Below are 57,671 nucleotides of genomic sequence, written 5' to 3'. Positions count from 1 at the left end.
CACCCCGCAGTGCCACTATGTCACGAATGCCCGATTTCCAGTAATGTTTGGCCAGTTCTAATAACTCTTCATCGCTTGCATCCACTAAGGTTAAGTGCGGCGCGGCAACGAGGTCGGTTTCCTGTTGGATACGTTCAATCACGCCATGGGTGCGGTCGCGAACACCTGAGTTAGCACCGTAAGTCACAGACACAAACTTAGGATTCAGCGGCTCTAAACGACGGATAGAGTTCCACAGGATCTGTTCCATTTCGGGGGTCGATGGCGGGAAAAACTCAAAAGAAACATTAATATCGCCATTAAGCTCAGACAAACTCTGGTTCAGCGATTGTGAATGTTGTGCGTGATGAAAAGCCATGTGTATTTCCTCAACCGCCCTTGGCGCTACTCTTTGCTAGTATGAATTAGTTCAAATGGACGTTTGGACGTCTATATGTCCATATACTAGAGAAACTGAGATGTAAGTCAAGCCCAAAAATACCCATAAACCGCATTTAATCTCGGTTAATTCGATAGATTTATTCTAGCCAATAAAAAAGGACTCGAATGAGTCCTTTAAGAGGCTTGATACCGCGTTATTCCTGCAGCAGATCGCGACAGATCTGGGTCAGATCCGACTGCACCGCCGCCGCTGTCACTTCGCGTCCGGCGCCCGGTCCACGGATGATCAGCGGATTACCTTGGTAGAAGACACTGCGGATCACAAACACATTATCACCAGGGGTTAAATTGGCGTAAGGGTGATGAGTATCGATCCACTGTAAACCCACTTCGGCCTTGAGCTCTGGGCCGCTGTTGTCTAAGGATGCCACATATCTGAGCACCTTATTTTGCTCCGCCGCCGCACCATACTGTTGCAGCAGATCGGCATCTAACTCGGCAATGCGGGTGAGAAATTGATCTAAGGGAATATCCGCCAAAGCGGCTGGTACGAGTGAGCGCAGCTCAATATCTTCAAGCTCGATTTCAAGGCCAATCTCACGGGCTAAGATAAGCAGTTTACGCTGCATATCACGGCCGGAGAGATCGTCGCGGGGATCGGGTTCAGTAATACCTAAGCCTCTGGCTTCAATCACTAATTCTGAAAATGGCTTACTAGTATCGTATTTCTCAAACAACCAACACAAGGTGCCGGAGAAAATCCCGCCCACCGCTTCAACGCTATCACCGCTGTTACGCAGATCATTTAGCGCATGTTGGATAGGTAAACCAGCGCCACAGCTGGCGTTATAGCGCCAAAACAAACGACGATTACCCAGTTGCTGCTTTAACTCTCGATAGAAAGGCAGTGGACCCGAGCCCGCAAGTTTATTCGCGCTCACCACATGGATGCCACGCTCGAACAGTTCTGGATATTGCAGCGTCAAACTAGCGCTGGCACTGATATCTAAGGCCACCAGCTCATCGCAGTTAACTTGCTCTAATTGCTCGAACAAGTGCTCGTACTGCCAAGGCGTAGCATCGGTATTAAACTCAGTCTGCCACGCGGCAAGATTAATACCTGTGGATTTAATCAAGGCTTTACTCGAACTGACTAAACCGACTAACTCAACACTGGCTTCGAGTTCATGGTCCAATGAGGGTGAAACCGACTTAAACAGATCAATCCATGCCTCACCTATGTTGCCCACACCGAGTAGCAAGACACCAATGCGTTTACGCGGCCCAGCGCAGCGACGGTGGACCTTTTGCGTTAACAAATTCACCTGTGACTGAGGCACCAGCGTCACTAAACTTAAGTCACCACTAAACAAAGGTTTAGCATCACGACTCAGTAAACGGGCGAAACTGCGACGATAATGTTCGGCGTCGGCACTTACTAATGCGACTAAACCAAAATCTGTATTGATCTGCTGATCACTAATCCCTAATGCTTCTGCCTCGGCATCGAGTAATCTTTGAACTTGTTTTTGATTCTCAGCGGTATAGGCAAGTTCAACCCTTTGATGGGCAGAGGTCCAATGGGCCAATGGCGTTAAACCCGCGGCGATCAATAGATCTAATAAACGAGTTAATTCACCCGTGAGTTTAAAGCCGAACAGCACAACAGCATTAAGGTTAGTCACCACAGGTGCGCTCGCCGACGAACTGTGGGGCGCGATTAAGGTAAAGTCGGTGTGGGACGCATAACTTGAACGCACCGCTAAGCTCACTTCGGTATTGAATAACGGCTGCAAAGTGCGCGAATGCAATACTGGCGAGCCTAAACGCGCTAGGCGATCGGCTTCGGCAAGTGACATGCTTTTCAGTAACTTGGCATCGTTGATCTTATTAGGATCGGCGTTGAACACCCCTTCCACATCGGTCCAAATGGTCACGCGCTCGATATCGGCAAGGCTAGCAATCAGGCTGGCACTAAAATCTGAACCATTACGACCAAGTAACAAGGTATCGCCACGCTCGTTAGCGCAGATAAATCCTGTGATCACTAAGCGTTCATTGGGATGCGCAGCTAATAGGGCTTGTACTTTAGCGCGGGATTCCTGTACCCGAATTTGTGGCACAGCGGCTTCATCGGCCACTAAAATTGAACAGGCATCCACATGGCTTGCCGCCACGCCAGATTCGCGCAGTAGCGCCGCCATTAAACGTGCCGACCAACGTTCGCCAAAGCTCACCACATGATTGATTTGGTATTCATTGCGCTCATCTAAGGACAACAAGCTGATGAGTTGCGCTTTATCAGTGGCCAAACGCTCACGCAGATCGCGGGCTTGTTCATTCGACAACAACTGCTCAATCAACCCCTGTTGGTAGCTGATCAGCACTTGTAATTCTTCTTGCCATAGCTGACCCGCATCACGCAGCGCTAATAATTTATACAGGAAATTCGTGCTTTTACCCGCCGCAGAGACCACCACGAGATCATCACTATGACCGTGGGTTAACAGGATATGGGCGACTCGGCGATAACAATCGGCATCCGCTAAACTGGAGCCACCAAATTTATGTAAGTGACAACGTGCCATCTATTATTCCTCTACTGACAAGCCGCAACGGCGGCTAATCCTGCTTGAATATCTGCAACTAAATCGGCGGCATCTTCAATACCCACCGATAGACGCAATAAGGTGTCTTTAATGCCTGCCTCAAAACGCGCCTGCGGCTCCATGGCTCTGTGGGTCATAGTGGCGGGCACGGCCACTAAACTTTCAACGCCACCTAAACTTTCCGCCACGCTAAATAAGCTGAGTGCACCTAAAAAGGCCACGACTTCGGCCTCACCGCCTTTGAGTTCAAAACTCAGCATAGCGCCAAAGCCCTGTTGTTGCTTGGCCGCAATGGCGTGGCCTGGGTGATCCGCAAGCCCTGGGTAATAGACTTTACTCACCACAGGGCTTTGCGTTAATACCTCAATAATACGCTGGGCATTGGTTTGATGCTCGCGAATACGCACCGCTAAGGTACGCAGGCCGCGCAGGGTCAGATAACTGTCGAAGGCTGACCCCGTTAAGCCTAGAGTGTTCGACCACCAATGTAAGCTTTCGCCGATTTGCGCGTCTTTGGCGACCACTGCGCCGCCGACCACATCGCTGTGACCATTGATATATTTAGTGGTGGAGTGGATAACGATATCCGCGCCTAACAATAGGGGTTGTTGCAATATCGGCGATAAAAAGGTGTTATCGACCACCACCAGCGCGCCGACCTCATGGCTCGCCTTAGCAATAGCTTCGATATCCACCACACGCAATAACGGGTTCGATGGGGTTTCGAGCCACACCATCTTAGGATTCTGCGCAATGGAGGCGGCTAACGCTTGGCTGTCGGTTTGGTCGACCACAATGAGCTTAAACTGGCCTTTCTTCGCCAAGTTGGTAAATAAACGGTAGGAACCACCATAGCAATCATGGGGCACAACTAATAGGTCATCGGGGCCGAGCAAAGTAGTCACTAAGGTGATGGCCGCCATGCCAGTGCACGTCACTATGCCAGTGGCACCCTTTTCTAATTGCGCTAATGCTTCGCCTAAAATGCAGCGCGTTGGGTTGCCTGAACGACTGTAATCGAATTCGCGGGGATTTTTATGACCATCGAAGGCGTAATTAGTCGACAAATAAATCGGTGGCACAACTGCGCCATATTGAGTATCGCTTTCGATACCCTGACGCACTGCCAGTGTGGCTAATTGACGCTCTGCCATGGGTGGACTCCTAAATTCGATAGACTGATAGAGATGTCTGGACGTCTAAATGTACCTAAGCCCAACGCCATCGTCAATAGGCGTGAAGACGTTTAGACGTCTGAACATAAAGAAATCTGTTTGCAATCACAAAGAAATAGTAGCAATAATTTGACTGTTCTTTGTAAGGGTTTAAAATCTGCCCCGAATTTAGCGTTATAACAGGTGAGTCAATGACTGAATGGAATGGGGAATACATCAGCCCCTATGCTGAACATGGCAAGAAGAATGAACAAGTAAAAAAAATTACTGTGTCTATTCCGCTCAAAGTGCTTAAGGTCCTCACGGACGAACGTACTCGTCGTCAGGTCAATAATTTGCGTCACGCCACCAACAGCGAGCTGTTGTGTGAGGCATTTTTGCACGCCTACACTGGCCAGCCATTGCCCAACGATGAAGATCTGTCAAAAGATAACCCAGACAGCATTCCCGCCGAAGCCAAGTTGTTGATGGATCAAATGGGAATCGAGTGGGAAGACATGGAATAGCGACTCGTCGCTTTCAAAGTCATATCACAGTGCTCATCAATAGGGATCGTTAACGATCCCTTTTTGTTTATACCCAAGCGACTTCAAACTTTAAATTTCACTATCTTGAGGTGGTTTGGGATATAGGAAATCCTATGTTTTCTATGATAGATCCACAGACACTCGCCTTAGCCTCGCTGGTCGTGTTTCTGGGCGCCTTAACCCAAAGTCTGATTGGGTTTGGGCTTGCGGTTGTCGCCAGTCCTTTGCTGTATATCGTCGATCCACAACTTGTACCTGCGCCTGTTATTGCTATGGGTTTCTCCATCGCCCTGCTGACCTTAGTGCGTGAACGCGGTCACTTAGAATTCAATGGCTTGCAATATGCGCTCCTAGGTCGCGTGCCCGGCGGTTTTATCGGCGCGAGCCTGTTGCTGTTTGCGCCTCAACCCATACTGGGTTTATCCATCGCCGCCATTGTGACTGTCGCAGTGATCCTCAGCCTGTATAAATTCAGCCTGCCAGTGAATAAGAAAACCCTCTTCGGTGCGGGCGTGGTTTCAGGGATCTTCGGCAATATCGCCGCGATTGGTGGCCCGCCGATGGCGATTTTGTTGGCAGGCAAAGATGCCTCGCAGTTTCGCGCAGCGCTGTCGGCCTTCTTCATTTTTAGCTCCATGATTGCATTGATCATTTTAGCGATCACTGGCTTATTAGAATTAAAACATCTGTGGCTGTCGTTGATGCTGCTTCCCTCAGTGATTTTAGGTTACTTAGTCGCAGGACGATTAGTGGGCCGTGTCGATAAAGAGAAGACAAAGATGGCGACGTTAGTCCTGTGCAGTATCAGCGCCTTAGTGCTAACGGTGAAGTCGGTTATCGAGTTATTACCCCAATAAGCGTCCTGCTTATACTGGCAAACCTTCTCACGATTCAAACAATAAAAAAGCACTGACATTGCCAGTGCTTTTTCTTTATCTATCAATATGTAAAGCCAGCTTACACTCAGCTTAAATAGCTTTGCCCTGCGTACACAATAAAGTGTCTTAAGGCGAGTACGCCCGTTAAGCTCGCACAAGCCACCATGATCATCGCGCCCTTAGTGTGGCGAGTCGCGGCGGGTAACAGCATAAACAGCAATGGAATACCAAAGCCGATACCGACAACACCTATCCAGAACACGCTTGCCCATAGCCCAGAAGTTAACGATGCTAAGGCCGCAGCCGCCGCGCCGCCCTTGAAGTACAAGGCGCAGAACAACATGAACAGGAACAGGATTTCAATCGCCATCACAGGCAATTCTAAACCGTGCATCTTCACTAAAGTTTTGTCGTGGCTGTCAGTCTTAAACATCAGCAACGCCAGTACCGCATTTGCCGCAGCGCCCGCCGATAGACCTGACACTAAAAACAGCGCAGGCAGTACCGCAGTGTTGAGCATAGGATAGGCATTCATCGCCGAAATTAAGAAGCCAGTGTAAGCCCCTACGCCAATGGCGAGGACAAACAACAATACTTCAATCAGCTTTCGAAATGGCATAAGTAACTTAGCGATAGGTGTTAGGAAACCCAAACCCCATTTTGGTAAGTCATCCCGCAGCACAATAATGGCGTACGCAAAAGCTAAGGGAGAATACGCCAGCAGCGCCAGCACCCCGATTGCCATCACAGACTGGAAGTTATAGTGAATTAAGATCAGCCAAAAGTGGAATGGTTTGGTTAAGTCAAACACTAAGCAAGCTAGACCTAAGCTAATTGCTACAGGCCCAATAATGGCTGCCGCCTTAAGAATGCTGCTTTCAGCTCCCGCGCTGAGTTCCTTATTCGCCCAGCGTAAACCAATGCCAATCAGTAAACTGCCCGCGGATAACCCCGCCATAAACAGGTAAACGGCGATGACCCAGTGCCAAGTGACAGGATCATATTGCGCCATGTCGCCCCAAGTATTGTTCATAATCAAATCCCCCCTCTTTTGGTAGGAACGCGATATACCCTAGGTTTAGTGCCTAAATGGGTTTTATCTTGGTAAGTGATTTTAGTGTTGAGCATGATGGCCACTTCACTGCGTGGATCATTGGCATCACCAAACACTAAGGCATCGGTTGGACACACAGTCACACACGCTGGCTCTTCGCCCCGTGCTAAACGCGTATCCTTACAGAAGTTACACTTATCCGCCGCCTTGGTTTCTGGGTTCATAAAGCGCACTTTATAAGGGCACGCTGCCACACAGTACATACAGCCGACACACTTCTCGGTATGGATAGAGATAATGCCGTCTTCACCCACATAGGCCGCGCCTGTTGGGCACACCTTAACGCAGGGTGCATCTTCACATTGCTGGCAAGATACCCTGTGATATTTGAAATGCAGATTGGGCATCTCACCAAAGGGGCCTTCCACACGCACTTGCAGACGAGTTACGCCTTCGGGTACACCATTTTCACTGCGACACGCCACGTTACAAGCTTGGCAGCCGATGCACTTATTCTCGTCGTGCACCATTACATATCGTTTATTCATTTAAGCCTCCGATTAGCGCTTTGCCAGCGTGACGCCCGTGGTGTGCACTGTCATGCCACACACAGGAGCAGTAACGTGCGGCAGTAAGTTACCGCAGTGGATACCTTTGCCCGTTGCTCTGACCAACTCTTTGTTTTTAGAACCAAAGCCCATGTAAGCAAACACAGTATCTTGGCGAATACCCGGCGTGACTAAGGCGTGGCCTTCTTCGGTGCCTACACTGCTGGTGAGGCGGATTGGGTCGCCATTGCTGATCCCTAACTTACCCGCAGTAACAGGGTGAACCCACACAGCGTTATCCGACATCAGGTTAGCGAGCATAGGCACATTGTGGGTGGCGCCATTGGTGTGCACCGCCACTTTGCCTTGGATAAAGTACAGCTCATCTGCTTTTTTAAGATTCACTTCGCGGAACTTGATCACCCCACGGCCCGGTGCCATGGCTTCGACTTTCGCGGAAGTAAGTTCAATTTTGCCACTCGGGGTTTTAAAGGTCAGTGCACTGGCGTAAGTGCCGTCTTCATCGGCAGGTCGCGCATTGGGGTATGCCTTAATAAACTCGGCAACCATCTTAGGCTCGCACAACATAATTGGCTTACCGAAGCTCACGAAACCTTCGTCTTTGATCCGGCGCAGCAGGTCAGTGTCGCGGTTCACCTGCAGCATTTGCAGGGTTTCCATGTTTTCCCATGGATAGAACTCGCCAAGGCCCATAGCCACACCCACATCCTTAAAGATCTGCCAAGAAGGCTTAGTATCACCTAAGGTTTCAACGACCCGTTGGCGCACATAATAGGCCGGATTTTTACCTGACTTATCAGCAATTTCTTCATCACGTTCAAGATAAGTCGATTCAGGTAAAATCACGTCCGCATAGGCGGCGGTTTCGCTGATATACACATCACACACGGCGATAAAGTCGAGCTTTTTCATCGCTTCAACAACGCGCGCTCTGTCTGTCATGGTTTGCATTGGGTTAGTGCGTGACATCACCCAGCCGTGTAACTGGTAAGGAACAGCGCTTAACGTGGCATCGAGAATGGTTTGGTAAACGCCGCCCGATGTCCACATCATGGCGTACTGCTCTTCCACCTGATCGATACGTTTCGCTGCTGGTTTTGGCATGTCTTTCACGCCAGGTTTTGCCAATACGGGCGCAACCGCTTCACCGGCAAGCTTGTTGTAATCACCGGGTTTCTGGCCGATATAAATCCCACCCTTACGCTCAATATTACCAATCAAGACGTTGGCGGCGTAAAGGGCGCGGCGCATCTCAAACTCTTCGGTGGTAAAGGTGGCTCTGTGACCAAAATCGACCACGGCATGGGGCGCTTTAGCGGCATATTCGTGGGCGATACGACGAATGTCTTTGGCAGGCACATCGGAGATGGTTTCAGCCCATTCAGGGGTATAGGCTTTCACTTCGGCGGCAAAGGCTTCGAAACCTTCCACATAACGCGCGACAAATGCCTTGTCGTAAAGATTATCTTCAATCAATACATGGCATAACGCCAAGGCGACGGCCACATCGGTACCGGGGCGAATGGCATACCATTCATCGGCCTTGTCGGCCACAATGGAGAATCTTGGCTCGAACACCACCAGCTTGGCACCTTTGTCCATTTGCGCCGCCATCATGCCGCGGGTTTCGGACATATTGATGCCTTCGTACAGGTTATGGCCGAAGTTAATGATGTATTTAGAATTACTTAAATCACGTTTGACCTTAGTGCCAAAAATAGCCTTAGCGGCAATTTCATAACCACCTGGGCAAGTCGACGCGTGGGTAAAGGTATTTGGACTACCAAAGGCGGTCGCAAGGTGAAACAAATGCTTTTCTTGTGAGCCAGATTTTGACGAGAATGCCACGGCTTCTGGGCCATGTTCTTTTTTGATTTTATTGAGGTTTTCAGCGATTAATTTATAAGCCTCATCCCAACTAATCTCAGCCCATTTGCCTTCGCCGCGCTCACCGACCCGCTTTAACGGTTTAACGATACGCTGTGGATCGTACAATAAACTATGGCCTGCGCCGCCACGGGCACACACTTTACCGCCAAAGGATTTAGCGGCCTTATTGCCACTAATGAAGACGTTTTTGCCTTCAATCACCCGCGCCGAAATCGGGCAGCGAGTCGAACACATTTCACAAATACTGGCAATGTCTTTGCCCATGCCCTTTAGCTGCTTATTCTCTAATGCCGCTAAGCTGCCCGGCAGCAGACTGGCCAGCGCACACGTGGCGCTGCTCGCTCCTGCTCCCTTTAAAAAGGTTCGCCTATTAAGCTCAATCATGGTTACCTCCATCACGCTCATCCCACCCGTCAGTCGCCACATTGGACGCCATCGAGCAGAGGTTTGCTCACTGATTTGATTACTTTTTTAGTTATAAAGCGTTAAAACAGCGCCACCATATCTTCAAAATACACGGCATACGCTGAATACACTGCTCATCCACAGAGATTGTTATCCCGAAAGAGGTAGGTGGGTATTGTGGTAAACCACATGGGGAAGCTCGGTGTGATCTACCGCAACTAAAACCTAGGACTGACCTTGAAATACGTGAATAAGATCAATAGGTCTTAAAAAACGGACAGAAAAAGCCGCCAGATGGGACAAATGGCGGCTTCAAAAATAAACAGATATTTCAGTAAATTGCGATAATACTCGTGGGATGAGCATCACTATGCTGAGTAAAAAGCTGAGTAAAAACCTACCACAATCCTTAATCCATTAATTCTATATCGAGGCAGTTGAGCAGCCGAATCGCTTCGTCGCGGCTAAACTTAGCACCTTTGATTTTATTGTTAAAAATGTCGATATCGTAATTGGATGCCTCGCTGAAATCCGCCTCCAATAATTGAGTTCGGCCAAACAGACTATGACTAAAATCCGTGTAGGTGAAATTGGCTTGATTAAAACTGCCCTCGCGAAAATCGACATCGTGGGCCTTGCACTCTTCGATGATGATTTCATCGAGGGACAAACCTAAAAATGAGCAATCATTTAAGATGGATTGCTTAAAGGAAAAGGGCGCGGCAAAGGATAAACGCGACCACGCGGCGCGGGTCCAATCGATACCGACTAACTTACATTCTTCAAACTCCACCCCGCTGAACTGACACTGGGGCACTTTCACTAAACTTAAGTTGCAACGCACAAAGCGGCAATCGATAAACTTGCACTTACGGAAAGTGCTCTCGCTAAAATGGCAATCTTGAAAGCAGCAATCCTCAAACTCGATGCCCTGTAGATCTTGGGCTAATTCCGACAAGCCATTGAACTGTTTTGATAAAAAACTATTGCCCTGCAAAGCAGCGCTTTGCGCGAGTTGCGATGGCGCGAGTTGCGATGGCGCAAGCTGTGGTACTTCTTTCTGTGACGACATAACACCTCTAATCCTGCCCAATCCCCAGCAATAAAATATGCAGGGCAATTGGGCTAGATACTGCTTATTGTTTACTCTCTGATACGAGGCTTGAGACTCACTGGCTAAATGCTCGCGACGAGTTCCTCAAGCTGATCGGTCGCCTTAGACCAACCCTGATAAAACCCCATATCCTCATGATTCTGCCTATCTTCACTATTCCAATGCAGCACCCGCGCAGTGTACTTGGTCTTACCATCTATAGGTTCAAACGTAATGGTTGCCGTCATAAAGGCTTTATCGGACGGCACCCAAGCCTCAGTAAAGGCATCGGTAAATACGATGCGCTCATTCTCAACCACCTCGAGATACACGCCACGATTCGGGAAATCCTGTCCCTCAGGGCTGCGCATCACGATCACATTTGAACCACCGGCACGCACATCTAAGCTCGCGCTAGCCACAGTCCACGGCCTTGGCGTAAACCAAATTTTGAGGAGCTCTGGCTCGGTCCACGCGCGGAACAGCTTTTCTGGCGGCGCATCGATAATCCGCTCTAATACTAGCTCTCGTTGATTATCATTATGTACATGCTGACTGGTGCTCATATTCCCTCCATTGGATATTTGGCTTGATGGTCTTGTCGGCTGCAGCTACGTCATAAGCTCGCACATCAGCGCGCTAAAATACAGCCCTTCAACATTAGCTCGTCCGCAGAACACCAGCCCTCCATCATGCTCAGCACTGAGTGTTAGCGCGTGATTCCCTTGCAAATCCTTATGCCCGCTAGATTCAAGCCACAGAACTATATAAAGAGCAGTGTAAAGGGCTGTGCAAAGAGCGATGCAAATAGCCGTGGCAAATTTTGTCAAAAAAGGTAGAATGTCGCCACTTTTTCGCGGCAGTCTAGAACAAGGTTCTCTCGGATTAATGGTTAGCATTTTCGAGCAAAATGGCACGGGCCCAGCCCGCTTTCGCAGACCACTTTCACTGTGGTGCCAACCTTGCCCTGCGTTTGTTCCCTACCTTGCATTATCTCCTGCTGACACAATTCAAACACCGCCCGAAAATACCCCTTTTGCTGTTCAAGATTTAACATCAAATCCCGCAAACTGGCTGAATGCTTTACGCCCTAAGCCAAGCGCGAATAATAAAGCGGTTGCAATGAATCTGGCTGTTGCTAATGCCATAGTCCATCTGCAAACCGACACTTATAAAAACCTTATCCCTACACTCTCTATCCTAAGGAATACTCGTCATGAGTCTTGCTGATTCCGTATTAGCCGTGAATAACGATTTGCCAATCCGCACCGACAGCCCAGTCCACAGCGGCAAGGTTCGCAGCGTTTACTGGCTAACCGATGCCGACAGCCGCCGTTTAATCAAAACCAAGGGTTATAACGTCCCCGAAGATACCCCGCTCGCCATCATGGTGATCAGCGACCGTATCTCGGCCTTCGACTGCATCTTCCACGGCGAAGGTGGCCTCAAAGGCATTCCCGGTAAAGGCGCGGCATTAAACGCGATTTCTAACCACTGGTTTAAACTGTTCGCCGAAAACGGCCTAGCCGACAGCCATATTTTGGATATCCCGCACCCGTTCGTATGGATAGTCCAAAAAGCCCGCCCCATTAAAGTCGAAGCCATTTGCCGCCAGTACATCACAGGCTCAATGTGGCGCGCTTACTCTAAGGGCGAGCGCGTATTCTGTGGCATCACACTGCCAGAAGGCTTAGAGAAAGATCAAAAGCTCCCTGAGCTGTTAATCACCCCATCGACTAAGGGCATTTTAACCGGTATCCCAGGCGTGCCAGCCCAAGATGACGTGAACATCAGCCGCAGCGATATCCAAGCCAACTACCAAGCCTTTGGCTTTGAAAAGTTAGAAGATATCGACCTGTACGAGAAGCTGTTAAAAGATGGCTTTAAAGTGATTTCAAAAGCACTGGCCGACATTGATCAAGTGTTTGTCGACACTAAATTTGAGTTCGGTTATGTGACCGATAAAGATGGCAATTCAAAACTGATTTACATGGATGAAGTCGGCACTCCAGACTCATCACGTATTTGGGACGGCGCCGCCTACCGCGATGGCAAGATTTTGGAAAACTCCAAAGAGGGTTTCCGCCAATTCCTGCTAAATCATTTCCCCGATCCTGATGTGCTGCTCAACAAAGACAGAATGCCAGAGCGTGAAGCCCTCGCCCGCGACAATGACCTCCCACTTGAGGCCATGATGCAAGTGTCACGCACTTACACCGGCGTTGCCGAGAAAGTGACTGGCGCGGCGATTCCGCTGCCAGCGAATCCAAAGGCAGATATTATTAAGATACTCAAAGATGAGTATGATCTGATTGTGTAATAGAGAGTTGTAATCAAATCTGAGGTTTTGGGTGGTTTACCCATAACTGAATAGTAGAAAAGGCGCTTAGGCGCCTTTTTGTTTAAGTCATTCACAAACTTAACCAATACACCGCTGATAATTAAGCACTGTCATTCCAGTGACACGCCATAAACTCATCCATGAGGGCTCGACGACGGCATCCATGCCGTCAACGGTCACTTACATGCCAATGCTTAATCCCGCCAACCCATCTAGTAATCAGTATGCCTTTTTACAAGCATACACTTTGCAAAATTAACAATGGATAGCTCGTTAAAAACCATTAATAATCCCAGTTAGATTGAGATACTATGCGTCCATTGAGGGTACCAACCTTTAGCAAGATATTTTACCAAATTCGGATCACCTTCAAACATTACTCGGCTACCTAATTTATACGCTAGTGCAGATTGGTCAACTCTTAAACCAGAGGCTCTTGCAGCCTGTGTAAGTTGGTGAAGTAAAGCTGCATTATTACCGCTAGTTGGTTTTGCTTCAAAAACAGCAAAATTAATTTTGCCGCCAGAGGTAGAACGTTCACTCAAATGAGCCATATTAATTTGGGTCATGATATATTTTTCCTAAACAAAGTTTTCAATGTAAGGCGAATTACTTGCTTAGGGTGTTGCTGAGTCTAAAGCGATATCCTATAGTACCAACAACGGGATCCCGTTAACCTTCTAAGTAAACCAAGTAAATCGCCTTGCGGTATACATCCTTGTGACTAAGGTTCATTAACATGTCGAGTGTTACATGTACCTTAGTCGCTATCCATCAGCAAAAAAGCACTATATATAGTGTTTTTTTTTCGCTAAGACACAAGATAGTGAGGTTCTTCCTTATTTGCAAGTCTGAATTTAGGGGACATCTTGTTGATAACTTTTGGCGTTAGCAATGGCTAACCTGCTGAATTAATAACCAAGCGGGTTTCAATATATGTGAGAGATGTTCAAGCGCCCAAATTGAAAATATTAATCGCCGACTTTTTAGCATCTAAAAGACTTCGCACAATCCAAGTTACATAAAAAAGCGGTTTTACATAACGTACACAGCTTTGTATGGGAGTGATGATTAAGCTCGAGGTAAGCTTAAATGCAACTATTCCATCTTTCATATTTCAATCCATGTAAATATTTACTTCTATCCTTGAGCCTAAGCTTAGGAAATACGACTTTATTCCAATATAACGTTTGTATTTCTACATCAGTACACGTTGCTACGTGAATGCTTTTAAAAAGATGGGACAGGCGATCTCTTTTTCTTTAAAGAACTCACAGACAACACATAATTCGCAGGAATACACCTTTCCCTGCGAAGTTGCTGAAGAGCGTTGAAGAAAATCGCGTGACGCAGACAGGACGTCTGCGTAGCTTTCGGGGGGAAGGGACGCCCCATCGGAAGCGTTAGCTATTTTCGAATAAGCACGAAGCCACTAATCAATGCATGTAACTTCGCTAGGGACGCCGGGGGATTTCCAAAAGGGGAACAGGCGCTTTTCCCCTTTTGGTCGGGTGTGGGGTGAAACTCCACGACTTTGATTCACCTCGGCCGTAAGGCCGCAATAACAGACAAAGAAACAAAGATGGGACATCCGATTACGGCCAACACCGCGACGACAGAAGTCCCCTCGGAGTTGCCGCAGGCGAATAGTTTAATAAAAAATGCATGAGTTCGGTCATCGAGCATCCAAGGGGGAAGCCCCACGACTTTGATCTTTATTTAAAATAAGTGAAACCAAATAAATTTTACAATAAAAATAAAATCAAAGTAAAAAAGGCGTGACACTCAAAGTGTCACGCCTTAATAATTTTTACTTGAATTATAAATATTACAAATTACTAATTAGAAGCGATATTCAACACCGATACTGGCTTGATTAAAGTCTGTATCTGTTTTCCCGCCATTGGCGACGCTATCGACATTAATATCTGCATCATACCAAGTATACTCAGCATTAATTAAAAATCGATCTGTGACTTTAAATGCCACACCGGCGCCGGCGAATACACCTTCACCATCGTCATTGCCAGAAAAACCGACGACGTCATAATCTGTCGAATACCATAACTGACCACCTTTAGCATATAGCTCAACTCGGTCTGCAATGGGAAGCATGACTTTAAGGGCTGCCGTATAACCATCGGTTTCGGCATTGGCTAAACCATTACCATAATCACCAAAGTTAATGTAACTACCTTCAAGAGCAAGGTATTTATTAAACTTATAACCAACAAGACCCTGCATTACATCACTATTATCATCAAAATCATCATCGCCATCGACTTTTAAATAACCGTAGTTAGCGCCGACATAGATTCCGTTTTCTGCGGCATCACTGTTGCTCATGTTATCAGCATGAGAATATGCACTAAAAGAGGCTAAAGAAATAATGGCAGCTAAAGTAAGAATGGGATTTTTCATAAAGTACTCCTAGTTAATTATTTAAATACACTAAGGACACTACAAAAATAATGCCAACCTCGCAAAACCACACTCAGATCAATACATAATGAAAATAATAACCATACTTATCAACACTATAGATTTATTTTAATATTTTAAATTCGAGTTAACTATTTTTATAAAACACATGAAACTTTTTTCATACTTACACTAAAGCCGTGCTAATTCTGTCTTAATGTATTTATTGCCTGTGAAATTGTAACTATTTCATAGGCAATAAAATAAACATACAACTTTATTACATTCAATTAATTCTATTATCATTTCTATTGTGCGACTTCTTTATTAAAGCAAGTTTATTAAAGCAAGCTTTAACGGGAATACTGTGCGGCAGCGTTATGAACAAGAGTTATGGATGACGAACTGATTGTTAAACATGGACGTTATTTGGCAAGGAATATCCAAAAGGGGAACTGGTACTTTCCCCTTTTGGTCGACTCTTGATGAAAAATCAAGAATGAAGCCCACTACTTTCATTTGGGTTTACATAAAAACAGACTGAAAGAGAAGCGAGATTTAACAAGTCACACTGACATTATGAGCAGACCTTCTGTTACCAACCTTCAACAGAAGGTCAAATCTTCACACAAACAAACAGCGCATTACCTGATGCTAAATCCCACGGGACAATTCTTTCATAATCGTGTTCGAAAACATGCACTTCAAAATAGGGCGCTAACAATTCCTGCAGCTCAGTGAAGCTGGTAGCGACCATAGCATGTTGGTCTTGCCATTGCTCAATACTGTGGACTTCTTGTAAACCCACTTCTTGCAAACCTGCGGCGTGTAACCCAGCTTCCAGCGAGCCTAAGCCTTTCATATCAGAGACAGGTAAAGGCGAGACATCAGCAAACGGCTGACTGCTTTTGGCAATACTCAACTTTAATGACTGTTTCTCACCTTGCCCACTGTAATGCCAGCCGGATTCGAAGGCGAAATGACTACCATCAAACTCGGCAAAATGCTTAACCGAACTTGTGTTATCGATTCTGTGCTTATCGACAGTATTAAAACAAAACAGCCCACCGTCATTAAGTGCGCTATGCACACTGGCGATACAGCTTTTAAGGCGTTCGATGCAAGCACTGTAATGGATGGAATATAAAAAACAGGTAATCAAATCGACGCGCTCTTCTAAATAAAAAGCCGTCATATCTTGGAGGTTAAACTGAGCTTCAGGGCAACGACGCATGGCCATGTCTAGCATAGGCTGATTAATATCAAGGCCACTGCACTGATAACCAAGGTCGATAAAATGCCGCACATGTGGACCAGTGCCACAGGCTAAATCAAGATGTTGCTTACCATTATTGCCGAGGAACTGATGCAGACGATGGATACTCGCGCTCTGTTGCTGGTAGTTGATATCGGAACACATTAAATCGTAATAACCGGATAAATCGGTATAGAGCGCGTTGGAAGACATAGTAGCGAATAGGTAACAAGGGCAATTTTAGGTGGCGCATGATATATCAGTTAGCCGATATCAGAAACAAAGAATTATCCATCGTGTCTCTGCACGTGTTATCACTCTAATCGTGCAACGATATCAATCCACCTAACCATTTACTTTGGGGCGTGAAAGCTCAGCTCTTCATAGGAACTCAAATATTCGAGTTGTGGTTTGGCAAAATAATACCCCTGAAAATACTCAATCCCTATTCCAGCGAGATAATTAAGTTCGGCTTCAGTCTCAATGCCTTCGGCCAAAACTCTTGTATTAAGCTCTAAACAAATACGCAGTATTTCATCCACGGCTAACTGCTTTTCTCTATCGAGATCGATATCACGGATCAAGGTCATATCAAGTTTTAATACTTGAGGGCGTAGGGCTTCGAGCCAGCTTAAATCAGCAAAACCACTGCCAAAATCATCGATTGCCGTGATAAAACCACGCTTAGCATAGCTCTCGAAGATACGGACTAATTTTGCCCGATCAACAATTTGCTCGCCCTCTGTCACTTCGAACATGATTTTGTGAATATCAAACCCATACATGTCGGCGGCTTCAATCGTCGCGCGGATACAGGTCTCAGGGTTATATACGGCATTAGGTAAAAAGTTGATACTGAGCATCTTATCGAGTCCCAGCTTTGAAGCAGTTTCTATCGCTTTAACACGGCAAGCCTGATCAAAATAGTATTTATTATTTTCATTAATCCGCTCAAACACCCACGCAGCCCCTTCACCATCAGGGCCTCTGACCAGAGCTTCATAACCGCTAATCTCACGACTAGGCCAATGGATAATAGGTTGAAATGCCATTCGAATTTCAAATCCTAATGACTTACCACTTAAGCAATCCATGCAAGTTTGTTGCTTTATTCGAGCGGGAAAATCCATAAACGGCCTCCTAAACATTAACCTTACTAGTGTGAGGATAAATACTTAAATTTGCCAGTTTTTACTGTTCATCATCCTAATAAAATCCATCACATATAGAGTGAAGAATGCTATTTCCAAAAATATAAAACGATTGTAAACGGCATAAAAAAATGGATGAATCTCAATAGGAGCTTCATCCATCACCATAGGCCTCTGACTGATTTACTTCAGTTTATAAACCACTTCAACTCTATCTTCTATGCTCACTTGACCATATTGATAACTCTCGGCGGCGCCCATGGCATCGGCTTTAGCACTCATGCGTAACATGACAGGTTGCACAGGGCGTTGATCGTAATAACGGATCTGCCAAATCTTACCGAGATTTTCACCAAAGCCTTTAGCCAAAGATTCGGCTTTTTGTTTGGCATCCACAATCGCAGCTTGACGTGCTTTGGCGACGTATTCAGCTTCTTTGCTCGACTTAAGGGCGATGTTATTGACCCGATTCATGCCCTCTTCTAAGGCAGAATCTAAAATAGCATTCAAGCGGCTTAAGTCTGTTACCGTCACGGTAATTTGGCGACTGGCAGTATAACCCGTCAGCTCTGGCGCTTTATCCTGCACATACACATATTGCGGTTGAAGATTTAAATTCGCGCTCTGGATCTGATCTTTAGTCACACCCGCTGCGGTGAGACGGGCGATAAACTTAGCCACGGCGGCATCGGAATTATCTTTGGCGGCTTTAGCGGTTTTTTCGGTCACGGCCACTTCCACATTCACATCCGCCATATCGGGCTCGACTTGGATTTGGCTGACCCCCATGGTTTCAATATGCGGGAAATCGACCTCAGCGGCAATCACTGCTGGCGCCATAAACGCGCTAGAAAAAAGACCACCCGCCACCAATACCGCTAAAAGAGAATTTTTCATAACTTACTCCAAAATAATGTGCTTATACCTAAACCACTTCAAATAGAACGCATATTCAAAACGAGACGGCTAAAACGACCGTGTCGCTTATTTAGCGCTTAGGCTATCAGTAAAAAGTGCCAATACTTGTGCCAATATGTAACAGCATCAAGAAATTGTCTCTTGCCCCTATAAACGTGGCCAATTTTAAAAAGGGTTAATTTTTCTGAAAAATGTTTAGCGCTTTTTATCCAGATGAGTTCGACCTTGGATCTTTGGCTTGTCTTCCTATATCCACACCCAAAATAGGCCTTAGGGTTAACTGGCATATTCAGCGCCCCAGTTGTACACTTTTCAGCCAAAGCTACTGTACCTTTTAATCACTTCAGGTATAATCCGCCAACTTTTTTAAGGCGGCTTATACCTCAGCGAGAAACCATGACAGTTGAAACTTTTAAACCCAAGCAAACGACCACGCTTGATATCCCAGTCAAAACATTAGAAGCAGCAAGCACTAATGCTGTTGCCACTGGGAATCGCATCGGTTTCGTGTCTTTGGGCTGCCCAAAAAACCTCGTGGATTCAGAGCGTATTCTGACTCAGTTACGCATCGACGGCTACGAAGTCACTAACAGCTACGACAATGCCGACTTAGTTATCGTCAATACCTGCGGCTTTATCGATGCTGCGGTGGAAGAGTCTCTGGATGCTGTGCGTGAAGCCTTAGAAGAAAACGGCAAAGTGATCGTCACTGGCTGCCTTGGCGCTAAAGAAAACCAAATCCGCGAAGTGCACCCTGATGTGTTAGAAATCACTGGCCCACACAGCTACGAAGCGGTGTTGAAGCATGTTCACAAGTACGTGCCTAAGCCAGAGCACAACCCTTTCACCTCATTAATCCCACAAACTGGGGTTAAGTTAACGCCTAAGCATTACGCTTATTTAAAGATTTCAGAAGGTTGCGACAACCGTTGTACTTTCTGCATCATCCCTTCGCTACGTGGCGATCTCGACAGCCGCCCAGCGGGCAGCATCTTAGATGAAGCTAAGCGTTTAGTGGAATCAGGCGTACAAGAAATTCTAGTTGTGAGCCAAGACACCTCGGCCTACGGCAAAGACAAAGGCGGTCGTACCGATTTTTGGAACGGTATGCCAGTCAAGCAAGACATTACTAGCCTAGCGCGCCAACTGGGTAAAATGGGCGCTTGGGTGCGTCTGCATTATATCTATCCCTACCCATGGGTTGACGATTTGATCCCGCTAATGGCGGAAGGTTTAATCCTGCCGTATTTGGATATTCCAATGCAGCATGCTAGCCCGCGCATCCTGAAGATGATGAAGCGTCCAGGCCGTGTTGACCGTCAGTTAGAAGCGATTCAACGCTGGCGTGAAATTTGTCCAGATCTAGTGATCCGCTCGACCTTCATCGTCGGCTTCCCAGGTGAAACCGAAGAGGATTTCCAAATCCTGCTCGATTTCTTAAAAGAAGCACGTCTTGATCGCGTAGGTTGCTTTAAATATTCTGAAGTCGATGGCGCTGTCGCCAACACCATAGCTGAGCTTATCAGCGAAGAGGTTAAAGAAGACAGATACCACAGATTTATGGAACTCCAAGCCGAGATCAGCGCCGAGCGTTTAGCCCGTTTCGTTGGCCGTACTTTAGATATTCTGATTGACGATGTCGACGAAGAAGGCGCCATTGGCCGCAGCTTCGCCGATGCACCAGAAATCGACGGCATGGTGTTTATCAATGGTGAAACTGAACTTGAGCCCGGTATGTTGGTTCGTGCCCGCATCACCCATTCAGATGAACACGATCTGTGGGCCGAAATAGTCGACGCTGACACCCAAGACTAAGCTGTTCTGATACAGGACAGGCTATGACTCAAAAAGCGAACCTCTGGTTCGCTTTTTGTTTTTATCATTTCGTAAGCATTAACACTGCGAATGCTTCAGCATCCTTACTCCACTGTTTCTTCACACTGTCTTGGCCCACGATATTGATTCATTGCCAGCCTCAATTTCGCTGATTTATCAGCAGCTAGGATGAGACGTTTTGAATTAAGCATTAAGCATCGGGTCCCAACATCTTATTGGCATCGACCCAAAGCTCGAACTCTTCTGCCGTGACAAACTCAAGTTCTAATGCCGCTTGGCGCAGTGTCTTATGCTCACTATGGGCTTTTTTGGCTATCTTAGCGGCCTTTTCATAACCGATATGTTGATTCAGCGCCGTCACTAACATGAGTGAGTTCTCCACATGTTGCGCGATTTGTGGCTCATTCGCCACTATGCCGACTATGCAATGATCATTAAACGATTGGCAAGCATCCCCCAATAAGCGCCCCGATTGCAGCACATTAGCGATAATCATAGGCTTAAACACATTGAGCTCAAACTGACCATTGCTGCCACCAATCCCAACGGCGACATCATTACCCATGATTTGCGCGCACACCATAGTCATAGCCTCGACCTGAGTCGGGTTCACTTTGCCCGGCATGATCGACGAACCGGGTTCATTTTCAGGCAGTAATAACTCACCGATGCCGCAGCGCGGACCAGAACCTAACATCCTAATATCATTTGCGATCTTCATTAAACTGACCGCCGCCACTTTATAGGCCGCCGATAGGGCGACTAATTCATCGTGGGCAGCAAGGGCAGCAAACTTATTCGGCGCCGTCACAAAGGGCAAACCCGTGAGTTTTGCAATATTGTCCGCCACCTTAACGGCGTAATCCTTGTGTGTATTCAGCCCTGTGCCCACGGCGGTCGCACCTAAAGCTAACTCGGCTACACGCTTGAGACTGTGCTCAATGCCTTCGATGCCATGACTTAACTGCGCGGCGTAACCGGAAAACTCTTGGCCTAACGTTAACGGTGTTGCATCCATAAAATGCGTGCGACCGATTTTAACGATTTGCGCAAACTCCTCGGCCTTCATCTGTAAGCTCTGCTGCAATAACCTCATGCAGGGCAAAACGAGCTCAACCGCTTGGCGATAAGCGGCAATGTGCATGGCGGTGGGAAAGGTATCGTTGGAGGATTGCGAGCGGTTAACATCATCATTGGGGTGCAAGCATTTAACCGCATCGATAAGTTGCCCACCTGAGAGCACATGGCCGCGATAGGCAATCACCTCATTGACGTTCATATTGGTTTGCGTGCCCGAACCCGTTTGCCAAATCACTAAAGGAAATTGCGCATCGAGTTCGCCTGCAATCAGCTCATCGCACACTTGGGCAATCAGTTGAGCTTTAGCTTGAGTCAAAGTGCCAAGTTGTTGATTGGTAATGGCGGCGGCTTTCTTTAAATAGCCAAAAGCGTGGATCACTTCGACAGGCATAGATGCCTCAGCACCAATACGAAAGTGCTGCAGCGAACGCTCGGTTTGTGCGCCCCAATAACAGTCGGCGGGGACTTTTACCTCACCCATAGTGTCGTGTTCGATTCGATATTGCTGTGCCATGCGCATCTCCTTCGCTAAAACCCTCTAAGCCTTCACCATACTCGCTCAGGGCAAAAGTACAATTAACCTCCAACAAGGAGTATCAATAATAAGGCTGATTTAAGCGTAAAGATTGGCGTAAAGGCAGATGGAGGAGCATGAATTGGCAGGATTAACGAGGCACTAACACAGCAGACTAAAGCAGCGAACTGAAGCAGATTAACAAAAGCGCAGACCTAGAAAGTCAAAAGGGGCATCGCCCTTGTGCTGATGCCCCTTTCGGTTTTGTGCTTTACGGTCGTATGACCCTTTGCCCTTTTTCGCTTTCTCGGTGCGGGTCCTAAACAAGGGACTCGTCACTAACGCTTTTAGTGCGTTGTCGGTAATGGTGCCTCGACCACTTTCGTGTTCTAAGGGCATATTTTGCGGTTTTTGCTTAGTCATTTTATGCCTCACTGCTTAATGAAAGTTAAGCCCATAGCCTAACAGCGCAAACTATAACGCAATCAAATCAGATGTACAGAGTTTGTGCACTCCAACATAAAAAATGACTTTGACTAGTAGGAAAGTATGATAGATTATTTAAATAAAAATAATATATTAGCTTAATAATCAATAAGATTTTATTAATAGGTTTAGTGAGTGGATTTTGCCATAACCTTTATTGGCACTCAGGTTACACTTTGTAATCGACAGATAAGGAGATCAATTTGGCATCCGTGTTAGTCGCTCAACCTTGGCTCGGCGCACTGCTCTTACTGATAACACTTCAAGCCCCGCTTGCCAGTGCTTTTTCCAGTTCAGACTCCTGCGTGATGACTATGGGGTATCGCACCAGCGAACGCTTACCCTTTATCGGAGACGAGTCCAATAACACGGGATTTTATCACGAACTCTACCAAGCGGCGGCGAACAAGATTGGCTGCAAACTCAATGTGGTACGCGCACCTAAATTACGTATTCTGCGGGATCTCAAACTCGGCAATATCGATTTTTATCCCGGCCTTAATTTCACCGAAGAGCGGGCTCAATACGCGCATTTTATCCCCAATGGACTTTCACAACGTGCGATTGGCATTAGCCGTGCTGGCGCCGCCGATATTCGCTCCATTGAACAGTTAGCCCATAATGAGATGACCCTCTTAATCGCCCCCGGCAGTTATGACTTTGGCGGCTTACCCGACAAAATCAAGGTACGCAAACCGCCTGAGCTAACCGTCCCTAAAGCCTTGGATTATTTACTTTCAAACCAAGGGGACTTTTTTATTTATGATCAAACCACTTTGCATTATTACCTCAAAAATCGCGACCAAAGCCAGTTTAAACTCCACTATCACTACAGCGAATTACCGCAGGAAATGTATCTCGGTTTCTCGAAAAAAAGCCGCCACTACCGCGGTAGACACAACCCCAACTATCGCGCCGATATTCCCATCAGCCCAGATAACAGTCCCACAGTGTTAACACCAGATTCTAAAGTCTTTGAATTTGCCAAAGCACTCGCCGCCATGGATTCCCAAGGTGAAACTCAGCGCTTGTATAGTAAGTATTTTGGCTAGCTTAAATCCCAGAAATTAAAATGCCTCATTTGGGTTAGCTTAAATCACAAAAAGTACCGCTAACGCAGAGTTCTATTGGACCTCTTATCAATTGAGGTACCAATAAAGAGCTAAGAGAATCATGCCTAACTGATTAAAAAGTGGAAAACTTGTCTTCTGCTCAAGCCATATTCTGATGTTTTAACTCGCTTTGTTACCCTCTGCGACAATATGCCGCACCTGCCACACTGAGATGCTCTTTATAATGCAGCGCAATTAATCCAAGTGAATGGAAGACAATAAGATGGCTGCAAATTCTGCGTATTTATCTCACCCGTTTAAAACTTCAGTAATTTCCTCATCCCTCGCAATCGCCATGGGTTTATCACTAGCGCCACAGGCCATGGCTGACGACAGCGAATTAGCCAATATTGAACGCTTAGAGGTCCATGGCCAACAGACCGAAAACCGTAACGCCTTAGGTTCGGCTGAAAATCTACTGAAAGGGCAAGGAGTCGATTTCTCCGAAGCGGGCGGCGTATCGGCCCTACCTATCCTCAATGGCATGATGGGCGATCGCATCAAAGTGCTGGTCGATGGTGCGGACATTACTGCCTCCTGTGCAAACCAAATGAATCCACCGCTGTCCTATATTTCCGCCAATCAAGTCACCGCAGCCGAAGTGATTGCGGGCGTATCGCCAGTCAGTGCCGGTGGCGACAATATTGCGGGCGTGATTAAGGTTAGCAGCCTTAACCCTAAATTTGGTGAAAGCGATAGCATCAAGTGGAATAGCGGTGATATCTCAACGGGATATCGCAGTGTGAGCGACACCTTGCTACTCGGCACCAATGCCACAGTTGCCAGCAAAAATGTCAGCCTTAGCTATCAAGGCGCCTATGAAGATGCCAACAGCTATAAAGATGGCAATGGCGATAAAGTCATAGATACTCTATACCGCGCACAAAACCATGCACTGACAGCCGCATGGCGCGATGAGACTCAAGAAGTTGCCATCAAATTGACCCACCAAAATATTCCATTCCAAGGTTTTGCTAACCAATATATGGATATGACGGATAACAAGAGTTACGGTGCCCTCGCCCGTTATCAACTCAAACTCGACGATGACGGTGAATTCAGTGCCCAAGTAAACTGGCACGGCGTGAAACACGAGATGGGCTTTTTCACCCCAGAAAAAACCGGCAAGATGCCAATGAACACTGAAGGTGATGACTACAGCTATCAACTACACTGGCGTTTGCCAATGGGTGATGACAGCACCTTACTGGTCGGCCAAGAATACTATAGCTACCAGCTCGACGATGTTTGGCCTGCGGTGCCTGGCACTATGATGGCGCCCAATGACTACATCAACATCAACGATGGTGAACGCCGCCGCGCCGCCGTTTATGGCGAATGGCAGCAAGATTTAAGTCAAAGCTGGTGGTTATCGGCGGGCGTTCGCTTTGAGTATGTCACCACCAATACAGGTGAAGTCCAAGCCTATAGCAACATGCCTATGATGGGCATGCCCAATGTCGACGCAGAAGCGGCAAAAGCCTTTAATGCGATGGACAGAAAACGTGATGATAATCTGATCGATGCCACCTTACTGGCACGCTATCAATTATCGACCAATCAACAACTTGAGTTTGGTTTAGCCCGCAAGAATCGTGCACCTAATCTGTACGAACGTTACAGCTGGGGCCGCGGCACTATGGCGACCACTATGATAGGTTGGTATGGTGATGGTAATGGTTACGTAGGTAATCCGGATCTTAAACCAGAAACCGCCCATACCCTGAGCGCAGCCTACAAATATAACGATGATAGCTGGCAAGTCTCGACCACAGCTTGGTACACAGCTGTGACTGACTATGTCGATGCCGAAGTCATTGGTAGCTTCAATCGCACCAGTTCGCCTGATGGCAAACGCAATATTCTCCAATTCACTAACTTAGATGCCAATCTCTATGGCGCACGTTTTAATGCGCTCTACCAGTTTGCCGAAACCAGCACAGGTAAATGGCAAGTGTTAGGCAAAGTGAATGTAACCCGTGGCGAGCGAGATGAAGGTGATGAACCTTTATATCAAATCAAGCCGTTGCAAACTGAGCTGGCACTGCAACATCAGTTAGGTCAATGGGAAAACAGTCTTTCATGGCAATGGGTTGCGACCAAAGATCGCGTAGATGACCGCCGCCTTGAAAATGAAACCGACAGTTACTCCTTGCTCAATTTGAACAGCAGTATGAAATGGCAGGATCTGACTGTCACCTTCGCCGTGAATAACCTGTTCGACAGCTACTATGAGCTGCCACTGGGCGGCGTAAGTGTAGCGGAATTTAAGGCCGATAATACCAATGGCTTTAACCAAATTGCCGGTGCAGGTCGCTCGCTCGAACTCAGCGCAAGCTATGCATTTTAACGACTGATTTTAAAGGCACTGTTTTTAACAACATCGTTTTTAACCACATGGTTTTTAACTGCACGGCTTTTTAGGTCGAACAGATCTAATCCGAACGTTAAACAAAAAGGGCAAGCAGATTAAGTGATTAATCGCTTGCCCTTTTTTATGCTCAAACCACATTCATGCTACCAAGACTAAAATACTAGCACTAAAGCACTGAGACGACTTAAGCGCACTATGCAGCACGGAGGAACGAGTGACACTATGGATTAGTTACCCGCAATCTTCATTTCAGATAACAAGATACCGCCGGTACGAATCGATGAGCGCAAATCAAAATCCTTACTCACGGCTTGCACGCCACGGAACATCTCTTTTAAGTTACCCGCGATAGTGATCTCTTCCACTGGATATTGGATCTCACCGTTTTCAACGTAGAAACCCGCCGCACCACGGGAATAATCGCCCGTTACCATGTTCACGCCTTGGCCCATGACTTCGGTCACAATCAAACCTGTGCCCATGTCTTTCACCAATTCGTCGAAGGTTTGGCCTGTATGACCAAGCGTCCAATTATAAATACCGCCCGCATGGCCCGTGTTGGTTAAGCCTAACTTGCGCGCCGAGTAGCTGGTCAGCAAATAGGTTTCTAACATGCCGCGGTCAATAATGCGTCTGTCTTGGGTCGCCACACCTTCACTATCGTAGTTCGCGCTTGCCAATGCGCCCAATAAATGCGGCTGCTCTTCGATATTAAACCAATCGGGGAAGATTTGGGTGTTGATCGAATCCAATAAGAAACTGGATTTACGGTATAAACTGCCACCGCTGATCGCTCCGATAAAGTGGCCGATTAACCCTGTGGCGATATCGGGCGCTAATAAAATGGGTAAACGCGTCGTAGCGATCTTGCGCGCACCGAGGCGGCTTACTGTCTTCTCGGCGGTCTTTAAACCTACCGTTTCAGGTGCAAGCATCTCGCTGAATTTACGGGCGATAGTGTAATCGTAATCCCGTTGCATATTGCCTTCGCTATCTTCACCGATCACGCTGCAACTCAAGCTATAACGCGAGCTGCAATACCCGTTTAAGAAACCGTGGCTGTTGCCATACACTTTAACCGCAGTGTGAGCATTGGCACTGGCGCCGTCGGAATTATTGATACGTGGATCGGCATCGAGCGCCGCAGTTTCGGCGCGGATCGCTAGTTGCGCTAACTCATCGGGGGAAATATCTTGTGGATAATACAGTTGAAGATCGCGGATCTGATTTGCCATCAAGGCTTTATCGGCAAGACCACTGAATGGATCCGGAGAAGTATAACGGGCGATATCGTCGGCCGCTTTCACCGCTAAGGCAATGGCCTCTGGACTTAAATCCGACGTCGATGAACTGCCCTTGCAACCATCGCGGTAAACCGTAATTCCTAAAGCACCATCTTTATTAAATTCAACGGTTTCAACTTCTTTTAAACGGGTAGAAACCGACAAACCTTGTTGTTTACTGATCGCCACTTCGGCAGCGTTCGTTCCTAATTTGTTGGCATATTCCAGCGCCACGGCCACCGCATCTTTCAGCGCGCCCAATTCACTATCGATTCTGTTCAAAGACACAAAGCTACTCTTTCGTTGTCGGCAATTGCCGTAGCATAACAAACACAAATCCCATTCACATTAATTATTCGCGGCTGACTTAGGCTTGAGAGCGTATCCTATACCCAAACAACCTGAAGATGCAGGATTCAGCGGGAGTTTAACGCACTTTAGGCAAGGCGGTTATTTGCAGACCTAGCGGGCTAAGTTAAAAATAACCAACACAGCATAAAGTGCGTTAAAACCCGCCGGGACGGAGCGCCTAGGGCACTCCACTTCCGTGTTGCATCAATTCAAAAGGTGGCCGACATTCTGTCATTGCTGCGCCTTGAATTGAAGCACCCTAGGCGCTCTGAAACTCGTATCTTCAGGTAGCTTGGGTATTAACACATTCACCTAGGCGATTTTTGGCTGGAGATGTTATTATTAGCCAGTTATTTACTTGAGGTTTTATCTATATGAAGATTGTTGGTGATTCAGAACATTTTAAACAGCCCTACGACATAGATGAAGATTATGTCAGCAGCAAAACAACGGACAAGCGTGATAGCGAAGCCGTGCAAAAAGTCGGTATGGAGCTTGTTTCACTGAGCAAGACTCAGCTAGATAAAATCGAGCTGGATGAGTTTTTGTACGACGCTATCCTGCAAACACGCAAAATCAAGGTCAATACTGAGGCGTATCGTCGCCACATGCAGTATATCGGCAAATTGATGCGTAATTTTGATATTGAGCCAATCAAGGCTTCACTCGCTATCGTGTTGAATAAAAACAACAACGAGACAGCTAAGTTACAAATGTTCGAAAAAATGCGTGAACGCTTACTCACCCAAGGTGATGATGAGATTCAAACTGTCGTCGAGCATTATCCGCAATTAGACAGACAAAAACTGCGTACTTTGGTGCGTCAAGCCACCAAAGAACTGGCCAAAGGCCCTGAATCAAAATCATCTAAAGAGCTGTTTAAATATCTACGCAGCGAAATCCAAGACTAATTAACTTCAGCCCCACAAGGATGTTGCTTATGCGACTTAGCAAAACGTTATCGGTATTTTCTTGGGTATTACTGGGCGCATTAGCGCTCAGTGGTTGTAATGGCGCCGCTGATGGCACCGACACTGACGGAACAACAGACAGCTATAGCTTAACGCTGGGCTATAAAACTGTAGTTAACGGCAAGTGCGCCGATGCAACCACCAATTTAAGCTATGCCTCCGATACGAGTTTTTGTGCCGTCGCTACCTTAAAAAAGGGTTCGAGTAAACTTAGCGGCCAACTGATTAGCTTCGCTGCGACCTTAGGTACTGTTGCGCCAGCAACAAAACTCACCAATGCAGATGGCGTTGCTGAAGTCATCATTTCTAACCCTGCATTAACAGCAGAAGCTGGTACGGTAACGGCGAGCTATACGCCGTCTGATGCAGACGCATTAACTGCAAGCCGTAACTACGAGTTCGTTGGTTCAGACAATGGCAACACCATTGAAACACCCAAACTCAGCGCCAGTATTTTAAACAGCTCAGCCTTAGTCACTCGCTTTAAAGTCGATGAGTCGGTGCAATTACAAGCCATATTGCTCGATAGCGAAAGCAAAGGTATCGAAGGCGCTAAAGTCACCTTTACTGCTGGTTCAGCGGCGCTCAATCCTGCCAGTGCGCTGACCAACACTCAAGGTATTGCGCAGGTACCCTATACGCCAAGTGCAACTGAATTAGGGGCAAATGCCTTAACGGTCACTGTGGACTATCAAGGTCAATCGCTGCAAACCAGCAGTTTATATGAAGTGTTGAGTAAAGATGCAGTCAATCAAGAAGGCACGCTGAAACTCGGCTCATTCAATGGTGCAGTCTTTACCGAAGGTCAATTGGCGAGCACCTTAACGGCCGATGCCAATGGCAAATATAAAATCAGCGCAGGCGGTAGTTTTGGTGTAAGTGCAAGTTTAGTATTAGAGGCCAATGACGGCACGGTTACCCGAGTACAAACACCCTCTTCCATCAGCTTTAGCTCAGATTGCACCACAAACAATAGCGCCACACTCGATACCCCAGTTACGACTTTATCGGGTAATGCGAGCTCGACCTTCCAAGACACAAGTTGCAGTGGCAACAGTGAACGTAGCGACCAAATCATCGCCACAACCGTGGCTGGTAATCAGACGTTAACGGCGAATTTCCCATTTACTCTGCAACGTCAAACGCTTGCCAGCTTAAGTTTTGAGTCGGCAGAGCCGGCACAAATTCGCATCAAAGGTGCGGGCGGTACGGGTTCAAGCGAATCCTCTTTAGTCAGCTTCAAAGTCACCAGCGCCAATGGCCAACCCGCAGCGCAACAGAATGTCAGCTTTACCTTAGATACGGTTGTCGGTGGTTTAAGTTTTGCCAATGGCACTGCGAATGCGCAAAGCCTGACTAACTCCCAAGGTATCGCCAGTGTGCGCGTATTATCCGGTACAGTACCCACGCCAGTGCGCGTAGTCGCTACTGCAGTTGATACTGATACTAAAGAAGTTATCACTAGCCAATCAGAGCAACTGACCGTCAATACTGGCTTGCCGCAACAGCTTGGATTTAGTCTATCAACGACAATATTCAATCCAGAAGCAGGTGACTTTAATGGTGAAACTGCAACGATCACCATTCGAGCCTCCGATAGTTTTGGCAATCCAGCGCCCGATGATACTGCTGTCAACTTCACGACAGAAGGTGGCCAGATCCCAACATCATGTTTAACTAAAAATGGGACATGTAGCGTTGTTTGGACTTCACAAACGGCACGAGTACCCGATCACCGCATCACGATTCTCGCTTATGCCTTAGGTCACGAAACCTTCTTCGATACCAATGGCAATAACATCTTTGATGATGCTGATGTTAGTAAAGACATCAATGGCACGCCTGTGCCTGACTTGGCTTGTTTAACGAATTCAGGCGTTGCGAAAAAATGCACAGGCAATGGTATGGACATCGAAGCCTATCTTCCTAGTGGTTTTAGTGATCTAGGTGATGCGTTTAGGGATGACAATGAAGATGGCATTAGGAATTCAGCCGAACCATTTTGGAATACTCAAGCAAAAGAATATAGTTTTGCCGATGGTAAATTTAACGGTCCACAATGCGAAAGCGCACTCTGCGGCAAAGGCCAAGCCAATAAAACCTATATCCGCAAAGCCTTAGTAATGAGCATGTCAGGCTCACAGGCTTATATCAGTGTGATGCAAGACGGTGTGTTATTGCCGAGTGTGAATGACATCAAACCTGTGGCCGTTGGTGCTAGTTCTGAGTTTGTAGTATTTGTCCACGACAGTGCGAATCAAATCATGCCAGCTCAGACAAGTATCGAATTGTGCGTGGATTGTGCTGGAACGCCTAAAACCTTCGAGGTTCCCAATACTGTGTATGCGAAAGGCAGTCTAGGTTCACCACTGAAATTTACGGCATCGGCCAACACCAGCGTATCGGTGAAAGTCACGACCCCTAAAAATGTGGTCACTGATAACTTAGGTTTCACAGTACCAGCGCTTTAAAACTCAATTAAGCAAACTGAAAAGACCCGCTAATGCGGGTCTTTTTATTGGAATATTTTGTTAGAGGATGACAACCCACAGCCCTTAGATCTACTACACATCTTTAGTTATAGCTGTGCATCTATGAGCCATGACTCTCACTAATTTTATAACTCTTAATTTTATAGCTCTACTGCACGGCGTAAACGGAAACTCCGTAAAGCCAAATACAATGCTCCCACTGCCGCCCATATAAGCCCTAACTCTAGTGATTGTGGCTCTAAGTTCACCCAAAGCACGCCAATAGTGCCGGCGCCACACAATGGCAAGACTAAGTATTGTAAGTGGTCTCTAAAAGATTTATTACGTCGATCCCTTAGGTAAAACTGCACAATCACGGATAAGTTTACGAAGGTAAAAGCGACTAAAGCGCCAAAATTCACTAAGGCTAGCGCCATTTCCAAATCAAATGAAACGGCAGACAGCGCAAGCGCACCCACCAACAAGACATTAAATGCTGGGGTTCGCCATCTAGGATGGATATAAGCAAACCCTTTACGTGGCAACATATTATCCCGCCCCATCACATATAAAATCCGTGCAACCCCAGCATGGGCAGCCATACCGGATGCCAATACGGCAACTGTGGTCGCCACTAATACGATGGACTGGAATAGATTACCACCCACATAGAGTGCAATTTCAGGCAATACCGCATCAAGCTGTTGAAAGCGGGAAATATCGGGGAAATAGAGCTGCAAAAAATAAGACACGCCAACAAAAATCACGCCACCGAGCAAAGCTGTCAACACAATCGCGCGAGGGATAACACGCTGCGCATCTTTAGTTTCTTCAGTCAGTGAACTTAACCCGTCAAAGCCGAGGAAGGAGAAACACAGAATCGTCGCCCCTGTGAATAATGGCGCCATCGCCATATTATCGGCATAAAATGGTCGCACACTCGCGACGACACCTTCGCCTTCACCGAGGGAAATGCTATAGGCCATTAGACCAATGAACACCACAATAATGGCGATCTGTGCAAACACTATCACCCCATTAAAGTTCGCGACGAGATCAATCCCCTTGAGATTAAGCAAGGTCATTATGGTCACAAGTGCGAAAATAAAGATCCAAGGTTCGACGCTGGGAAACATGGCGGTTAAATAGATTTTTGCGAGCAACATATTGATCATTGGCATAAACATATAGTCCAGCAGCGATGACCAACCCACCATAAAACCAACATTCTGGCTAAAGGTTTTTTGAGCATAAGTGTAGGCTGAACCCGCATAGGGATATTTACGTACCAAATGACCGTAACTAAACGCGGTAAATAAAATCCCCGCCAATGCGAATAGATAAGACGTAGCCACATGGCCAGAGGTGATCTCGGAAACAATACCAAAGGTGTCAAAAACGGCCATAGGCGTGAGATAGGCAAGCCCCATCACCACCACTTGCCATAAGTTGAGGGTCTGCTTCAAACCCAGATTTTGTTGGCTCATCAGCACACCCCCATTCTACAGGGTTGAACACCTAAGCACGCATCTGCAATTAGTTTTTGCTTGCGGCTAACCGTCTGCACTCTAGGTTTAATGGCTAACGCAACAACTTGATTTACAACAACTACCGACAATCCGGTACACAACAGCCCCATTGGTCTTTCCTCAGTAAAATAGGTTCAACTGAACCTCATATCATTTCCGGATGTTTACCGGCCTCAATTGTTTTAAAACACATACGTCATAAATAAAAAATAACCGAGATACTGAGTATCTCGGCTATTTTTTCGGCGCGCATTCTCCCCCAAAACCAATAAGAAGACAACCCAATAAGGGCCGTTTGATGGCTATCTGCACGATGAGAGTTAAATTAACGGAATAGAATAGACAAGGATAAAGATGGCTTAAAGCAGTTTGAACACTAAGACACGCTACTAGAATATGATAGTAAGGCTGATGACATGCCGAAGGACAAGCTCAAAACTGAATAATTTTTTCACTTGTTTTAAATTTGTTATTGGAAATAAAGCAGATATAGATATAATCTTCCGGCAAAAATTAAACAGGGGCAGTTTAATTTGCGAAGCAACCGCTTCATTTGTTTTATCGCATCAAAAGGAAGATGAAATGCGTAAAATTACTTTAGTCTCTCTGACCATTGGCAGCTGTTTTCTCGCCGCCTGCGCCGCAAAACCACCTATTATCGCTCAAGAAAAAACCGTTGAAATCGAGGGTGTTAACTTAGTTTTTGGTGGCAGTTTTGATACAGAACGCAAAAACATTTCACTCTCTGTGAATGGCGATTCTGTTATGAAAGGCACTTTCCCGCCTTATACTCCGACTCAAAATTTGAGCGGTAAATACAAGGATTTCAAGATTTCTAGCCAATGCTATTTCGGTTCAGTACTCAGCAGCCAAGGTGGCGCATTTGGCGCGATTGCCGGCGTCATTCAAGCGACTAAGTCGAGCTCAGGCGATAAGTGCGATATGCTCGTCGACGGTAAAATTGTTGAAAGTCTCTACTTCTAAAGATTAATTGCAGAAGTACCTAAACTGCCCCTGTAGAGTACAAAACCTGTAAACACTCGCGAGATACTCTGTCCCGCGAGTCCCATCAAAGCTGATTAGCTTCATCCAACAATCTTGCTCTTCGCTTAATCCCCAACATCGCTAGGCCGAAAAAGACCGCAAATAAGCCCCATAGTTGCAGCCATTTGGGCATCACACTCGCCCAACTTGCGCCCATTTGATTGAGTTCTAACATGCCCATAATCGCGGGTACGGCAGGAATAAACTGTGAGCCGAGTACTAAAGGTTCTGGGATCAGTGCTATCGGCCACACAAAACCTGACACGAATAGAATAGGCATAGAGATCAGCAGTAGCACTTGGGTGGGTAAATCGCGGCGGGTGAACAAGGTACTCATGGCAACACCTGCAGCGGCGGTAGCCAGTAAAAACGGCAATAACCACAGCGCAACTAAGCCAAGGCTCGCTTGAATACTCACGTTATACCAGTGATAACAATAGCCCACATAAAAGCTGGTAAAGAAGATATAAATCAACATGAAAGCAAGAATACGACCACAGACTAATTGCACCGGTGACACCTGCTGCCAATACCCTTTATGCCGCCATTGCCCTGCCCCTAAAATGCCAGTACCTATGAGTAAGGTTTGGTGCAAAATCAGCAAGAACAATCCAGGTACCACATAGGGCGTATAACCTAGGCTCTGGTTAAAGGCAGGAACACTATTAAGATGAAGCGAGTTTAAACTCTCTTGGGCCTGCTTAGGATTTTGTCCTTGAGCAAGCATGCCAATCAATTGCACTTGTTTACCCGCATCCATTCCAGCGCTAACTAAGCCTTCAACAACCGCGGAATAAATCAAAAAGTAACTAGCATCACCGCCATAGCTTAGCGTCACACCTTTACCGAGCAATAAATCGCGGCGGAATCCTTCTGGGATCACGAGTAAGCCGTGGGCCTTACGCGTCTCAATAAAACGCTTCGCCTCGGTAATCGAACCAACTTGGCCTATGACTTGAATTTTTGCGCTGGCATCGGCATGACGGATCAATTGACGGCTTAGGGAAGAATGATCTAAGTCCACCACGATCAGTTGTTGCTCGGTCGGCACTTGATTCAAATAGGGCAAAGGATACAAAACCGAATAAAACAGTACACCGCCAAATAAGGTCACAGCGATCGCTTTATCGCTAATAATGGCCTTAAACTCAGTGAGGATCAGTAGCCACAGACTGAGCTGACGTGGTGTGTTTGCGTGTTCGCTCTTGGATAAATTCATCCTATTGCCCCTTCGCAGATATAGCTGCGTCCGAGTCATAAACCGTCACTGAAGCATTGGTGTTAACTGTGGTAGGCAGTAATTTACGCGACAGAAAATATATCAAAGGTATCAAACAGATAAAGCCCCAATAGCTGGTGATTTGGCTCGCCACACTTGGCCAAGTAGCGCCATAACTCACGATACTAACATGGGACTCAATATAATGGCTCGATGGCATGATAAGTCGCCACCACTGGGCTAATTGCGGCATTTCGTGAGTCGGAAAAGTAATGCCCATAAAGGCAAACGCTGGCGCAAATAAAGCGGTACAAAAGCTGATGACCCGCGCACTGTCACGCATCACTACAAATATTAATAACACTAAGCTCCAGACTGCCAATAACATGACTAATTGCGCGAGCAATAATAGGGCTAAACTCCCCGCCATCGGCAGAGCAAGATACAAATACAGCCAAGCTAAAATAAAGCCGCCCTGCAGCATCAATATCGGCGTAAACAGCACCATTTTCGCCCACACTTTAGGCCAAAAATGTTCAGTTAAGATATTCGACATGCCATCGGCCTGAGTGGTAGGCGCTAAATGCAGCTCTCGATTTAAACTGTTTGCCATCACTAACATAGATAACAACTGCCACAGCGCAATCAGCACTGGCGGTACTAAGAAACCTATGTAATTGTTATTTCGGTTAAACAGGGCTGTTGTTTGGCTTTTGACTGGGCTTAAATTCACTGCGACTTGGGATTTCGGTGTACCATTTGCGAGCTGCTTTAAACCCGCCACTTGCTGTAATCCGTCGCCTAAACTCAGCTGAATTTGGCTTGAGAGTAACTTACCCACCAGCAAAAATTGACTGTTGTAGCGCACATCAATTGTAGGCTTATGACCTGTAAGTAAATCCTTTTTCATATCATAGGGAAAAACCACAATAGCGTAGACTTTCGCCTGTTGCATCGCGCTTATCGCCGAGGATAAGTCGGTAAAACTTTGCGGATCGGTAACCGGGTTTGCCTTAAGCTGACGGGTCAACATGCGGCTCAATTGACTATGATCTTGGTCGACAATCGCCACGGGCAGTTGCCTTGGCAGACCTGCACTGAATAACCACCATAAGCATAAAATCCCCAGTAGTGGAATATAACTTATCAGCGCTAACTGCCAAGGGTCATGCCATAGGGCACGCAGCTCACGGCGAACTAACGCTGTGAGCAACGCCATAAAGCTTATGCTCGATGGCTGTAATTCGTCCTTAATCTTGTCCGCCGCGTTGGCGTGAGGCGTACGTTCAGTCACGACTTTTACTCACTGCGCAGCAGCACAGACATGCCGACACGCAGATCGGTAATCGGCTGGTTTGGACGCAATTCCACTTCAAAGGTTCGCATATCAAAATCATGGCCACTTTCAGTCGAACGCCAAGTGGCAAACTCACCCATCACACTGATATGGGACACAGTAAAATCCACATCCTGCCCGAGTGCCGGAATCGTTAATTGAATTTTTTGACCTTTTTTGAAACGTTTAAGTTGGTCTTCTCGCACTTGGAACACGGCCCAAGCATCCTGCATATCAATCAAACTGACAATCGGAAAACCACTGGGTGCCAATTCACCCGCCTGTAACAGCACGTCGCTGATCTCACCCGATTTAGGTGCGCGCATTTGGCTATCTTCCATAATGGCGCTAACTTCTTTCACTGCACCTTCAGCCTTACGGGCATTACCTGCAGCAGCCACTTTGGTTTCCGTCCGCGCGCCTTCTTCTGCCATTTGATACATGGCTAAGGCAGCTTGTTCTGTGTATTTTGCCGCTTGCCATTGGGTAAAGGCTTCATCGCGTTTTTGTCTTGCCGCCACACCTTCGTTAAATAAATTTTCGACTCGGGTATAAGTGGTTTTAGCGAGTGTTGCTGCCGCCTGCGCCTTGAGCCATTGCTCCTTGGCTGCCATCACTTCTTGGCTGCGAGCACCGTTGTTGGCTTCAAGCTGCATCGCCTTAGCGGCATCACGACCACCTTCGGCCTGCATTAACTTTGCATCTAGCTCAGGACTGCGGATCGCGAATAATAAATCCCCTTGGGCCACACTATCACCGCGGCGCACGAGCACTTGTTCGACTCTGCCTGGCACCTTGGACGAAACATTGTACTCACGGGCTTCAATCTGGCCCTGCAACAAACTCGGCTGCGGGCTATAAGCGAGCTTGAGTCCATAGGCTAAGATAAGGCCTAATGCGACCAACGCCACAAGGGCAAGTATTCTGTTAGCGCGCATTGTTTGTCTCCTGCTCTTGAGTGCGGCCTATGGTACGACCGATAAATTCATCTAGTTGACCACTAATGGCCATTAATCTGGCATAGGCTTGCACGTAACGATAACGGGCAGCCAATTGCTGAGTTTTCACTGCGCTCAGTTTCAGCTCCGCATCGACTCTGTCGATAGAGGTTGAAAGCCCTTGATTAAAGGCGATGTCACGCAGGCGCAGGTTTTCAATAGCAAGTTCGAGCGAAGTATCGAGCGCCGTCACTTCTTCCTCGGCCTGTAATAATTGGCGATAGCTTTGATCCACCAGCAGGCTCAAGTCTTGTTTAGTTTGTGCCTTGGTATAACGAGCTTGTAAGAGTGCACTTTTCGCCGCTTCAACCTTACCACTACGACCATCTCGGCTGATCAGTGGCACATTGACCCCAACCCCAACCATCCAGTCAGGTGTGATGCTCGTCAAGAGTGTGTCTTCTTCATACAAGGTGTAGTTACCGAAGAGGAAAACCGTTGGATGGTATTTACCTTTTTCCAACGCTATTAAACCGTTCGCTTGCGTTTCTTTCGCTTCGAGTAATTTGAGCGCCGGATGTTGGCTCAGGGTAATTTGGCTGAGTTGAGCGAATGAAGGAGCCTGTGGCAGTACAAATAAGGGAGAATTTGTGCTCACCTGACTTTGCTGTAGCATACGAGCCAGCGCGATCACTGCCATTTCGTGTTGCCGACGAGCACTGCCTAAATTGACTTTAGCATTGTCTAGGGCGACCTGCGCATTGAGGCGCTCAACCTTCGCAATTTGCCCTTCGCGCTCTAGTGCTAAAGCATGATCAACATGCTTAGCTAACGAGCCAACCAGATCGGTCTGAGTATTCACCAATGCCAACGTCACATCGACAGCGTAATATCTATCCACCAGCAGGGTAAATAAATCACGAGTAGCCAATTGTAATTCTTGTTGCTTCTCGGCCACCATAGCCGCGTGTATACCTTGAGCCGCAGTGATCTGTCCGCCCGTATAAATCGGCCACATTGCCTGTAAGCTGGCGCTAAAAATATCTTGTTCACTTAAGGGCAGCGGCGGAATACCCGCAATAATGCCCCCAAGCGATGGCGGGATAGAAATCACAGAATTTAATTCTTTCAGATCAAACTCAATCGGTTTATCCAAATGAATATAGTTACCGCGAATGTCTAATGAGGGCAAATTTAAGCTCTCGCCCGCCTCTTGTTCACCCTTAGCGCGGTTAACTTCCTGCGATTGCGCTTGCAACTTGTCGCTCACCTTCAGCACTTGCTGCCAAGCATCAGTAAAGCTAATCGGCTGGGCATAGCCAGCCAAAGGCAATGATAATAGGCACAGCCATACCACACGTGATAGTTTCATTAACACCTCTAGAGTAGTTACTCTAATTTCCTTTGCGAATGATAACATTCATGGTGGGCAGCGACTAGAACCCATAAGCGTAAGGTTCTAGGTTTTATGCTGTTCCGCCCACGGTAAGCTTATCGAGTTTTAGGGTCGGTTGACCCACACCCACAGGCACACTTTGACCATCTTTACCACAAACGCCCACACCTTGATCTAAAGCCATATCGTTACCGACCATAGAAATCTGGCTCATAGCCTCAGGGCCATTACCGATTAAAGTGGCCCCCTTAATGGCTTGAGTAACTTCACCATTTTCAATCAAATAGGCTTCGGATGCTGAGAACACAAACTTACCCGAAGTGATATCGACTTGGCCACCACCAAAATTAGGGGCATAAATGCCTTTCTTCACCGATTTGATAATCTCACTGGGATCAGACTCACCGGCCGTCATATAAGTATTGGTCATACGTGGCATAGGCAAATGTGCGTAGGATTCACGGCGGCCGTTACCCGTTGGCGCAACACCCATTAAGCGAGCATTGAGTTTGTCTTGGATGTAACCCTTTAAAATACCGTCTTCAATCAATACCGTTCTTTGGGTTTGTACACCTTCATCGTCGATACTCAGTGAACCTCGACGATTAGGCAAGGTGCCATCGTCGACCACTGTCACTAACTTAGACGCAACTTGCTGACCAACCTTGCCGCTAAAAGCACTGCTACCCTTACGGTTAAAGTCGCCTTCTAAACCATGTCCAACCGCTTCGTGGAGCAATACACCGGGCCAGCCATTACCTAACACCACTGGCATTTCACCCGCTGGTGCATCGATGGCATTTAGATTGACCTGCGCTTGACGCACGGCTTCGCGGGCAAAGGCGAAACACATAGGTAAACCTGTGTCATCGCTTGCCATTAAAACACCGTAGTCATGACGACCACCACCACCGGCGCCGCCACGTTCACGTTTACCGTTTTCTTCCAAAATCACGCTACAGTTAAAACGAACCAGAGGACGGATATCGGCCGCCAGAGTGCCATCACTCGCAGCAACGAGGATTTCTTCGTGCACACCAGCAAGGCTAACCACCACTTGAATAATCCGGCTATCTAGACTGCGAATAAACGCATCGGCTTCTTTCAGCAGGTTGATTTTTTTGACTTCTTCCATCGCCGCAATCGGATCTAAGCTGTCGTATAACGCCAATGCTTTTTGACGTTTAAAGGCTTGTACCTGAGTCTGCTCACCCGCACTAGCAATGCCACGGGCAGCCTGTACTGCAGCGCTTAAGGCGGCAGGAGTGATGTCGTCGGCATAGGCAAAACCCGTTTTCTCACCGCTGATGGCCCGCACGCCCACACCGCGTTCAATATGGAAACTACCGTCTTTGATGATGCCGTCTTCCAGCACCCAAGATTCGTGGCGACTACCTTGAAAATAGAGATCGGAATAATCGATTTTGTGCTGATGTATGGTGTTTAGATAGGTTTGCAGGCCATCTAACGCTAACCCATTCTTCAATAAACTTTGCTCTACTTGTGCTAAAAATGGCATCTATGCTCTCTTTGACCCCAAGGGATCTTGATATTCTGAGTGTAAATTCGGTGTACTAATTCTATGTGTTAATGCTGCGTATCGACTCAAGCGCAAATTCAGCATTTCAACTCGTCTGCTGGCTATTGGCACATTATTTCAAGCTTGGTTCAAGGAAACGATTATGCTGCATGACGAGCATTTTACTGCGAATACTGTGCAGTTCGGTTAAGTCGACCTCAGCCTGTACCCAACCCGTACCGGTTTTAAGTTCAGCCAAAATATTCCCCCAAGGACCGACTATCATGCTCTGCCCCCAGGTTTCTCGACTGCCTTCGTTATGCTGTCCCCACTGAGCTGCAGCAAGAATAACGCATTGGGTTTCAATCGCTCTTGCCTGTAACAATACCTGCCAATGGGCTTCCCCCGTCACCTTAGTGAAGGCAGAAGGGACAGTAATAATCTCAGCCCCCGCAAGGCGCATCGCCCTAAACAAGTCGGGAAAGCGTAAATCATAACAGATGGTTAAGCCAATTTTGCCAAAAGGTGTATCGATAACGCTAATGTGATCACCGGGGCAAAAGGTTTCGCTCTCGCGATATTGTTTTGTACCATCGGCAACATCCACATCAAAAAGGTGTAGTTTATCGTAATACCCTAAAGTATCACCTTTATCATCAAACAGATAACTGCGACTATAGACACGACCATCCTCAGCCAACGCCGGAATAGTCCCCGCGACCATAAACACCCGATACTTGGCGGCCAGTGCACTTAACGCCGATTTGAGCGGACTCTGATGAACATCGCCCGCATAGGCAAGTTGCTGACTTTCATGGCCACCAAACAGTAAACTGCATTCGGGTAACACGACTAAATGGGGCGCATCGACATCCCGTTTGAGTTCGTTAAGCTGCGATTCGATAAACTGCAGATTGGCGCTGACGTCGCGACTGCTCTGACATTGCAACAGGCTGATATGCATTTTGATCTCCCTGAATTTGCTTAATCGGTTCTACTGCTGGCTGATTCTCTGGTGTGGCATGCGTGTTCGGCGCTTCAGGCGAAGGCGTCGCTTGAGGTTGCTCCCGCTTTAAATCGAGCGCTTTAATTTGATCTGTTGCTGGCTTTAGCTCTTCTGACTTTGATTCTTCAGATCTGGCCTCTTCAGGCTTAACGTCTTGTGGCTCGAGCGCTTCTGGTTGTGTTTCTTGAAGCTGTGGCTCAGATTTAGCGTTGCTTGGTTTGACTTCAGTTGACTGAGCTTCAGTTAGCTTAGCTTCTGTTAATTGAGCCTCGGTCGATTTAGTTTCTACCGGCTGAGTGATATCGGCGTTATGACTCGCGGCTTCAGTCGGCACCGCTGGGCGCTCAACGCCAACCACAGGTAAAATAGATTCTGGAATTTCAATCTCTTTACTCTTACGCTCTAACTCTTCGACCACAGGCTCTGCCATAGTCCCTGTCACCCGAAAACGAATTTCTGAAATCACTTCAATCACAGGCTCAAGCACTTTTGTCAGGGCAAAGGCCCCCAGACCCAGTGTCCAAGCGCTGGTACTGAGCAATACGACAGTCGGCACACTTGAGGCCAATTGCGGCACAAAGCGGATATCGTAATTCAAACTTTCAGTGGTGAGATCCGTATAGCCACGCACCTTCATATTACCCGCGATGGCATCCATTTCAGTGTCTGTGGTTTTCACCACGCCATTATCAATCTGCAGATTGCCATTGAAAGAGTTGAAATACATGCCCTGACCGAAGACATCGGTGAAATCCAGCGACAGTTTACGCACCAGAGAATCTAAACTGAACAGGGAGAAAATCCGCGCGCCCTTGTCACTCACCTGAGATAAGTGGCCTTTGCCTAAGTTGAATTTCACCTTGCCATTTAAGGTTTCGAGGGAGAAGGCATAGGGAGCACCTTGCCAAGATAAGTCCGCATTAACCTTCAAGGGGGCTTCATTAACGCCAGGCTCTATACCCAATTGAGCAGATAGATAACTAAACTGAGTGGCATTTAACTCAACACTGAGATCAGTTTTATTCTGTCCAGCCTGTTGCTGCCAAATGCCACTGCCCTGCAAATTGACATTGGGCGTAGTCAAAGACAATGTTTGAATCTTATATCCTGCCGCTTGTGGGCTCGCCTGCAAAACGAGCTTTCCAAAGGATTTATCGAAGAAACGAAAATCTTCCACATTCACTGCAACTGGCGGCAAGTTAGTGAGCACTTGATCACTGGCAAAATCGGCATCCGTGTTCGGCTTTACCTCAGGTGAAAAATAGAATTTATTCGCCACAACTTTGAGACCTTGAGTTTTCCAATTTGGATAGAAATCGATCCAACCGTCAAATTCGTTGGCAACGGTATTAAAACGCCATCCCGTCTCGTTAGGCTTAGCATTAAGCCTAAGCTCCGTCAGTTGTTGCCCTAAAAGATCGAGCCGACCGATATGAGAATCGATACTCGCCACCGCGGGAAATAAACTTTTATGGGGAATATCATCTACTAAAATGCCCGTTTTCGGTATTTTATCTTGACCAACAAAGGCATTAATCACAGGTAACCATTCGGCTAATTTGGCCTTACCGAGATCGATTTGAATATGACCTTGTTCCGTATTTCTGACTTCATCCTCATCGAATAAACGCCCCAATAACAAGTCAAAATAACTAAAATTTGCGCCTTTATCGGCATCGAAACCACCGATAAACTCGGCATGACTGGCAAGTTTGACATCGAGCGTCGCATCATCTTGATCGCCAACAAACTCGGCGACTAAAGGTCGTGGTTCATTTTCGGGTTTAGCAAAGTATCCAGGGAGTAACAGTTGCGTCCCCAGCATATCCGAAGTCACTTTGGCTTGGATTTGATAACCTTGCTCAGTAAATAGCATAGTCATAGCGCCGTCCCAACTGATTTTGCCCTGATAAAAATCACTCAAGGGATTGTGCAATTCATCGGGGAGACGGCTGAGATCCCAACGACTTTTCAGCGAAAGATTAAGGCCAAAATCTTTACCTTTAGGCTGAGTGTCGAAAGTTAAACTAAGCGGTTGTTCGAACAAGCGCGCTTTAATGCCTTTTCCTGTCACAACCTCATTCGCAAAGTCGACTACACCAGTCACGCCATGAAGTTGAAGCCCTGGCTGAGCAATATATACCGGTGTATTATCAAAACGGATTTGACCACGAATATCTTCAGCTTCACCTTCATACAGTGGAATGCTGATGTCTAAAGTGCCAGTAACAGCACCTTGCACTTGCACGACATCTAAGGTTTTGCCTACTGAGCTCGCCAAAGGTGAGGCTTGTAACACCTTAGTCGCCGCACTGCCTTGAGTAGCAAGTTCGGCTTCAATCCTTAGCAGCGTCTGTTCACCAATGGCGGGAATAAATACATGGGCCCCTGTGGCATCCACATTCATCAGCTTGCCTTGGTTTAACCAAAGATCCATGCGGGTATTTTCAAACAAAGCGTTAAGGGACAGATCTGTGACCGCAGGCCAGTCGGGTTGAAACTGAAATTTGGCATCTGTTAAGGTAAATGCTGCCTGAAATACGCCGCTATTATCGTCGAAGGGAAAACCACTTAACGGACCACGCCAAACAACTTGCGCATCTTGGGTCTGACCCGCTTTAAGCCCAGTATCCAAATACTCGGCCAGTGATTCACCCATAGCCTTATTAGGGAAATACTTGTCGGCATTGGCCACATTGTTGATACGAACATTGGCCGCCAGCGCCATGTGTGCAGCACCGCTAAAGTCCAAATTCAATGCCGCATCAACGCCGATATCTTCGTTTTCAAGCTGCAACTGAGGCACATTTAAACTCAGATGTTCAGTATCGAATTGACCATCAATTGGCGCCCCATTGAACACTAATGGCGCCGAAAATTCATCGCCAAAATCAAGAGTGTACACTTGTTCAGGTAGAGAGAAATACAGCGTCTTATCTTGCCAGCGCAGGTTCACATCTACAGGATGAGTATTGGGAATACCGTCAACCTTCTGCCAATGCAACTGCTTCACTTCGGTACTGGCGAGCAAAGGATGGTCGGCTTTTTGATACAGGCGGATTGGTCCAATATTCGCCTCGGGAGCTAACGCATGCCATTGACGTAATACGGCTCTATCGACTCCAGGAAATAGCGGCAGCAGCGGCAATAGACTCTGAGTATTAACTTGATTCACATAGGCAAATAATTCATCGTTTTGACGCTTCGCGGCCAGCGTTAATGCCGGCCAATGCTCACCATTGGTGACAAAATCCAGTCCTGAACTTTGTACTTCCCAACCCGTCGCCTTTGGCTGCCAAACAATATCGCCCGCTTGAATTTCAAATTTCTGCGGCTCTTGCTTTAATGTCCATTGCAGCCAGCTCGGCTCAAAATGAACCATAGCAGAACTGATGCTGCGGTCGGCAAACGTAAGCCAAGCCTTAAGATTGACAACCCCTTCTAAGGGTAACTTTTGAGTGGAATCATAGGGATTAGGTTGACGTGAAGCCCATTCACCTAAGTCTAAAGAGTTAGCCGCCAAATAAATCTGCCCAGTCAAACTGTCGGGATTTGCACCATCGCCATTGATATCTAACTGTAATCCGAGAGACTCATGCTTAGAGGCATGACTATCAAGATACAATTCTCCCGCACCGCGGTGACGTTCACCCTGATTGCGCCAGTTCAAATGACGAATATGGATCGGGCGAAACTCTTGGTGCATGCTCAGCAATTGCACTGTGGCATTGGTTAAGGAGAATCTATCGAGTTGTTTGAGTAATAGGGCATAGAGCCAATCGAGTTGCGGGGCTTTATTAATTGTGGCGGGATCGTTCTCGGTAAGTTTATCCATGTCTAAAGCGACATGGACACCCACAAAAATAACATCTTCGATTCGCGGGGTGAGCGTGAGCAGCGATTGCCAAAAATCTAACTTCACTTGTACGTTCTTGATCATCAAGGTCACAGGCAGTTGTTCCTGTGGCGGGATCACTAAGTCATCGATGTTAATTGCAGGGCCAAATGCCTGCCAATGGGCGGATAACTCCCCCACTTGCACATCGACTTTATATTCGCTTTTTACGTAATTCACCAGTTGCTGGCGAACTTCATCAACCTGCGGTAATAAGCCACGGATCAAACTGACGGCAAGCGCAAACAAGACCAAAATAAGCGCCAGAAATTGCCAACAAAAACGGCTAAATTTTTTTGCAGTAAAAAGCGTAGCCACTACATCATCACCACATCATATTTGTGCTGTGAGTACATAGGCTCATTTTGCAAACGGATGCGCTTACCTATGTAAACCTCAAGTTCAGCAATAAGATGATTATCATCGGTATGCAGACTTTGATACACGGCAGGCGAACAGTACAACAGGAACTCATCAGCATCGTAGGCACGGTTTAAACGGATTATTTCGCGAAAGACCTCATAGGAAACCGTCTCGACTGTCTTCATGCTCCCCGTGCCATGGCAGGCCGGACATTCGCCACAGACGACATGCTCTAAACTTTCTCGGGTACGCTTACGGGTCATTTCGACTAGACCTAACCCCGAAAAACCACTCACATTGGTTTTCACCCTGTCTTTAGACAAAGCGCTGGTTAAGCTGCTAAGAACACGAGCCTTATGATCCGCCGTCATCATGTCGATAAAATCAATAATAATGATGCCGCCGAGATTACGCAGACGTAACTGCCTCGCTATCGCTTGGGTCGCTTCGAGGTTGGTATTAAAAATGGTTTCTTCAAGATTCCTGTGCCCCACAAAGGCGCCGGTATTGATATCCACAGTCGTCATGGCTTCGGTTTGATCTATGATCAAATAGCCACCAGACTTGAGCTCGACTTTACGGCCGAGTGCACGTTGAATTTCGTTCTCCACATCGTAGAGATCAAAAATAGGCGCAGGCCCTGAATAATGCTCAATCTTATCGGCAATCTCTGGCATAAACTCCTGCGCAAAAGACTGCAACTCGGCAAAAGTGCGGCGAGAATCCACTTGAATACGGTCCAGCTCAGTACCGACAAAATCACGCACAATGCGCACAGGTAAGGCTAAATCTTGATACAGGAGCGACACACCACTGCGTTTACGTCGCTCACTCACCTTTGACCAAACTCGGCGTAAAAATGCCGCATCTTGGGATAACTCATCTTCCCCTACGCCTTCGGCGGCGGTGCGGATAATAAAACCACCGTCATCATCAACATAGGGCAAAGTAATTTGTTTGAGGCGACTGCGTTCTTCTTCTAGTTCAATACGCTGGGAAACACCAACATGGCTAGAACCTGGCATAAAGACTAAATAACGGGAAGGCAGCGTGATATCGGTCGTTAGGCGTGCGCCCTTAGTGCCCAGCGGATCTTTAACCACTTGCACCATAATGTCTTGCCCTTGACGGACTAACTCGGCGATATCACGAACAACGAAATGACCTTTCTCAACATCGGCGACACACTCAGTGTGTGGCACTATGTCGGACGCATGTAAAAAAGCCGCTTTATCTAAGCCAATATCGACAAAGGCGGCTTGCATACCGGGTAACACACGGCTGATTTTACCTTTGTAAATATTACCCACTAAACCCCGTTTCATACGGCGTTCAATATGGACTTCTTGCAGCACACCATGCTCAACTAAAGCAACGCGCGCCTCAGATGGAGTTACGTTGATCAGTAATTCTGAACCCATCTTGCGCTGTATTTTATTTGGATTTAAGCGACTGGTATTCACGACTCACCCCATTCGGGAAACTAGATTAATTAATCGAAGTTACAAACTCTCTAAGCATGAAAACCGAATAAAGGAACAAGGTCAACGTCATTGGAGTACTCGATTCAGAGCCCTAAACGCCAATAAGGTTCATTCTAACCTCAAGCCAAAATCGCAATATAAGCAACCAGCAGCAGTTAAATAAAGCCAACTTCGGCTAACAACTCACGCGTTTCAACCAGAGGTAAACCTACAACGCCAGAATAACTGCCTTCAATTGCAGCCACAAAGCAACCGCCGAGCCCTTGAATGCCATAACTGCCCGCCTTATCCATGGGCTCTTTTGAAGCCACATAAGCCTCAATGTCAGCTGTCGATAAAGCGCAAAAACGCACTTGTGTTTCAACTAAGCGCACTGAGATTTTTAAGGTTGAGTCAGACTCGCCTGCTTTGTAGGTCAGTGCCACAGCCGTCATCACAGTATGCGTTCGGCCAGACAGTTCACTGAGCGTTTGCTTAGCATCGGCCACATCCAGCGGTTTGCCTAATATTTGATTTTCAAGCACTACGATAGTATCAGAACCTAATACAGCAGGCTGTGACATATCTGCGCATAATGCCAGTCCAGCTTGGGCTTTTTCAGCGGCTAAACGTCGTACATAATCCCTTGGCGCTTCGCCCTGTTGCACAGTTTCATCAATATCAGGTGCCACTTGCGTGAAACTAAACTCAGGACGACCGAATCCAATCTGTGCCAATAATTCTTTGCGACGTGGCGAAGTTGAAGCTAAAACTAAATCCACAGTTAACGAACCTTATAATGACGTCGAACCCGACGTAAAATCCAAAATATCCAAGGCCAGATCACTAATCCTGAAATCGCAGGTAAAAATAGATCCGTTTTGAAAACAGCCTCTTGCATCACAAATTCAACCCAGTAAATCACTAAGTGATAAATACAAATCAGTAGCATGATCACTAACGACTGCTGCCATTGAGGGAAGTTTCGCAAACGCTGGCAATGCAAGATAGCGATATAAATAACCAAAGACATGGCTAAAGAGCGCACACCTAAGGTGGCTCCCAATAAAATATCTAATACTAGGCCTAAAACCCATGCGGTTAAGATGTTGTATCTGTGGGGTAATGCGATAGACCAATAGAGAACAATCATTAATAGCCAGTCTGGACGCCAAGCATCAACAGCACTTGGCAAAGGCATGATCTGGCTGATCACGCCGATAAATAATGTCACCCAAACAATAAAGCGCCCATTGGCGGCCTGAAAACTCATTAATGCACCTCAGCCACAGGAGGAGTGGTTTCCGTTGACGATTTGGTCGCAGGCGCGGTCACAGGTTTAGAAGCCTCTGCTGGCGTGACACTTCCGCCAGCAGGAACAGCGCTATCTGCTTTTGGTACATTATCGCTCGATGAATGATCCGCAGCAGACACGGTAGGCTGACTCGGTAAAGTCACACCAGAATCGGGGGATGGCCAAATCAACAATAAATAACGAATACGATCTAAAGCCGCTAAAGGCTGGGCGGTAACTCGAGCGTAACTTTGACCATCTTCAGTCAACACTTCCATTACCCGCGCGACCGGATAACCTTCCGGGAAACGATTCCCTAAACCTGAGGTGACCAGCAAATCGCCGACACGAATGTCAGTACTCTTGGCCACATGGCGCAACTCTATTTCATCTAACTCACCCGTACCATTGGCAACAAGGCGCACATCATTACGGGTGATACGCACAGGTAATCCGTGTGATACATCGGAGAGCAATAGCACCCTACTGGTCATTTCACTGACTTGTACCACTTGGCCAACAACCCCTTGGGCGTCGACCACAGGCTGCCCAACAAATACACCACTGCGTGAACCATGGTTTAACACCGCATAGTGATGGAAAGGATCACTAGCAACCTCCAATACTTCAGCCACCATTTTGCGCGAATCAAGGTAGGCTGGTGAGCCCAACAGTGCGCGCAAACGTTCATTTTCTTGGCGTAAGTGTTCGAAACGCTGTAAGCGTTCACTCATCAGCAATTGCTGCCTGAGCAGCTCTTTATTCTGCAACGCTAACATATTGCGGGTGGCAAAATTTTCAGACGACCAGTCAAGCGCAACACCGGGCACGCTCGCTAAATACTGCAATGGACTAAAAAAAGAGGATAACGATTGCCGTACAGGATCGAGGCGATGATTAGCCACGAGCAAAGCCACCGACAAAATAATTGCCAGTGTCAGACGGAATTGGTTTGAAATACCACGAACAAAAATTGGCTTCATAGGAAAGCTAAGGCGGTGATTAACCGCCCCATACCGAAGTTAAATTAGGTTTCTTCGGAGAACAGATCGCCGCCGTGCATATCAATCATTTCGAGGGCTTTACCACCGCCACGTGCTACGCAGGTCAATGGATCGTCCGCCACCATTACAGGGATTCCGGTTTCTTGCATTAATAAACGGTCTAAATCACGCAATAAAGCGCCGCCGCCAGTTAACACCATACCGCGCTCAGAAATATCTGAAGCTAATTCTGGTGGAGATTGTTCTAACGCCACCATCACAGCACTTACGATGCCAGATAATGGCTCTTGTAAGGCTTCTAAAATTTCATTGCTGTTCAGTGTAAAGCTACGAGGTACACCTTCTGCCAAATTACGGCCGCGGACTTCGATCTCGAGCACTTCATCGCCAGGATAAGCAGTGCCGATAGTGTGCTTGATACGCTCAGCCGTAGCTTCACCAATCAAACTCCCGTAATTACGGCGGACGTAGTTGATGATCGCATCATCAAACTTATCACCGCCGATACGGACTGAAGACGAATACACTACACCATTAAGTGAAATAATCGCGACTTCAGTGGTACCACCACCGATATCCACCACCATAGAGCCGGTCGCTTCAGATACGGGTAAACCCGCACCAATCGCAGCTGCCATTGGCTCTTCAATTAAATACACTTCGCGAGCACCAGCGCCCATGGCTGATTCACGAATAGCACGGCGTTCTACTTGAGTAGCACCAACAGGCACACACACAAGCACGCGTGGACTTGGACGAAAAAAGCTATTGTTGTGCACTTGTTTAATAAAGTGCTGCAGCATTTTCTCCGTCACATAAAAATCTGCAATGACACCGTCCTTCATTGGACGGATAGCTTGGATATTGCCAGGCGTTCTGCCTAGCATTTGTTTAGCTTCTGTGCCGACCGCGGCAACAGATTTCTGACCGGAGCCACTACGCTCACCACGTATAGCAACAACAGAAGGCTCATTGAGGACTATGCCTTCGCCACGAACATAAATTAATGTGTTAGCTGTACCCAAATCGATCGATAGATCATTAGAAAAAATGCCGCGTAGCTTCTTAAACATGTAACTAGCCTGTATTCTGTGGAGTCAGAAGAAAAGAAAAATCAGCTAACTTTATCAATGCCACCCTGATTCCACAAGACCGAGGAGGTTAACAATCGCTAATGAAGTGATTTTTTTTCAAATCGCCACGTAAAAAACAGTATTTAAGCGGAAAATACTGTTTATTGACGAAAATATCAGCAACAAAAAACGAGTAAACATACAATTCAGCAACAGATATAAAACTAAGGCATTGCATTTAAAATCTGTTACAAGCGTTTTCGTCGACTTCCAATAAGTGAAATGGCAGCCCATTTCAAGGGAAAGCCTGAGTTCAATTTAATGAGAGAAATAACTCAGATTAGTTTACCTCACGCCAATAGATTATTTTGTCATGCCCTCGATAACGACCCAAATACGCACTTGCGCGCGGTTCAGTGACCTCTGTTGGCGATACGCCATTCCAATTCCAGTACCATTCTAGCCATGTCGGCACATCCAAGGGCGCCGTCACTTGGCCACGGTATGGCAACCCACTTGTTGTAACGGCTTGCCAGAGCAACTCAAATTGGCCAGCTTGGAATGTTGCAGTCCCGCCAGAACGCACAACACTTTGTCCCGCCACTAAGTCGGGATCAAAATTGTAACCAAGAGCGGAATTATCAACCTGCGAACCCAAAGCATACACTGCCGTTGTGCAGTTATCGGCAGTATTTAAGGCCCAGCTGCTGCCATTCCAATATTCGGCTCGAGTCGGCATACGCAGTATTTCTGTCTCAGGACCATAGGTGTTATCCATCACCACACGGCCATGACGAAGGGTTTGAGTGCTGATTTTCTTAGCATTACAGTTAGTGCAAGTGCCTGTAGATGCTGCATCCATGTCTGGTGAGGCCACATAGCTGTAAAGCCCATTCGGCCGAGGATCGTTATCCATCAATTGCACGCCAATATCGAGCAGCTCGAAGGGGCCATCCTGATACAGATTCGTCGCTACATTTGGGGTCACCCGGCTAAAGTTAGCTTGGTAAGAAGCATCGACCATCGCCACACCTTGATTCCAACTATCAGCCTTTATAGGTAAGGCACTTAAGCGACTCTGTAAATCGACACCATTATTGTTGTTTTCTCCCACTAATTTGGCAGTGGCGAGGGAAAATGGCGGGAAATAGTTTTTCGTTATATCCCCCGCGATATTTAAAGCACTGAGCTCCATCGACATAGGGAACAGCTGATCCATATAGCTAAAGCTGCCACAGGCAGGTATGACCGATACGTTACTGACTAAAAATCTATCGGGCACAAAACGGCCAATATTAGCTGAATATCCAATTGGAATATTTAAGCTGCTTGCCGTCCCTAAATAATTTGGGCCCGCCTGCGCTGCAATTTGGAATACTCCAACTTCGCTGATGGTCTGATTACTGATGGTATTGAGATTATTGGCCTGCGCCGAGTGGCTATAGGATGCCACGCCTAACGCCCCATCAAGTCCGCCGTTGGCAATGCTTGGCGCAACGACTTTACTGGCAAGCTTCATCTGCGCATCACTAAAGTTAGGCGTGGGTAAGTTGCCCGAACAAAAGTCCGGATCGCCATCTTTTTCCCATGCCATCGCTTGCACCGTCATACCAAAGGTTTGACCCGCTTTACGATAAACATTACACGTCATATTCGCACTTGGGCAACTGGCACTGGCGTCCACAGGCTTAACACACAATCCCGCGGGTACGCTGACAAATTGGTCTGAACCTGCCATGACTAAGCCCTGTTCATCACCAGTACCTGTATATTTTGCATCTAATTGTAATTTACCTGCATCAGGGTAATTGACTGAAATGCTTGCTTGTCCGTTGGTATCAAACAGCAGGTTCACCGCCGTAGGCAAGACACTCGAGGTGCCAATTGCCGTATTGTTGATGGTGACGGCTTTAGACGAGATAGGCGCGCTTGGCGTTTGGTAACTGCTCCAGAAATTCAGCGTTTTGGTCTGGCTTTGGAAGCTTGGGATACACTGCTTCGTCACATCGGATTTTTTCACCGCTTTGACCAACACATTAATAGGTTTATTGGCCAATTTATCGGGCACGTCGAAGATAAACCCACTGTCGGCGAAAGCCAGTGAGCAAGCATTCTCGCTCAAGGATCCTGAGCCAACTCTACAAAGGGTTTTGCTTAATGGTTTAGTGGTGGGATTAGAGCCTTTTACACCCAAGGTCACTTTACCTGGGATATTACGTCTTAACTGTAACTGAGTACTGCCATTACTAAAACTCACTTGATTACCGCCAACCCATATTCCTTCGGAGGCGGATTCGGGTAACAAGGTTGCCATCAAAGGATCGGTAAAGAGCTGGCTACAACTGGCGTTGGCACAGGCTCGAATCGTCACGGTTTCGGGATTACAGGTTAATCCCTGCCCGGTATGATCAAACTCAAAATGATCGATTTGGGCGCCAATAGGGTTAGATTTCAAGGCACAAATTTGCACATTATCAATTTCATGATTGTTATTTGAGCCACCAGTAGATCCCGTAAGTGACATCAAGAAGTCACTGGGGGTCGCCGCTTGCCCTGATTGTGCAATCGCATTAAAAGCAGGGATTAAGGTGACAAACCCCGACCCCGTATTACGTTCAACCTTCACTATCGACTGGCCCGAAACCTGCGAATCTATAGTAATTTTATATCTATAGGCTGGCGAGACATTGTTACCATCGACCGTGGGAGATAAACAGTTGCCATTGGTATTACTGCTGCCATTGTTACAAGTCCCCTTCAAATAACGGTATCCTGAGGTACCAGTACCAGAGCCACGCACCGCAACAGATTGACGACGTTGGCCGATATTATAACTGCCACCTTCACCGGAGAAGTTACCAAACTCATCGATCCCAATACCCAACCAGCCGCCAGCAAAACCGCTAATCCCTGGCTTATAGCCATAACCTAAGGGACCGCCAAAGGCACCGGGTTGGGGCGTTATAGAAGCATCCGATAACACCACCGCAATGCCATCGGCACCATTACCACCATAGGCATAATGATCAAACTGGATCTCCACTAGGTTTGCCACGGCAGGAAATAATCGTTGATAGGTCGATGCAGTAGATTGATTAGATAAAGCTTCAGTTAAGCGTAAACGGCCACTACGAATCGATGGAGTAAAAGTGCCGCTACTGCGGGAAACGACCCAATCACTGCTTAGTGTAGTTTGGGAAAATGTATCATTAAAGCATTGTAAGACTGGTGCACCGGCATCATAAATCACCTTACTATTGCTCTCTAGGGTGACGTTTTTAGCACTGAGACGACCAGTTAAGACAGTGGTTTCTTGTAATGTTGCGTTACCAGCAACGTAATAACTCCCTTGAACTTTAGCACTACCTCTAACCAATAAATCATTCTTAATATAGACATCTAATGTGCTTAACCCTATAAATTGCGATACTCCATCGATGATGAAACTACCTTTAATATACAATTTTGTATCACCCGTACCCACTATATTTAATGTGCCTGAATTAAGATTGAGATCGCCATCAATGATATAAGTTTTACCAGCTTTTAAAGTCATAATGCTCGAATTAAAAAAGGTCAGATCTTTTATAACGTATGTTGAATAAGCCTCTGATACGGTGACATTACCGCCTGTATTAATCGTTAATGCGCCTATATCCCAACGACTACTATTAAATCGTTGACCATAACCCGCTGTCGTTCCAAGCTCTACAGAGGGCGTTGTCCAATTGGCTACAATATTGGTTGCAGAAGTAGAGCTATTGACAAAAGTGGGTGCAGCCCTTGCCAAACTGGGAGTCCCCGAAATCTGACACTTCCCTATACCACAAGCATTGGCATTCATTTCATGGTAATTTTTTACCGTTTTAAAGCAAACATCTAAAACATTATAATTTTCAATTAGCGCACCGCTTTGCATATAGAGTTCGCCGCTACTACTAAAACTCTGTATTGGCCCGGGGAAAACACTATTACAATCAATTGCGGCATAAGTTGGCGATGAGGTAAGAATAAAAAAGATAAACAGCAAGTTAGGCAATAAGCAACGCATATAATGAATTTGATAACGTGGTGCCAAGTTTAATATCATCAAAAGTCTAACCACGGGCTTCTACCTCAACTTGTCGGCTGACGCGAATCTCACCACTCTCACATACCGCTTTACTGTTAATTAGATATTGGGTGACAGTGTCTACGGCATATGCTTTACAACTAAGTTCAACACGGCAAGCATGAAAACCGACTACATTCGGTGGAGTCCAAGAACTGCTTGCCAAACAAATACCTACACTACCGTTTAATGGAAATAACTGTGCTAACGCGGCATCGGCGCCACTGTTCGCGGCGGCAAAGGCACGAGTCCCCCACACCTCCTGGGTTAATCCAGTATCGCCATCCTGCACAATATTGATCAGGGCTGACGCCAGTAGAAACATCACTGTGATCACAAACACGCCAATAATCAATGCACTGCCGCGTTGACGCGCAGGTAAAGCATGAGAGGACGATCTTGATAGTGATGATCTGGATGCTGAGTTACGCCCTACCGAGCGACAATGTGAATTAAGGAACATTGATCACCTGCACTTGATGTCGATATTGGAACGTCTCACCATTAACATTAAACCGCGGTTGTAAATGCACCATGGCATTATTCACTAGGCTAGATGGCGTTAAAATCAGCGGTAAATCAGCACCATTATTTAAAACATTTGCCACACTTTGCGCCATTAGCACGCCCGTGCCCATAGTGGCAGGCATAGCGGCAGGATTTGGCTGAATGGCATTAAAGCTATAACCAGCATAACGCAATAATTGTAATTCATTGCCGCTTGGCCCCTTTTCAAAGCAATAGCTCACTGGACTCGAACCAAAATAGATCCTTTGTCGTGGTGATGCTTCTGCAAAACGTGTTGGCGCAGTAAAAGTCAGCGTCACTTGATGCTCCAAAGGGGAAGGCGAAGTCGCAATCGTTTTAACCTGTGCCCGCTTTTGTCTCGCGCTGCTATACACATCGGCATCAATCAAGGGATAGATCCAAGCGAATTGATTCACACGAATCGCACTCACCGTATTATCTAGAATAACTATCCCAGTGCTCGCGGCAGCAGCAGGCACAATTGGCATGGTTAGATAAGTCGTGCTGGCTTCGATAGGCACAAATTCAATACATTGATAGGTTAGCGAATCAGTATTAACTCGCAGGCTATTAGGCAAGGCACTACGCAGCTCACGGGTCATTCGCTCAACGGCAAAACGGCTCTGACTTAGCACTTGATCGACTGAACTCGACTCAACAAAAATCCGCGTACCAAAAATAATAAAACTACTCACCCCGACCACGAGAATCCCCAGAATCAAGATAACAGTGACCATCTCGACCAAGGTAAAACCTAGTGTGGATTTTTTATTAACCGCAGATAAAGGTGAGGCCATCAGTAATTACTCCTCACCATATTGTAAGTAATCACTTCGTTGTCGGGCGTAGTCACATTAATCGTCACTAGCTTAGTATTGGACACTGCGCCATAAGCAACGGTGACGCTTAAGCGATAGTTAGGATAAGCATTTGCATAGGTTTGGGTCGAATTGAGCATAGTCGCGGTTTCATTTAAGCCGTTGTAATCATCCACATCGTTAAAGTTGTTACGACTCTCACCGAACTCAGGGCCTAATGACGTTGAACAATTACTACCGAGCGGACTACCACAGGCTGGTGTGCCACCATTGGCATTAGTGTTTTGATCGTAACGTTTACCCCAGATTTCATTCATCACCGAATGTGCAAGCTCAGCACTGCGTACTCTATGTAAGGTACTGGCCGCACGATCAGCTTGGGGGAATAACATGCTGGTTAGCATCACTATCGCAATGGCAATCACCAGCATGCCAATCACTAATTCGATAAGGGTAAAACCCTGCTGTGGTTTGGCTTTTTTGGATGCTTTTACTGATGCTTTGCCCAATAGCAACCGAGGATTAATTCGCATAAATATAGCCCTCGGAGGAGACGTTAATCATCACAGTGTCATTAGCAATCACATTAATGCATGGCCCATTACAAGCCAACGAAGTGCTACCATCGATATCGAAATCGAGGCTGAAGTTGCTGATATTAGTACTGTTAGGGCCTACTAGCACTAATTGAGCACCACCTTGAAAAGCTTGGGTATAAAGCGGGTTTGGCGATAATGCGGTACCAGAACAAACCGCCCCATTTCGGGTAGAGAATTGACTCACTTGATAGCCAGTGCCAGAAACGGTTACACGAAAACACCTGTCGGTATTATTGAGCGCTTTTTGCTGTACTTGACGCAGCTCGCTAATGAACTCGTTACGTAAACTATACACACTGTAGGAAGACTGAGTAAACAGGCGTGGCAGTACAACCACAGCAAGAATTGAAATCAAGATGATGGTCGTTACTAATTCTACTAAAGTAAATCCGGCCTGTTTTGACATAGAGAATTTAAGCATCACTCGCGTTAATTGCTGATTTCATGTACTAGGTTCAGTTTCTGCCAACGATATGATTAACGCAAATAAATGTCGGAAAACCCTGGGCTGGCTCATTTATTTAACATCATGCAAGAACCGTATTTTATCTAAAAAAAAGGCCTGCTAGGCAGGCCTTTTGATAACAGTTGAATTAGCAACCACTATCCGTAATCACATATTTAGGAGGCTCAGCAGGAGTAACAGTACCTGTTGTTACCGCTACTTTTGCTTCAGTGTAAGTTAAGAAGCAATTAGCTGGAGCACCATGAGCATAAATTTTCGCAGAGCCAGGAGTCCCAGTTGTTTCAGCAATTATCCAATCAGCTGTAGTTGCCTGTGTTCCACCGCTAGCAGCTTCAACATCAAAAGTAATGTCCATTCCAGCTTCTAATGACAGTTTAGTTGAACGCATATATCCATTGATGACAGCCACAGTACCAGAGTCTAAAGTCACTGTTTGAGAACCAACCTCTTTACCTGTTAACGCCGCTTTTGAGTAAACTAGACTATTAGCCCCTTGAATTGCGCCTTTTAAACCTTGCAGAGTTGAAGCTCTTGCATCACCTTGCAGGTTAATAAACTTAGGTGCCGCTGTGACAGCAAGAATACCTAAGATGATGATCACTACGACTAATTCAATTAAGGTAAAACCTTGTTGTCTTTTCATATAAAACTACCTTTCTTTCTAAGTGAGTACTCGTGCCCGAATTCAACCCCGAAGTGCGACACTCGACAATTAAGCAGCTAACTGGTGAAACACCACGGCAGGCTGCTTAAACTTCAAACACTTTTTGGGTCGATAGTTAATTCTATTCTGAGCAAATTCGATTAATTCATCACTCACTAGCCTCAAATCAACCCCTTTTTTGACGTACTGCCGCAGTAATCCATTGGCGTTTTCATTCGCTCCTCGTTCACAAGAACGATAAGGGTGCGCAAAATATACCTG

Annotated in this window: 45 protein-coding genes and 1 pseudogene (1 of these 46 running past the window's edge); 10 read left to right on the top strand and 36 right to left on the bottom strand. The window is 46.7% G+C overall.

Annotated features, from left to right (window positions below; genetic code table 11):
* The 3 genes from metF to metB form a co-directional block, all read right to left on the bottom strand.
* Positions 1 to 358 carry the 5' end (the start) of a methylenetetrahydrofolate reductase gene (gene metF, locus L5M10_RS11460; RefSeq protein ID WP_012088154.1) on the bottom strand. The gene continues 530 nt to the left of window position 1, outside the view, so only the first 358 of its 888 coding nucleotides appear in the window; the start codon lies at positions 356 to 358; the stop codon falls past the left edge of the window.
* A gap of 217 nt (positions 359 to 575) precedes the next feature.
* Entirely contained in the window at positions 576 to 2,969 is a 2,394-nt protein-coding gene (locus L5M10_RS11455; protein WP_263255284.1) for a bifunctional aspartate kinase/homoserine dehydrogenase II, read from the bottom strand.
* A gap of 11 nt (positions 2,970 to 2,980) precedes the next feature.
* Positions 2,981 to 4,144: a cystathionine gamma-synthase gene (gene metB / locus L5M10_RS11450; protein WP_263237147.1), complete on the bottom strand. Its 1,164-nt coding sequence runs from the start codon at positions 4,142 to 4,144 to the stop codon at positions 2,981 to 2,983.
* Between the two features lie 212 nt (positions 4,145 to 4,356).
* Here metB and metJ point away from each other — a divergent pair, with 212 nt between their 5' ends.
* Together metJ and L5M10_RS11440 are read left to right on the top strand one after the other, a co-directional pair.
* A complete protein-coding gene (metJ, locus tag L5M10_RS11445; protein WP_105251319.1) occupies positions 4,357 to 4,671 on the top strand; it encodes a met regulon transcriptional regulator MetJ in 315 nt (104 codons plus the stop codon).
* A 134-nt stretch (positions 4,672 to 4,805) separates the two neighbouring features.
* On the top strand, positions 4,806 to 5,549 hold the full coding sequence (locus L5M10_RS11440) for a sulfite exporter TauE/SafE family protein (RefSeq protein ID WP_113940051.1): 744 nt from the start codon (positions 4,806 to 4,808) through the stop codon (positions 5,547 to 5,549).
* 106 nt (positions 5,550 to 5,655) lie between these two features.
* Here the strand turns inward: L5M10_RS11440 and nrfD are convergent, their stop codons facing one another.
* The 5 genes from nrfD to L5M10_RS11415 all read right to left on the bottom strand — a co-directional run bounded on the left by nrfD (position 5,656) and on the right by L5M10_RS11415 (position 11,147).
* Entirely contained in the window at positions 5,656 to 6,603 is a 948-nt protein-coding gene (gene nrfD / locus L5M10_RS11435; RefSeq protein WP_105251317.1) for an NrfD/PsrC family molybdoenzyme membrane anchor subunit, read from the bottom strand.
* A 2-nt stretch (positions 6,604 to 6,605) separates the two neighbouring features.
* Positions 6,606 to 7,172 carry a 4Fe-4S dicluster domain-containing protein gene (locus L5M10_RS11430; RefSeq protein WP_105251316.1) on the bottom strand — a complete coding sequence of 189 codons (567 nt, stop codon included), beginning with the start codon at positions 7,170 to 7,172 and terminating at the stop codon, positions 6,606 to 6,608.
* Positions 7,173 to 7,184: 12 nt separating this feature from the next.
* Positions 7,185 to 9,467, bottom strand: coding sequence for a thiosulfate reductase PhsA (phsA, locus tag L5M10_RS11425; protein WP_105251315.1), 2,283 nt, complete (start codon positions 9,465 to 9,467; stop codon positions 7,185 to 7,187).
* 430 nt (positions 9,468 to 9,897) lie between these two features.
* Entirely contained in the window at positions 9,898 to 10,560 is a 663-nt protein-coding gene (locus tag L5M10_RS11420) for a pentapeptide repeat-containing protein (protein WP_263255283.1), read from the bottom strand.
* Between the two features lie 104 nt (positions 10,561 to 10,664).
* Positions 10,665 to 11,147 (bottom strand): SRPBCC family protein, encoded by a 483-nt coding sequence (locus L5M10_RS11415; RefSeq protein WP_168825637.1) that lies wholly within the window; start codon positions 11,145 to 11,147, stop codon positions 10,665 to 10,667.
* A 235-nt stretch (positions 11,148 to 11,382) separates the two neighbouring features.
* Between L5M10_RS11415 and L5M10_RS11410 the strand changes: the two genes are divergently transcribed.
* A complete protein-coding gene (locus L5M10_RS11410; RefSeq protein WP_317629579.1) occupies positions 11,383 to 11,811 on the top strand; it encodes a hypothetical protein in 429 nt (142 codons plus the stop codon).
* Positions 11,798 to 12,901 carry a phosphoribosylaminoimidazolesuccinocarboxamide synthase gene (locus tag L5M10_RS11405; protein ID WP_173496464.1) on the top strand — a complete coding sequence of 368 codons (1,104 nt, stop codon included), beginning with the start codon at positions 11,798 to 11,800 and terminating at the stop codon, positions 12,899 to 12,901. The genes L5M10_RS11410 and L5M10_RS11405 overlap by 14 nt, the downstream gene beginning before the upstream one ends.
* 317 nt (positions 12,902 to 13,218) lie before the next feature.
* On the opposite strand, the gene L5M10_RS11400 is transcribed toward L5M10_RS11405, so the two are convergent.
* From L5M10_RS11400 to L5M10_RS11380, 5 genes are all read right to left on the bottom strand, one after another.
* Positions 13,219 to 13,491 carry a hypothetical protein gene (locus L5M10_RS11400; protein WP_012586691.1) on the bottom strand — a complete coding sequence of 91 codons (273 nt, stop codon included), beginning with the start codon at positions 13,489 to 13,491 and terminating at the stop codon, positions 13,219 to 13,221.
* Positions 13,492 to 14,764: 1,273 nt separating this feature from the next.
* Positions 14,765 to 15,343, bottom strand: coding sequence for a porin family protein (locus tag L5M10_RS11395; RefSeq protein WP_105251308.1), 579 nt, complete (start codon positions 15,341 to 15,343; stop codon positions 14,765 to 14,767).
* A 616-nt stretch (positions 15,344 to 15,959) separates the two neighbouring features.
* Complete coding sequence (locus L5M10_RS11390; protein WP_173496462.1) at positions 15,960 to 16,811, bottom strand: class I SAM-dependent DNA methyltransferase; 852 nt, start codon at positions 16,809 to 16,811, stop codon at positions 15,960 to 15,962.
* Between the two features lie 140 nt (positions 16,812 to 16,951).
* Positions 16,952 to 17,728, bottom strand: coding sequence for an EAL domain-containing protein (locus L5M10_RS11385; protein ID WP_113940061.1), 777 nt, complete (start codon positions 17,726 to 17,728; stop codon positions 16,952 to 16,954).
* A 204-nt stretch (positions 17,729 to 17,932) separates the two neighbouring features.
* Positions 17,933 to 18,646 (bottom strand): oxidative stress defense protein, encoded by a 714-nt coding sequence (locus L5M10_RS11380; RefSeq protein ID WP_263255282.1) that lies wholly within the window; start codon positions 18,644 to 18,646, stop codon positions 17,933 to 17,935.
* Between the two features lie 417 nt (positions 18,647 to 19,063).
* Here L5M10_RS11380 and rimO point away from each other — a divergent pair, with 417 nt between their 5' ends.
* Positions 19,064 to 20,482, top strand: coding sequence for a 30S ribosomal protein S12 methylthiotransferase RimO (rimO, locus tag L5M10_RS11375; protein ID WP_263176093.1), 1,419 nt, complete (start codon positions 19,064 to 19,066; stop codon positions 20,480 to 20,482).
* A 211-nt stretch (positions 20,483 to 20,693) separates the two neighbouring features.
* On the opposite strand, the gene fumC is transcribed toward rimO, so the two are convergent.
* Positions 20,694 to 22,097 carry a class II fumarate hydratase gene (fumC, locus tag L5M10_RS11370; RefSeq protein ID WP_263255281.1) on the bottom strand — a complete coding sequence of 468 codons (1,404 nt, stop codon included), beginning with the start codon at positions 22,095 to 22,097 and terminating at the stop codon, positions 20,694 to 20,696.
* A 198-nt stretch (positions 22,098 to 22,295) separates the two neighbouring features.
* The gene (locus L5M10_RS11365; RefSeq protein WP_131523432.1) at positions 22,296 to 22,520 is read right to left on the bottom strand and encodes a ribosome alternative rescue factor ArfA; all 225 of its coding nucleotides are present in this window, start codon (positions 22,518 to 22,520) and stop codon (positions 22,296 to 22,298) included.
* 266 nt (positions 22,521 to 22,786) lie between these two features.
* Here L5M10_RS11365 and L5M10_RS11360 point away from each other — a divergent pair, with 266 nt between their 5' ends.
* Both L5M10_RS11360 and L5M10_RS11355 read left to right on the top strand, forming a co-directional pair.
* The gene (locus L5M10_RS11360) at positions 22,787 to 23,635 is read left to right on the top strand and encodes a substrate-binding periplasmic protein (protein ID WP_317630140.1); all 849 of its coding nucleotides are present in this window, start codon (positions 22,787 to 22,789) and stop codon (positions 23,633 to 23,635) included.
* 283 nt (positions 23,636 to 23,918) lie between these two features.
* Positions 23,919 to 26,045: a TonB-dependent receptor gene (locus L5M10_RS11355; RefSeq protein WP_263255280.1), complete on the top strand. Its 2,127-nt coding sequence runs from the start codon at positions 23,919 to 23,921 to the stop codon at positions 26,043 to 26,045.
* A gap of 251 nt (positions 26,046 to 26,296) precedes the next feature.
* Here the strand turns inward: L5M10_RS11355 and pmbA are convergent, their stop codons facing one another.
* Complete coding sequence (gene pmbA / locus L5M10_RS11350; protein WP_105251299.1) at positions 26,297 to 27,640, bottom strand: metalloprotease PmbA; 1,344 nt, start codon at positions 27,638 to 27,640, stop codon at positions 26,297 to 26,299.
* Positions 27,641 to 28,077: 437 nt separating this feature from the next.
* Here pmbA and yjgA point away from each other — a divergent pair, with 437 nt between their 5' ends.
* Together yjgA and L5M10_RS11340 are read left to right on the top strand one after the other, a co-directional pair.
* Positions 28,078 to 28,614 (top strand): ribosome biogenesis factor YjgA, encoded by a 537-nt coding sequence (yjgA, locus tag L5M10_RS11345; RefSeq protein ID WP_105251298.1) that lies wholly within the window; start codon positions 28,078 to 28,080, stop codon positions 28,612 to 28,614.
* Positions 28,615 to 28,643: 29 nt separating this feature from the next.
* On the top strand, positions 28,644 to 31,145 hold the full coding sequence (locus L5M10_RS11340) for an Ig-like domain-containing protein (protein ID WP_263255279.1): 2,502 nt from the start codon (positions 28,644 to 28,646) through the stop codon (positions 31,143 to 31,145).
* A 161-nt stretch (positions 31,146 to 31,306) separates the two neighbouring features.
* On the opposite strand, the gene L5M10_RS11335 is transcribed toward L5M10_RS11340, so the two are convergent.
* A complete protein-coding gene (locus L5M10_RS11335; RefSeq protein ID WP_263178667.1) occupies positions 31,307 to 32,632 on the bottom strand; it encodes an APC family permease in 1,326 nt (441 codons plus the stop codon).
* Between the two features lie 624 nt (positions 32,633 to 33,256).
* Between L5M10_RS11335 and L5M10_RS11330 the strand changes: the two genes are divergently transcribed.
* Positions 33,257 to 33,658: a hypothetical protein gene (locus L5M10_RS11330; protein WP_107402714.1), complete on the top strand. Its 402-nt coding sequence runs from the start codon at positions 33,257 to 33,259 to the stop codon at positions 33,656 to 33,658.
* 85 nt (positions 33,659 to 33,743) lie between these two features.
* Here the strand turns inward: L5M10_RS11330 and L5M10_RS11325 are convergent, their stop codons facing one another.
* From L5M10_RS11325 to L5M10_RS11235, 19 genes and pseudogenes are all read right to left on the bottom strand, one after another.
* Positions 33,744 to 34,937: an ABC transporter permease gene (locus L5M10_RS11325; protein ID WP_263237161.1), complete on the bottom strand. Its 1,194-nt coding sequence runs from the start codon at positions 34,935 to 34,937 to the stop codon at positions 33,744 to 33,746.
* A gap of 1 nt (position 34,938) precedes the next feature.
* Positions 34,939 to 36,156, bottom strand: a complete 1,218-nt coding sequence (locus L5M10_RS11320) for an ABC transporter permease (RefSeq protein WP_263186532.1) — start codon at positions 36,154 to 36,156, stop codon at positions 34,939 to 34,941.
* A gap of 80 nt (positions 36,157 to 36,236) precedes the next feature.
* Positions 36,237 to 37,211 carry an HlyD family secretion protein gene (locus L5M10_RS11315; RefSeq protein ID WP_168825663.1) on the bottom strand — a complete coding sequence of 325 codons (975 nt, stop codon included), beginning with the start codon at positions 37,209 to 37,211 and terminating at the stop codon, positions 36,237 to 36,239.
* The gene (locus tag L5M10_RS11310) at positions 37,201 to 38,583 is read right to left on the bottom strand and encodes a TolC family protein (RefSeq protein ID WP_263237163.1); all 1,383 of its coding nucleotides are present in this window, start codon (positions 38,581 to 38,583) and stop codon (positions 37,201 to 37,203) included. The genes L5M10_RS11315 and L5M10_RS11310 overlap by 11 nt, the downstream gene beginning before the upstream one ends.
* A 94-nt stretch (positions 38,584 to 38,677) precedes the next feature.
* Positions 38,678 to 40,126, bottom strand: a complete 1,449-nt coding sequence (tldD, locus tag L5M10_RS11305; RefSeq protein WP_113940074.1) for a metalloprotease TldD — start codon at positions 40,124 to 40,126, stop codon at positions 38,678 to 38,680.
* Positions 40,127 to 40,259: 133 nt separating this feature from the next.
* Positions 40,260 to 41,090, bottom strand: a complete 831-nt coding sequence (locus L5M10_RS11300) for a carbon-nitrogen hydrolase family protein (protein WP_263148064.1) — start codon at positions 41,088 to 41,090, stop codon at positions 40,260 to 40,262.
* Entirely contained in the window at positions 41,014 to 45,345 is a 4,332-nt protein-coding gene (locus L5M10_RS11295) for a YhdP family protein (protein WP_263255278.1), read from the bottom strand. The genes L5M10_RS11300 and L5M10_RS11295 overlap by 77 nt, the downstream gene beginning before the upstream one ends.
* A complete protein-coding gene (rng, locus tag L5M10_RS11290) occupies positions 45,345 to 46,811 on the bottom strand; it encodes a ribonuclease G (RefSeq protein ID WP_168825804.1) in 1,467 nt (488 codons plus the stop codon). The genes L5M10_RS11295 and rng overlap by 1 nt, the downstream gene beginning before the upstream one ends.
* 218 nt (positions 46,812 to 47,029) lie before the next feature.
* Positions 47,030 to 47,635 (bottom strand): Maf family protein, encoded by a 606-nt coding sequence (locus L5M10_RS11285; protein ID WP_263192960.1) that lies wholly within the window; start codon positions 47,633 to 47,635, stop codon positions 47,030 to 47,032.
* 2 nt (positions 47,636 to 47,637) lie between these two features.
* Positions 47,638 to 48,126, bottom strand: coding sequence for a rod shape-determining protein MreD (gene mreD, locus L5M10_RS11280; RefSeq protein WP_105251286.1), 489 nt, complete (start codon positions 48,124 to 48,126; stop codon positions 47,638 to 47,640).
* Positions 48,126 to 49,130, bottom strand: coding sequence for a rod shape-determining protein MreC (mreC, locus tag L5M10_RS11275; RefSeq protein WP_263255277.1), 1,005 nt, complete (start codon positions 49,128 to 49,130; stop codon positions 48,126 to 48,128). Before mreC ends, mreD begins: the two co-directional genes overlap by 1 nt.
* A 44-nt stretch (positions 49,131 to 49,174) precedes the next feature.
* On the bottom strand, positions 49,175 to 50,224 hold the full coding sequence (locus L5M10_RS11270; protein ID WP_105251284.1) for a rod shape-determining protein: 1,050 nt from the start codon (positions 50,222 to 50,224) through the stop codon (positions 49,175 to 49,177).
* A 340-nt stretch (positions 50,225 to 50,564) separates the two neighbouring features.
* Positions 50,565 to 54,329, bottom strand: coding sequence for a DUF6701 domain-containing protein (locus tag L5M10_RS11265; RefSeq protein WP_263255276.1), 3,765 nt, complete (start codon positions 54,327 to 54,329; stop codon positions 50,565 to 50,567).
* Complete coding sequence (locus tag L5M10_RS11260; protein ID WP_263223290.1) at positions 54,322 to 54,798, bottom strand: MSHA biogenesis protein MshP; 477 nt, start codon at positions 54,796 to 54,798, stop codon at positions 54,322 to 54,324. The genes L5M10_RS11265 and L5M10_RS11260 overlap by 8 nt, the downstream gene beginning before the upstream one ends.
* Positions 54,788 to 55,660 carry a PilW family protein gene (locus L5M10_RS11255; RefSeq protein WP_263255275.1) on the bottom strand — a complete coding sequence of 291 codons (873 nt, stop codon included), beginning with the start codon at positions 55,658 to 55,660 and terminating at the stop codon, positions 54,788 to 54,790. Before L5M10_RS11255 ends, L5M10_RS11260 begins: the two co-directional genes overlap by 11 nt.
* Positions 55,660 to 56,214 (bottom strand): type II secretion system protein, encoded by a 555-nt coding sequence (locus L5M10_RS11250; RefSeq protein ID WP_263176113.1) that lies wholly within the window; start codon positions 56,212 to 56,214, stop codon positions 55,660 to 55,662. The genes L5M10_RS11255 and L5M10_RS11250 overlap by 1 nt, the downstream gene beginning before the upstream one ends.
* Positions 56,204 to 56,701: a Tfp pilus assembly protein FimT/FimU gene (locus L5M10_RS11245; RefSeq protein ID WP_263255288.1), complete on the bottom strand. Its 498-nt coding sequence runs from the start codon at positions 56,699 to 56,701 to the stop codon at positions 56,204 to 56,206. Before L5M10_RS11245 ends, L5M10_RS11250 begins: the two co-directional genes overlap by 11 nt.
* Before the next feature lie 172 nt (positions 56,702 to 56,873).
* On the bottom strand, positions 56,874 to 57,389 hold the full coding sequence (locus L5M10_RS11240) for a type II secretion system protein (RefSeq protein ID WP_263255274.1): 516 nt from the start codon (positions 57,387 to 57,389) through the stop codon (positions 56,874 to 56,876).
* Between the two features lie 69 nt (positions 57,390 to 57,458).
* A pseudogene (locus tag L5M10_RS11235) lies at positions 57,459 to 57,671 on the bottom strand (IS30 family transposase); the annotation flags it as partial.

The organism is Shewanella sp. SM32 (assembly GCF_025654235.1).
Lineage (GTDB): Bacteria > Pseudomonadota > Gammaproteobacteria > Enterobacterales > Shewanellaceae > Shewanella > Shewanella oncorhynchi.
This window is presented reverse-complemented; position numbering and strand designations above follow the sequence as displayed.

Excerpts from the sequence above, each read along its gene's own strand:
- L5M10_RS11395 (WP_105251308.1), bottom strand. The coding sequence starts at position 15,343 with ATGAAAAATCCCATTCTTACTTTAGCTGCCATTATTTCTTTAGCCTCT.
- L5M10_RS11315 (WP_168825663.1), bottom strand. The coding sequence starts at position 37,211 with ATGCGCGCTAACAGAATACTTGCCCTTGTGGCGTTGGTCGCATTAGGC.
- L5M10_RS11255 (WP_263255275.1), bottom strand. The coding sequence starts at position 55,660 with ATGGCCTCACCTTTATCTGCGGTTAATAAAAAATCCACACTAGGTTTT.
- L5M10_RS11430 (WP_105251316.1), bottom strand. The coding sequence starts at position 7,172 with ATGAATAAACGATATGTAATGGTGCACGACGAGAATAAGTGCATCGGC.
- L5M10_RS11335 (WP_263178667.1), bottom strand. The coding sequence starts at position 32,632 with ATGAGCCAACAAAATCTGGGTTTGAAGCAGACCCTCAACTTATGGCAA.
- L5M10_RS11415 (WP_168825637.1), bottom strand. The coding sequence starts at position 11,147 with ATGAGCACCAGTCAGCATGTACATAATGATAATCAACGAGAGCTAGTA.
- L5M10_RS11320 (WP_263186532.1), bottom strand. The coding sequence starts at position 36,156 with ATGGCGTTGCTCACAGCGTTAGTTCGCCGTGAGCTGCGTGCCCTATGG.
- L5M10_RS11410 (WP_317629579.1), top strand. The coding sequence starts at position 11,383 with ATGCAAATAGCCGTGGCAAATTTTGTCAAAAAAGGTAGAATGTCGCCA.
- L5M10_RS11385 (WP_113940061.1), bottom strand. The coding sequence starts at position 17,728 with ATGGATTTTCCCGCTCGAATAAAGCAACAAACTTGCATGGATTGCTTA.
- L5M10_RS11365 (WP_131523432.1), bottom strand. The coding sequence starts at position 22,520 with ATGACTAAGCAAAAACCGCAAAATATGCCCTTAGAACACGAAAGTGGT.
- L5M10_RS11240 (WP_263255274.1), bottom strand. The coding sequence starts at position 57,389 with ATGAAAAGACAACAAGGTTTTACCTTAATTGAATTAGTCGTAGTGATC.
- L5M10_RS11420 (WP_263255283.1), bottom strand. The coding sequence starts at position 10,560 with ATGTCGTCACAGAAAGAAGTACCACAGCTTGCGCCATCGCAACTCGCG.
- L5M10_RS11325 (WP_263237161.1), bottom strand. The coding sequence starts at position 34,937 with ATGAATTTATCCAAGAGCGAACACGCAAACACACCACGTCAGCTCAGT.
- rng (WP_168825804.1), bottom strand. The coding sequence starts at position 46,811 with ATGGGTTCAGAATTACTGATCAACGTAACTCCATCTGAGGCGCGCGTT.
- L5M10_RS11250 (WP_263176113.1), bottom strand. The coding sequence starts at position 56,214 with ATGCGAATTAATCCTCGGTTGCTATTGGGCAAAGCATCAGTAAAAGCA.
- L5M10_RS11455 (WP_263255284.1), bottom strand. The coding sequence starts at position 2,969 with ATGGCACGTTGTCACTTACATAAATTTGGTGGCTCCAGTTTAGCGGAT.
- mreC (WP_263255277.1), bottom strand. The coding sequence starts at position 49,130 with ATGAAGCCAATTTTTGTTCGTGGTATTTCAAACCAATTCCGTCTGACA.
- L5M10_RS11440 (WP_113940051.1), top strand. The coding sequence starts at position 4,806 with ATGTTTTCTATGATAGATCCACAGACACTCGCCTTAGCCTCGCTGGTC.
- metB (WP_263237147.1), bottom strand. The coding sequence starts at position 4,144 with ATGGCAGAGCGTCAATTAGCCACACTGGCAGTGCGTCAGGGTATCGAA.
- L5M10_RS11380 (WP_263255282.1), bottom strand. The coding sequence starts at position 18,646 with ATGAAAAATTCTCTTTTAGCGGTATTGGTGGCGGGTGGTCTTTTTTCT.
- L5M10_RS11260 (WP_263223290.1), bottom strand. The coding sequence starts at position 54,798 with ATGTTCCTTAATTCACATTGTCGCTCGGTAGGGCGTAACTCAGCATCC.
- mreD (WP_105251286.1), bottom strand. The coding sequence starts at position 48,126 with ATGAGTTTTCAGGCCGCCAATGGGCGCTTTATTGTTTGGGTGACATTA.
- L5M10_RS11355 (WP_263255280.1), top strand. The coding sequence starts at position 23,919 with ATGGCTGCAAATTCTGCGTATTTATCTCACCCGTTTAAAACTTCAGTA.
- phsA (WP_105251315.1), bottom strand. The coding sequence starts at position 9,467 with ATGATTGAGCTTAATAGGCGAACCTTTTTAAAGGGAGCAGGAGCGAGC.
- rimO (WP_263176093.1), top strand. The coding sequence starts at position 19,064 with ATGACAGTTGAAACTTTTAAACCCAAGCAAACGACCACGCTTGATATC.
- L5M10_RS11245 (WP_263255288.1), bottom strand. The coding sequence starts at position 56,701 with ATGCTTAAATTCTCTATGTCAAAACAGGCCGGATTTACTTTAGTAGAA.
- nrfD (WP_105251317.1), bottom strand. The coding sequence starts at position 6,603 with ATGAACAATACTTGGGGCGACATGGCGCAATATGATCCTGTCACTTGG.
- metJ (WP_105251319.1), top strand. The coding sequence starts at position 4,357 with ATGACTGAATGGAATGGGGAATACATCAGCCCCTATGCTGAACATGGC.
- L5M10_RS11340 (WP_263255279.1), top strand. The coding sequence starts at position 28,644 with ATGCGACTTAGCAAAACGTTATCGGTATTTTCTTGGGTATTACTGGGC.
- L5M10_RS11270 (WP_105251284.1), bottom strand. The coding sequence starts at position 50,224 with ATGTTTAAGAAGCTACGCGGCATTTTTTCTAATGATCTATCGATCGAT.
- yjgA (WP_105251298.1), top strand. The coding sequence starts at position 28,078 with ATGAAGATTGTTGGTGATTCAGAACATTTTAAACAGCCCTACGACATA.
- L5M10_RS11400 (WP_012586691.1), bottom strand. The coding sequence starts at position 13,491 with ATGACCCAAATTAATATGGCTCATTTGAGTGAACGTTCTACCTCTGGC.
- L5M10_RS11330 (WP_107402714.1), top strand. The coding sequence starts at position 33,257 with ATGCGTAAAATTACTTTAGTCTCTCTGACCATTGGCAGCTGTTTTCTC.
- tldD (WP_113940074.1), bottom strand. The coding sequence starts at position 40,126 with ATGCCATTTTTAGCACAAGTAGAGCAAAGTTTATTGAAGAATGGGTTA.
- L5M10_RS11390 (WP_173496462.1), bottom strand. The coding sequence starts at position 16,811 with ATGTCTTCCAACGCGCTCTATACCGATTTATCCGGTTATTACGATTTA.
- L5M10_RS11300 (WP_263148064.1), bottom strand. The coding sequence starts at position 41,090 with ATGCATATCAGCCTGTTGCAATGTCAGAGCAGTCGCGACGTCAGCGCC.
- fumC (WP_263255281.1), bottom strand. The coding sequence starts at position 22,097 with ATGGCACAGCAATATCGAATCGAACACGACACTATGGGTGAGGTAAAA.
- L5M10_RS11310 (WP_263237163.1), bottom strand. The coding sequence starts at position 38,583 with ATGAAACTATCACGTGTGGTATGGCTGTGCCTATTATCATTGCCTTTG.
- L5M10_RS11405 (WP_173496464.1), top strand. The coding sequence starts at position 11,798 with ATGAGTCTTGCTGATTCCGTATTAGCCGTGAATAACGATTTGCCAATC.